The organism is Dorea phocaeensis (assembly GCF_900240315.1).
GTDB lineage: Bacteria > Bacillota > Clostridia > Lachnospirales > Lachnospiraceae > Dorea_B > Dorea_B phocaeensis.
The window spans coordinates 57,672-115,138 of the sequence record NZ_OEPZ01000004.1 but is presented as its reverse complement, the minus strand read 5'-3'; the positions used below and the strand labels follow the sequence as shown (position 1 = coordinate 115,138).

At 42.7% G+C, this 57,467-nt stretch carries 57 protein-coding genes, 4 pseudogenes, 1 riboswitch and 1 other annotated feature (2 of these 63 cut by a window edge); of the genes and pseudogenes, 9 read left to right on the top strand and 52 right to left on the bottom strand.

What is annotated here, in order from left to right; translation table 11 throughout:
* Both C0979_RS09685 and rsmH read right to left on the bottom strand, forming a co-directional pair.
* Positions 1-390, bottom strand: the beginning of a protein-coding gene (locus C0979_RS09685) for a calcium/sodium antiporter (RefSeq protein WP_101695784.1). Its footprint begins 573 nt before the window's first position; only the first 390 of its 963 coding nucleotides appear in the window; it begins with the start codon at positions 388-390; its stop codon lies beyond the left edge, outside the window.
* Positions 391-415: 25 nt separating this feature from the next.
* Positions 416-1,459, bottom strand: a complete 1,044-nt coding sequence (gene rsmH / locus C0979_RS09680; RefSeq protein ID WP_101695783.1) for a 16S rRNA (cytosine(1402)-N(4))-methyltransferase RsmH — start codon at positions 1,457-1,459, stop codon at positions 416-418.
* A gap of 185 nt (positions 1,460-1,644) precedes the next feature.
* Here rsmH and C0979_RS09675 point away from each other — a divergent pair, with 185 nt between their 5' ends.
* Complete coding sequence (locus tag C0979_RS09675; protein ID WP_101695782.1) at positions 1,645-2,901, top strand: serpin family protein; 1,257 nt, start codon at positions 1,645-1,647, stop codon at positions 2,899-2,901.
* 78 nt (positions 2,902-2,979) lie between these two features.
* Here the strand turns inward: C0979_RS09675 and cytX are convergent, their stop codons facing one another.
* The 19 genes from cytX to C0979_RS09580 all read right to left on the bottom strand — a co-directional run bounded on the left by cytX (position 2,980) and on the right by C0979_RS09580 (position 18,900).
* Positions 2,980-4,149 (bottom strand): putative hydroxymethylpyrimidine transporter CytX, encoded by a 1,170-nt coding sequence (cytX, locus tag C0979_RS09670; RefSeq protein WP_101695781.1) that lies wholly within the window; start codon positions 4,147-4,149, stop codon positions 2,980-2,982.
* 5 nt (positions 4,150-4,154) lie between these two features.
* Positions 4,155-5,009: a bifunctional hydroxymethylpyrimidine kinase/phosphomethylpyrimidine kinase gene (thiD, locus tag C0979_RS09665; protein WP_101695780.1), complete on the bottom strand. Its 855-nt coding sequence runs from the start codon at positions 5,007-5,009 to the stop codon at positions 4,155-4,157.
* A gap of 135 nt (positions 5,010-5,144) precedes the next feature.
* On the bottom strand, positions 5,145-5,822 hold the full coding sequence (locus C0979_RS09660) for an HAD family hydrolase (RefSeq protein WP_101695779.1): 678 nt from the start codon (positions 5,820-5,822) through the stop codon (positions 5,145-5,147).
* Positions 5,819-6,472 (bottom strand): thiamine phosphate synthase, encoded by a 654-nt coding sequence (thiE, locus tag C0979_RS09655; RefSeq protein ID WP_101695778.1) that lies wholly within the window; start codon positions 6,470-6,472, stop codon positions 5,819-5,821. The genes C0979_RS09660 and thiE overlap by 4 nt, the downstream gene beginning before the upstream one ends.
* Positions 6,459-7,280: a hydroxyethylthiazole kinase gene (gene thiM / locus C0979_RS09650; RefSeq protein ID WP_101695856.1), complete on the bottom strand. Its 822-nt coding sequence runs from the start codon at positions 7,278-7,280 to the stop codon at positions 6,459-6,461. The genes thiE and thiM overlap by 14 nt, the downstream gene beginning before the upstream one ends.
* A 65-nt stretch (positions 7,281-7,345) precedes the next feature.
* Positions 7,346-8,011, bottom strand: coding sequence for an energy-coupled thiamine transporter ThiT (locus C0979_RS09645; protein WP_101695777.1), 666 nt, complete (start codon positions 8,009-8,011; stop codon positions 7,346-7,348).
* A gap of 45 nt (positions 8,012-8,056) precedes the next feature.
* A riboswitch (TPP riboswitch) is annotated at positions 8,057-8,167 on the bottom strand.
* 17 nt (positions 8,168-8,184) lie between these two features.
* A complete protein-coding gene (locus tag C0979_RS09640) occupies positions 8,185-9,678 on the bottom strand; it encodes a M56 family metallopeptidase (protein WP_101695776.1) in 1,494 nt (497 codons plus the stop codon).
* Positions 9,679-10,053: a BlaI/MecI/CopY family transcriptional regulator gene (locus C0979_RS09635; protein WP_101695775.1), complete on the bottom strand. Its 375-nt coding sequence runs from the start codon at positions 10,051-10,053 to the stop codon at positions 9,679-9,681.
* A 121-nt stretch (positions 10,054-10,174) separates the two neighbouring features.
* On the bottom strand, positions 10,175-11,416 hold the full coding sequence (locus C0979_RS09630) for an ABC transporter permease (RefSeq protein WP_101695774.1): 1,242 nt from the start codon (positions 11,414-11,416) through the stop codon (positions 10,175-10,177).
* Positions 11,404-12,318: an ABC transporter ATP-binding protein gene (locus C0979_RS09625; protein WP_101695855.1), complete on the bottom strand. Its 915-nt coding sequence runs from the start codon at positions 12,316-12,318 to the stop codon at positions 11,404-11,406. Before C0979_RS09625 ends, C0979_RS09630 begins: the two co-directional genes overlap by 13 nt.
* Before the next feature lie 51 nt (positions 12,319-12,369).
* Positions 12,370-13,161: a hypothetical protein gene (locus tag C0979_RS09620; protein ID WP_101695773.1), complete on the bottom strand. Its 792-nt coding sequence runs from the start codon at positions 13,159-13,161 to the stop codon at positions 12,370-12,372.
* Positions 13,094-13,708, bottom strand: a complete 615-nt coding sequence (locus C0979_RS09615) for an RNA polymerase sigma factor (protein ID WP_101695772.1) — start codon at positions 13,706-13,708, stop codon at positions 13,094-13,096. Before C0979_RS09615 ends, C0979_RS09620 begins: the two co-directional genes overlap by 68 nt.
* Positions 13,709-13,891: 183 nt before the next feature.
* The gene (locus tag C0979_RS09610) at positions 13,892-14,338 is read right to left on the bottom strand and encodes a hypothetical protein (RefSeq protein ID WP_101695771.1); all 447 of its coding nucleotides are present in this window, start codon (positions 14,336-14,338) and stop codon (positions 13,892-13,894) included.
* A gap of 29 nt (positions 14,339-14,367) precedes the next feature.
* Entirely contained in the window at positions 14,368-14,868 is a 501-nt protein-coding gene (gene greA / locus C0979_RS09605; RefSeq protein ID WP_101695770.1) for a transcription elongation factor GreA, read from the bottom strand.
* Between the two features lie 121 nt (positions 14,869-14,989).
* Positions 14,990-15,442 (bottom strand): type II toxin-antitoxin system RelB family anti-toxin, encoded by a 453-nt coding sequence (locus C0979_RS09600; protein WP_159459874.1) that lies wholly within the window; start codon positions 15,440-15,442, stop codon positions 14,990-14,992.
* A gap of 222 nt (positions 15,443-15,664) precedes the next feature.
* On the bottom strand, positions 15,665-16,279 hold the full coding sequence (locus tag C0979_RS09595) for a VanZ family protein (RefSeq protein ID WP_101695768.1): 615 nt from the start codon (positions 16,277-16,279) through the stop codon (positions 15,665-15,667).
* A gap of 92 nt (positions 16,280-16,371) precedes the next feature.
* A complete protein-coding gene (locus tag C0979_RS09590; protein WP_101695767.1) occupies positions 16,372-17,163 on the bottom strand; it encodes a zinc dependent phospholipase C family protein in 792 nt (263 codons plus the stop codon).
* A 21-nt stretch (positions 17,164-17,184) separates the two neighbouring features.
* The gene (locus C0979_RS09585) at positions 17,185-18,183 is read right to left on the bottom strand and encodes an asparaginase (protein WP_101695766.1); all 999 of its coding nucleotides are present in this window, start codon (positions 18,181-18,183) and stop codon (positions 17,185-17,187) included.
* 81 nt (positions 18,184-18,264) lie between these two features.
* Positions 18,265-18,900, bottom strand: a complete 636-nt coding sequence (locus tag C0979_RS09580; RefSeq protein WP_101695765.1) for a YitT family protein — start codon at positions 18,898-18,900, stop codon at positions 18,265-18,267.
* Positions 18,901-19,016: 116 nt separating this feature from the next.
* Here C0979_RS09580 and C0979_RS09575 point away from each other — a divergent pair, with 116 nt between their 5' ends.
* From C0979_RS09575 to C0979_RS09565, 3 genes are all read left to right on the top strand, one after another.
* Entirely contained in the window at positions 19,017-19,808 is a 792-nt protein-coding gene (locus C0979_RS09575) for a MerR family transcriptional regulator (protein WP_101695764.1), read from the top strand.
* Between the two features lie 189 nt (positions 19,809-19,997).
* Positions 19,998-20,585, top strand: coding sequence for a glycerol-3-phosphate acyltransferase (locus C0979_RS09570; RefSeq protein ID WP_101695854.1), 588 nt, complete (start codon positions 19,998-20,000; stop codon positions 20,583-20,585).
* 37 nt (positions 20,586-20,622) lie between these two features.
* Positions 20,623-21,741, top strand: coding sequence for an MGDG synthase family glycosyltransferase (locus tag C0979_RS09565; RefSeq protein ID WP_101695853.1), 1,119 nt, complete (start codon positions 20,623-20,625; stop codon positions 21,739-21,741).
* A gap of 200 nt (positions 21,742-21,941) precedes the next feature.
* On the opposite strand, the gene rpsI is transcribed toward C0979_RS09565, so the two are convergent.
* Together rpsI and rplM are read right to left on the bottom strand one after the other, a co-directional pair.
* Complete coding sequence (rpsI, locus tag C0979_RS09560) at positions 21,942-22,334, bottom strand: 30S ribosomal protein S9 (RefSeq protein ID WP_101695763.1); 393 nt, start codon at positions 22,332-22,334, stop codon at positions 21,942-21,944.
* A gap of 26 nt (positions 22,335-22,360) precedes the next feature.
* Positions 22,361-22,789, bottom strand: coding sequence for a 50S ribosomal protein L13 (gene rplM, locus C0979_RS09555; RefSeq protein WP_101695762.1), 429 nt, complete (start codon positions 22,787-22,789; stop codon positions 22,361-22,363).
* Between the two features lie 312 nt (positions 22,790-23,101).
* Here rplM and C0979_RS09550 point away from each other — a divergent pair, with 312 nt between their 5' ends.
* A complete protein-coding gene (locus tag C0979_RS09550) occupies positions 23,102-24,451 on the top strand; it encodes an MATE family efflux transporter (protein ID WP_101695761.1) in 1,350 nt (449 codons plus the stop codon).
* A 55-nt stretch (positions 24,452-24,506) separates the two neighbouring features.
* Here the strand turns inward: C0979_RS09550 and C0979_RS09545 are convergent, their stop codons facing one another.
* On the bottom strand, positions 24,507-24,959 hold the full coding sequence (locus tag C0979_RS09545; protein WP_101695760.1) for a DUF1307 domain-containing protein: 453 nt from the start codon (positions 24,957-24,959) through the stop codon (positions 24,507-24,509).
* Between the two features lie 176 nt (positions 24,960-25,135).
* Here C0979_RS09545 and C0979_RS09540 point away from each other — a divergent pair, with 176 nt between their 5' ends.
* On the top strand, positions 25,136-26,446 hold the full coding sequence (locus tag C0979_RS09540; protein ID WP_101695759.1) for an alpha-amylase family glycosyl hydrolase: 1,311 nt from the start codon (positions 25,136-25,138) through the stop codon (positions 26,444-26,446).
* A 64-nt stretch (positions 26,447-26,510) separates the two neighbouring features.
* On the opposite strand, the gene C0979_RS09535 is transcribed toward C0979_RS09540, so the two are convergent.
* The 5 genes from C0979_RS09535 to C0979_RS09515 form a co-directional block, all read right to left on the bottom strand.
* A complete protein-coding gene (locus C0979_RS09535) occupies positions 26,511-27,020 on the bottom strand; it encodes a flavin reductase (RefSeq protein ID WP_101695758.1) in 510 nt (169 codons plus the stop codon).
* Positions 27,021-27,037: 17 nt separating this feature from the next.
* The gene (tyrS, locus tag C0979_RS09530; protein WP_101695852.1) at positions 27,038-28,261 is read right to left on the bottom strand and encodes a tyrosine--tRNA ligase; all 1,224 of its coding nucleotides are present in this window, start codon (positions 28,259-28,261) and stop codon (positions 27,038-27,040) included.
* Between the two features lie 108 nt (positions 28,262-28,369).
* Positions 28,370-28,635: a binding site (T-box leader), on the bottom strand.
* Between the two features lie 168 nt (positions 28,636-28,803).
* Complete coding sequence (locus tag C0979_RS09525; RefSeq protein WP_101695757.1) at positions 28,804-29,640, bottom strand: MetQ/NlpA family ABC transporter substrate-binding protein; 837 nt, start codon at positions 29,638-29,640, stop codon at positions 28,804-28,806.
* Between the two features lie 38 nt (positions 29,641-29,678).
* Complete coding sequence (locus C0979_RS09520; protein ID WP_101695756.1) at positions 29,679-30,335, bottom strand: methionine ABC transporter permease; 657 nt, start codon at positions 30,333-30,335, stop codon at positions 29,679-29,681.
* Positions 30,328-31,296, bottom strand: a complete 969-nt coding sequence (locus C0979_RS09515) for a methionine ABC transporter ATP-binding protein (protein ID WP_101695755.1) — start codon at positions 31,294-31,296, stop codon at positions 30,328-30,330. Before C0979_RS09515 ends, C0979_RS09520 begins: the two co-directional genes overlap by 8 nt.
* Before the next feature lie 445 nt (positions 31,297-31,741).
* Here C0979_RS09515 and C0979_RS09510 point away from each other — a divergent pair, with 445 nt between their 5' ends.
* Positions 31,742-32,110, top strand: coding sequence for a YccF domain-containing protein (locus C0979_RS09510; RefSeq protein WP_101695754.1), 369 nt, complete (start codon positions 31,742-31,744; stop codon positions 32,108-32,110).
* Between the two features lie 34 nt (positions 32,111-32,144).
* Positions 32,145-32,354, top strand: coding sequence for a zinc ribbon domain-containing protein (locus C0979_RS09505; RefSeq protein ID WP_101695753.1), 210 nt, complete (start codon positions 32,145-32,147; stop codon positions 32,352-32,354).
* Between the two features lie 62 nt (positions 32,355-32,416).
* On the opposite strand, the gene C0979_RS09500 is transcribed toward C0979_RS09505, so the two are convergent.
* From C0979_RS09500 to celB, 15 genes and pseudogenes are all read right to left on the bottom strand, one after another.
* On the bottom strand, positions 32,417-33,052 hold the full coding sequence (locus C0979_RS09500) for a DUF5714 domain-containing protein (RefSeq protein ID WP_242962684.1): 636 nt from the start codon (positions 33,050-33,052) through the stop codon (positions 32,417-32,419).
* Positions 33,053-33,301: 249 nt separating this feature from the next.
* Complete coding sequence (gene nagA / locus C0979_RS09495; RefSeq protein WP_101695752.1) at positions 33,302-34,516, bottom strand: N-acetylglucosamine-6-phosphate deacetylase; 1,215 nt, start codon at positions 34,514-34,516, stop codon at positions 33,302-33,304.
* Between the two features lie 104 nt (positions 34,517-34,620).
* A pseudogene (locus C0979_RS12395) lies at positions 34,621-35,094 on the bottom strand (MurR/RpiR family transcriptional regulator); the annotation flags it as partial.
* A 33-nt stretch (positions 35,095-35,127) separates the two neighbouring features.
* Positions 35,128-35,861 (bottom strand): annotated as a pseudogene (locus C0979_RS09485) (ROK family protein).
* A 165-nt stretch (positions 35,862-36,026) separates the two neighbouring features.
* Positions 36,027-36,479, bottom strand: a complete 453-nt coding sequence (locus C0979_RS09480; RefSeq protein WP_101695751.1) for a NanQ anomerase/TabA/YiaL family protein — start codon at positions 36,477-36,479, stop codon at positions 36,027-36,029.
* Between the two features lie 11 nt (positions 36,480-36,490).
* Positions 36,491-37,573 (bottom strand): annotated as a pseudogene (locus C0979_RS09475) (sodium:solute symporter family transporter); the annotation flags it as partial.
* Positions 37,569-38,063: pseudogene (locus C0979_RS09470) on the bottom strand (N-acetylmannosamine-6-phosphate 2-epimerase); the annotation flags it as partial. The pseudogenes C0979_RS09475 and C0979_RS09470, both read right to left, overlap by 5 nt.
* A gap of 559 nt (positions 38,064-38,622) precedes the next feature.
* A complete protein-coding gene (locus tag C0979_RS09465) occupies positions 38,623-39,231 on the bottom strand; it encodes a PD-(D/E)XK nuclease family transposase (protein ID WP_101695750.1) in 609 nt (202 codons plus the stop codon).
* Positions 39,232-39,392: 161 nt separating this feature from the next.
* Positions 39,393-40,247 carry a prolipoprotein diacylglyceryl transferase gene (gene lgt / locus C0979_RS09460; RefSeq protein ID WP_101695749.1) on the bottom strand — a complete coding sequence of 285 codons (855 nt, stop codon included), beginning with the start codon at positions 40,245-40,247 and terminating at the stop codon, positions 39,393-39,395.
* 15 nt (positions 40,248-40,262) lie between these two features.
* Positions 40,263-41,363: a redox-regulated ATPase YchF gene (ychF, locus tag C0979_RS09455; RefSeq protein ID WP_101695748.1), complete on the bottom strand. Its 1,101-nt coding sequence runs from the start codon at positions 41,361-41,363 to the stop codon at positions 40,263-40,265.
* A gap of 492 nt (positions 41,364-41,855) precedes the next feature.
* A complete protein-coding gene (locus C0979_RS09450; RefSeq protein ID WP_101695747.1) occupies positions 41,856-43,301 on the bottom strand; it encodes an ABC transporter substrate-binding protein in 1,446 nt (481 codons plus the stop codon).
* 4 nt (positions 43,302-43,305) lie between these two features.
* On the bottom strand, positions 43,306-44,109 hold the full coding sequence (locus C0979_RS09445; RefSeq protein ID WP_101695746.1) for a carbohydrate ABC transporter permease: 804 nt from the start codon (positions 44,107-44,109) through the stop codon (positions 43,306-43,308).
* Positions 44,106-44,996: a carbohydrate ABC transporter permease gene (locus C0979_RS09440; protein WP_101695745.1), complete on the bottom strand. Its 891-nt coding sequence runs from the start codon at positions 44,994-44,996 to the stop codon at positions 44,106-44,108. The genes C0979_RS09445 and C0979_RS09440 overlap by 4 nt, the downstream gene beginning before the upstream one ends.
* A 36-nt stretch (positions 44,997-45,032) precedes the next feature.
* The gene (locus tag C0979_RS09435) at positions 45,033-46,910 is read right to left on the bottom strand and encodes a DUF4838 domain-containing protein (RefSeq protein WP_101695744.1); all 1,878 of its coding nucleotides are present in this window, start codon (positions 46,908-46,910) and stop codon (positions 45,033-45,035) included.
* 1 nt (position 46,911) lies between these two features.
* Positions 46,912-48,204: a PTS cellobiose transporter subunit IIC gene (gene celB, locus C0979_RS09430; protein WP_101695743.1), complete on the bottom strand. Its 1,293-nt coding sequence runs from the start codon at positions 48,202-48,204 to the stop codon at positions 46,912-46,914.
* Between the two features lie 237 nt (positions 48,205-48,441).
* On the opposite strand from celB, the gene C0979_RS09425 reads away from it, so the two are divergent.
* A complete protein-coding gene (locus C0979_RS09425) occupies positions 48,442-49,653 on the top strand; it encodes an ROK family protein (RefSeq protein ID WP_101695742.1) in 1,212 nt (403 codons plus the stop codon).
* Between the two features lie 51 nt (positions 49,654-49,704).
* Here the strand turns inward: C0979_RS09425 and C0979_RS09420 are convergent, their stop codons facing one another.
* From C0979_RS09420 to C0979_RS09385, 8 genes are all read right to left on the bottom strand, one after another.
* Positions 49,705-50,364: a thiamine diphosphokinase gene (locus tag C0979_RS09420; protein WP_101695741.1), complete on the bottom strand. Its 660-nt coding sequence runs from the start codon at positions 50,362-50,364 to the stop codon at positions 49,705-49,707.
* Positions 50,357-51,019, bottom strand: coding sequence for a ribulose-phosphate 3-epimerase (gene rpe, locus C0979_RS09415; RefSeq protein WP_101695740.1), 663 nt, complete (start codon positions 51,017-51,019; stop codon positions 50,357-50,359). Before rpe ends, C0979_RS09420 begins: the two co-directional genes overlap by 8 nt.
* Position 51,020: 1 nt before the next feature.
* Positions 51,021-51,899, bottom strand: a complete 879-nt coding sequence (rsgA, locus tag C0979_RS09410) for a ribosome small subunit-dependent GTPase A (protein WP_101695739.1) — start codon at positions 51,897-51,899, stop codon at positions 51,021-51,023.
* Positions 51,900-51,944: 45 nt separating this feature from the next.
* Positions 51,945-54,011, bottom strand: coding sequence for a Stk1 family PASTA domain-containing Ser/Thr kinase (pknB, locus tag C0979_RS09405; protein WP_101695738.1), 2,067 nt, complete (start codon positions 54,009-54,011; stop codon positions 51,945-51,947).
* The gene (locus tag C0979_RS09400) at positions 54,005-54,748 is read right to left on the bottom strand and encodes a Stp1/IreP family PP2C-type Ser/Thr phosphatase (RefSeq protein ID WP_101695737.1); all 744 of its coding nucleotides are present in this window, start codon (positions 54,746-54,748) and stop codon (positions 54,005-54,007) included. The genes pknB and C0979_RS09400 overlap by 7 nt, the downstream gene beginning before the upstream one ends.
* The gene (gene rlmN, locus C0979_RS09395; RefSeq protein ID WP_101695736.1) at positions 54,726-55,796 is read right to left on the bottom strand and encodes a dual-specificity RNA methyltransferase RlmN; all 1,071 of its coding nucleotides are present in this window, start codon (positions 55,794-55,796) and stop codon (positions 54,726-54,728) included. The genes C0979_RS09400 and rlmN overlap by 23 nt, the downstream gene beginning before the upstream one ends.
* Positions 55,789-57,099, bottom strand: a complete 1,311-nt coding sequence (gene rsmB, locus C0979_RS09390) for a 16S rRNA (cytosine(967)-C(5))-methyltransferase RsmB (RefSeq protein ID WP_101695735.1) — start codon at positions 57,097-57,099, stop codon at positions 55,789-55,791. The genes rlmN and rsmB overlap by 8 nt, the downstream gene beginning before the upstream one ends.
* A 65-nt stretch (positions 57,100-57,164) precedes the next feature.
* A protein-coding gene (locus C0979_RS09385; RefSeq protein ID WP_101695734.1) for a zinc metallopeptidase crosses the window boundary here: on the bottom strand, positions 57,165-57,467 show its 3' end. 399 nt of this gene lie beyond the right edge of the window; 303 of the gene's 702 nt are visible here — the last part of the coding sequence; its start codon lies beyond the right edge, outside the window; it ends in the stop codon at positions 57,165-57,167.

Here is a 57,467-nt window from a genome sequence, read left to right as displayed (position 1 = left end):
CCCTTCCCCTTCCAATACTTTAGAGATGGAGAAGTCAGAATTCAGCAGAAGCAGAATTACTGCAATAAATATGGAAAACGGAAACTCTTTTTTCAACAATGAACTCTTTGCCTGTACCGGCTGAATCAAAGAACAGGCTCCAAGGACAACCAGCAGATTAAAAATATTTGACCCAAGCACATTACTTACCGCCAGATCGTTGCTTCCCTTCATTGCTGCTGTCAGACTGACAGAAAACTCCGGCATACTTGTTCCAAAAGCAACCACTGTAAGTCCGATAATAATGGTCGGTATCTTCAAATTTTTTGCAACACTGGAGCTTCCGTCTACAAACGCATCCGCTCCCTTAATCAGTAATAAAAATCCTAAAAGTAATAATATATAATCCATTCTTTCTCCCCTATCTTCCTTTGTTTTATGCTTTAATCGCCCATCTCATTTTCGTAGAACGGGCGCGCGGATTTTTCACGCACTCTTCCTGTGACGGACGGATCACGTCTTTGGAAACTTCTGCATATTCCCCCTCTTTTAAGAAACGCTTAAATGATTTTTTCACCAGACGGTCTTCTCCTGAGTGGAACGTCAAAATTGCCACACGTCCTCCCGATGCAAGCACTCTCGGAAGCTTTTCTAAAAACTCATACAGCACCTCATACTCTTGATTTACATCAATGCGAAGCGCCTGAAAGGTTCTCTGGCAGGATTTTTTCACCGCTTCTTTTTGCTCCCCTTTCGGAAGAAACGATAATGCCTCCTCGATCACGCGCTGAAGATCTTTTGTTGTAACGATTTTCTCTCCACGTTTCTGTCTAGTCACAACTGCGTCGGCAATTTCCTCCGCATAAGGTTCATCCGCATTTTCAATCAGCATTCCCGTCAGCTCTTCCGCAGAAATATTACGGATGCGTTCTGCCGCACTGATTCCTTTCTGCGGATTCAAACGAAGATCTAAAGGACCTTCCACCTTATAAGAAAATCCTCGGTCCGGATTGTCAATCTGCATAGAAGACACTCCCAAATCTGCTAAAATAAAATCGAACTTTCCAGCCTCTTCTGCCACCTTATCGATATCTTTAAAATTCATCAGCTTTACGGTTAATACGTCTTCTCCAAACCCTTGTTTTTCCAGACGTTCTTTTGTCTTTGCAGATTCAATCGGATCCACATCCAACCCATAAATGTGCCCTTCTCCATTTAGGCTTTTTAGCATTTCTTTCGTATGTCCGCCATATCCAAGCGTAGCGTCAAGACCTTGCTGCCCCGGCTTAATATCAAGAAAATCTAAAATTTCCTTCACCATAATGGAAATGTGCATCCCCGCCGGCGTACTCCCTTTTGAAATCACTTTGGAAATCGTATCTGCGTATTTTTCCGGCTGATGCTCTTTATATTTTTCTTTATATGTTCGCGGATGCGTTCCTGAATAACGCACACGTCTTTTATGCTGCTTCTCTTCCATCGAGATTACACTCCTTATCTTTCTATCATATAAGTTTCTTTTCTATTCTATCATTCCACCATCTACTTGTAAAACAATTTTCCATTTCTTTCCGATTGCTTTCTTTCCTGACGCAAGTATAGTATAATGATCCCACAATAAGTAGTTGAAACTACTCAGCAGATTAACCAACAAGGAGGTTCTTTATGAAACAAAAATTAACAGCAGCCGCTCTGACCTTGCTCCTGACCGGCAGTTTATTTCTTTCCGGATGCAGCAGTTCATCGAAGGCAGTCGATTTAATGAAAGATGTAAAAGCTGCCGAAATTCAAACGGACACTGCGCTAACAGAGGAAACACTTCTTTCTTCCACGGATTTTGCAGTACGATTATTGCAGGAAAGTATTACGAATAAGGAAAATCTATTGATTTCTCCGCTTTCTCTAGAGCTTGCGCTTACCATGACTGCAAACGGCGCCGTGGGAGATACGCTTACCCAGATGGAAGAGGTTCTTGGTCTTCCGGTCAGCAAACTCAATCCTTATCTCCATGCTTATGCAAAGCAATTAGCCGATGATGAACACGCAGCACTTCACCTTGCAAACAGCATTTGGTTAAAAGAGGATAAAAAACTGACTGTAAAACCTGATTTTCTGCAGACAAACGCAGATTATTTCCAAGCGGGTATCTATAAAGCTCCTTTTGATAACTCCACCGTTGACACGATCAATGACTGGACTTCTGAGCATACCAAAGAAATGATTCCAACGCTTCTTGATAAAATTCCTGACGAGGCTGTCATGTATCTTGTCAACGCACTCGCTTTTGAGGCAGACTGGGAGGCGCCTTATACCGAAGATCAGATAGACAACGGAATATTTACGAGAGAAAACGGAACAACCGAGGAGGTCGAGTATCTCCATTCTTCCGAATACGAATACCTAAAGGACGAAAAAACTTCCGGTTTTCTGAAATATTATGCAAACGGAGACTATGCGTTTGCTGCTCTTTTGCCGAACGAGGGCATTTCCATGGAAGATTATATTGCTTCCTTAACCGGAGAACAGCTTCGGAATCTCCTTACAACTTCAGAACTTACAACGGTAGAAGCATCTATTCCTAAATTTGAATCCGGCTCTGACACAAATATGGCCGAAATGTTTCAAAATATGGGAATGACCGATGCCTTTGACTATAAACGCGCAGATTTTTCTGACCTTGGCGCCTACGAAGACGGAAATATCTGTATCGGAAGAATTCTCCACAAAACCCATATCAGCGTCACAGAAACAGGAACAAAAGCGGGCGCTGCCTCTGCGGCAGAAATGACTGCAAAAATGTCCATGATTCCACCGGAAGAAATAAAGACGATCCGCTTGGACCGTCCATTCCTCTACATGATCATTGATTGTCATACCTCTACACCTGTTTTTCTCGGTGTATTGCACAAGGCGGTTGCCTGAACCGTATATTTCTTTCGCCGAAAAAAGGGGCTGTTATTTCACAGCCCCTTTACCGGTTTATCAGTTCTTATATTTCCCCTATCTTTCTTTTCCTACTTTAGCAGCAAGCACACACACAAGCATGGTAATCGCCATATCCGGCAATGTATTTCCCACCGGCATATCCACATGCATCAACATCCGATATACAATGAATCCAATCAGCCATACAATCAGATTTGTCAGCTGTACATTCTGACTGCTGGCATCTCGTTTCAAAAGGAAGAAATCCGCAATCTGAATGGCAATCATCGGTGCAAATACAGAGCCGATCAAATATAAGAAATCCGTAATATTATCCATCGGATAAACCATTGCCGCCACCGTTCCAATGACCGTCACAACAATCGCCACATGTTTGCCATTCCATTTTCTTACAATGGATTCGCTGGAAATTCCCGCAGAATACGCGTCAAGGAATGTTGTTGTAACTGTGGAGAAAATGATAATCAAAAGCCCTGCTATGCCAAGTCCTGACTTCAGCATAATCTGAGCAATATCATACTCGCCAGTATAGATTGCCGCCCCCATTCCGATGACATACATCCAGCAGCTTACTACGCCATAGACCACTGCGCTGATGGCAGTTGCCTTCACCGGCGCTTTCGCTTCTCTGGTATAATCACTAATCAGCGGAAGCCAGGAAAGCGGCATGGCTACAGACAGTTCCACAGCCGCACCAAACGTCATACTTTCGTCCGCTGCCATTCCAACCGCACCGCTGTCAAGGAAAATCACCTTACTCAAAATCAGAGTCAGCACAAACAACGCCGACATAGCAATGACATTCACTTTGCCAAGATTGGTAATTCCAATCACAATCCACAAAACGATCAGCACACCAATGACCAGACACCACACCCAGCGTCCCGCGGATAACACTCCATCCGCCGCAAGCGCTCCGTCATAGATCATAATCGCTGTCCACCCTACAAGCTGAAGCACATTTAAGAACGCAAAAAGCAGACTTCCTTTCTGCCCAAAGCTCATCTTAACGGTTTCCATTGCGCTTTTTCTTACTTTTCCACCGATCACTCCTGCAAAAAACAACATCAAACAGCCAATTAGATGGCCAAGAACAATTGCCGCAAGCCCTTTCCCAAAACCAAGAGGCGCAAGATAGGTTCCAGTTAAAATTTCCGCAATGGATACGCCTGCGCCAAACCAGATCAATCCATTTTCCCATAAGGAGGTTCTCTTCTCTGTCATTCTCTCTATACCTCCTTATCTCTTTGCAACACATTCTCACATGTTTGCTGACTATTACCACATTTCTCAATAAAATCACTCTTCAGATCAAAACCATGATTCATAGGACCGCTTCCGGCGCCAAGATTAAGCATCGCGCCAAGGGCTCCGGAAATGTAATCTTTTGCCCGCTCCACAGAAGTCTCCAACGCGTAACCTTTCGCAAGATTCGAAGCAATTGCGCTTGATAAGGTACATCCTGTACCGTGGGTATTTGGATTATCAATACGTTTTCCGTAAAACCAGCGAAATTCACCTTCACTATACAGCAGATCATTGGCATCGTTGAGCTGATGTCCGCCTTTACAAAGAACTGCGCAATGATAATTCTCACTGATTTTTTTCGCCGCCTCTATCATAGCTTCTTCATTCTCTATTTTCATTCCGGACAGAATTTCCGCCTCCGGAATATTCGGTGTTAACACCGTCGCTATTGGGAGCAGATGTATTTTCAATGCTTCAATTGCATCCTCCTGAATTAACTTTGCTCCGCTGGTCGCTACCATCACCGGATCTACCACAATATTTTCCGCCTGATACTCTTTTAACTTCTCTGCAATTTTCTCAATCAAAGCCGCGGATGATACCATTCCAATCTTCACCGCATCCGGCCGAATATCTGTAAAAACATTGTCCATCTGTTCGCCTAAAAAATCTGGAGTCACCTCCATAATCCCTGTTACGCCAGTCGTATTCTGGGCAGTCAGCGCTGTAATTGCGCTCATGGCATACACACCATTTGTGATCATTGTTTTAATATCTGCCTGAATTCCGGCGCCTCCGCTGGAATCACTTCCAGCGATTGTTAATGCTGTTCTCATGTTCTTTTCTCCTCTTTCCCTTTGAACTTCTCTAAAAAATATGCATTAATTTTATACTGTCTTTTAAGACAGGCGACAGAAAGTGGTGCCCCCGATCTGCCGCCTTATTCCTCATATCCTTACCTATTTACCTGTTTACCGATTCCTTTTCAGCGTTATTTTCAACCCCTGCCACAGCTTTGAACTTTGCTCCCAGCTCTCGATATAAATATCTGCTGTTCCCTGAATCTCTTTTTGGTCTTTCTCGCTATATCGATCATAGATTCCAACCGTTCGAAATCCGGCTTTCTTCGCCGTCTTGATTGCATGAAGCGCATCCTCAAACACGTAAGTTTCCTCTGGATTTGTTCCCAGCTCTTCACATGCCTTCTCAAAGATCAGAGGGCTACTCTTTCCTTCACCTACTTCCTGACAAGTATAAATCGCCTGAAAATACTTAAGGATCCCAAGCCTTTGAAACGCTGCTTCAATATGCGCTTTTTCACTGGATGAAGCCACCACCATAGGAATGTTTTCTCTTTTCAGTATATCTAAAATTTCCACTACTTTACTTTTCAGCGGTGCTTCTTCATAATAATAATCTTTCACGGTATCCAGAATGCCCTGTTCAATAACATCTGTCGTCTCCTTCAGAGCAAACTTTTCTTTTAGATAATCAGCCGCTTCTGTAATGGTCATGGCAAATAAGGTATCTCCAAGATCCTTCGGAGCCTCTATCCCCTTTGAGCTCAAATAGCGGATTCCTGCCTCATCCCAAATCCCCATAGAATCTAAGATGGTTCCATCTACATCAAAAATTGCTCCTTTGATCATGCCTTCACCATCTTTTGTGTCTCTTCTTTCAACCTTTTTGTTGCTTCCTGTATATCCGGCTGAGCAAAGATTGCACTGATGACTGCCACCCCACAGATTCCGCTTCCTGCAAGCTCCATGACGTTGTGAATCCCGATTCCGCCAATGGCTATCACCGGAATATCAACGGCTTCACAAATTGCCTTTAACGTTTCGTGGCTCACATCATCGGCATCTGCCTTGGAACCGGTTGTGAACACTGCCCCTACGCCCAGATAGTCTGCTCCATGCTTCTGCGCAAGCAGCGCCTGCTCTACCGTTTGCGCTGACACTCCGATAATTTTATCCGGTCCAAGCTTCGCCCGCACGTCCAGCGCTTCCATATCACTTTGTCCCACATGAACACCGTCCGCATCCATCGCCAGCGCAATTTCCACATTGTCATTGATCACAAAAGGCACATGATAACGAGCGCACAATTCTTTGATTTCTTTTGCTTCTTCTAAAAAGGCGTCTTCATTTAATTCCTTTTCCCGCAGCTGAATAAATGTTGCTCCGCCTTTGATGGCTTCTTCCACCTGACTGTAAAGCGTTCTTCCGTTCAGCCAGCTTCTGTCTGTCACTGCATAGAGAAGCAAATCTTTTTCTTCGCATCTCTTATCGCACTTCATAGTTTGCTCCTTGATCCAAAGTCTCCTGATCCATGTGATAAATTGCGTCAATGATTCGGTTTCTGTACGTGGAATTTCCATCCTCCGGCTTCATATGACGAAAGCCAATCTCTCCTGCAAGTCCCATCGCACAGACTGCTGCTGCCGCTGCCGGAAGCTTGTCCTCTTTATTTGCCACAAGAAATACTGTCATAAGTGCAGACAACTGACATCCTGTCCCTGTAATTTTTCCCATCTCAGGACGTCCGTTTCTTACCACATAACACGCCTCTCCATCACTGATCAAATCAATGGCTCCAGTCACTGCCACGATACATCCTGCTTCTTTTGCAAATGTTTTTACAAAGGCAACTGCTTCATCGAGATTCTCCTCGGTCACTGCATCCGCCACATCCGCATCCACGCCTTTGGTCGTACCACTTCCAAGAGCCAGCGTTTTAATCTCGGAAATATTTCCGCGAATAACATCGAAAGAAAGTTCTTTCATCAGGTTAATTGCTGTATTCGTACGAAGGGCGCTCGCTCCCGCTCCCACCGGATCAAGAAGTAGTACATGTCCAAGTTCCTGCGCTTTCTTTCCGGCTAAGAACATTGCCTTAATACTATTCTGATTTAAGGTTCCGATATTGATATTTAAGCCACCACAGATGGAGGTAATATCTTCCACATCCTCCGGTTCATCTGACATGATCGGACTTCCACCGCACGCCAGCAGAACGTTTGCAACATCATTTACTGTTACATAGTTTGTAATGTTATGTACCAGCGGTGTATTCTTTCTTACATTTTCAACATAAGCTCCTAACATCTTTGATTCCTTCTTTCTCTCTTTTGATCTGTTTACGCAATCCACTTTGTTCTTCTTAATTTCCTCTAGGATAATGCAGTCTTTCTCACTTGATCCAATGCCTTTGAAACTGCCGGAATAGAGATAATAATCAATGTGATTAATGCTTCAGCAAGTAAGAAGCTGTAGTTATAAGCGATCGGGTAAATGCTCTTCAATGCGGTTGGAAAATTATCCGGCATATAATCCATCCAGTACAAGTAGCCGCCAAGCGCATGAAAAGCGCCTCTTGCCAGAACCGCCACAATATATCCCTTAATTAAACCGTGGGACTTCTTTGCAAATAATCCAGCCAGACCAAGCGCCGCAAATGCAAGAACATAGTCACAGCAAACCTGGAAAAAGGAGAGTACAAAAGGCTCCTGAATAAACTGCAAAATTCCATAGGCAAGACCTACTAAGACACCTGTCTTCACTCCGTACCAGTTTGCAACCAATACGATAAACAACATACTACAAAGAGTTACGCTTCCACCCCACGGCAAGGAAAACACCTTCACATAAGATGTTACAAATGCAAGCGCCATTGCCATTGCGCAGAACACCAACTGTTTTGTAGACATTTTCTTTTTTTCTGAAGTCTTACCGGCAAACACAAGCGCCAACACGAACAAAAGCACACCTGCTATGATGCTGACAGCATATCCCGCCGTCGTAAGCCCTCCTTCTGCATTCACTAAAAAATTGAACATAAAAAAACCTCCTTCGTCTTCGATTGAAGACAAAGGAGATTCAAAAATCCCTTATAAACGCATCCCTACGTTGGCATTATCCAAATCAGGTTATAGGTCTGGGCGGTGTCAGCCCACTCTCAGCCCGCTTCCGTGCAAGCTCCCTTGTCATCAATCTTTATTCTGTTTTATATTCATGTGTTCCCACATGCTCTCTTATCATAATGCGAAAACCAGTTCTTGTCAACCACATGATACTGTATCCTGCTGTTTTCTTTGGACTCTATATCATATACATAGCATACTATATATTCTCCTTCTATCACAAAGGTACAATTCTGATCTTTTGTTTCTAGAAATATACGCAGACCCTCTTCTTGACAGGGCACCTCATAATCGCCTATCAGTTTCTCTATCTCCAGATCTGACAGATATTCCAAAAGTTCTTCCCTGTTTTCTGCCCGTTGCAGCTTCTGTTGATTCTTATGATCACTACTGTAAGTATAAGTAACCTCCTTGATATCGTGGATATGTTCTCCCAAGACTTCCCCAACTGTGGTGCGATCTGTCGCAAATATCATACGCCCCGGAAAAAAGCAGCTAAGAAACATCACCAAAAACAGAATCCACAGCCCCCGTCTTTTCTTTTTCTCCTGCATCGTTTCCCGCATCCGATACCTTAGCGTCTTCGCCCTCCTAGAAAGGCACGTAGTAAATCCGCTTGATACTCCCGTATCCGTAAGTAGCAAATTAGCATACACTCTTCTCCCAGCTGCATTTTCGTCTTTTAACACAAGTTCATCACAGGATAACTCCAGATCGTCTTCTGCTCTCTTCACTGCAATCCACGCAAAAGGATGCATCCATCCAAATGCATTACAGAATCTTAAGAAAAACTTTGTATGTGTATCACGCCTTCTGATATGACATAATTCATGCCGGAAGATAAACGCAGCTTCTTCTGTTGTATAGGCTCTCCTCGGGAGGTAAATCACCATATTTTTTTGAATCATTCCCACCGTAAGAGGGGTTTTGATTCGATTAGAATACTTCAGTCCAACCGTAAAACTCTCGGAAAAATTCAATTTCTTTTTTTCCCGTTCAAAGCTCTCTCTTAATTCCGGATCTTCTACCTCTCCCGCATCTTTTTTCAGAAGTCTTGAAAACTGAACATGCGACAGGATCTGCCACAGCATAAAAACTGCAAATCCCAGCAGCCAAATTCCCAACAACAAAAAGATGATTTCTTTGGGGATGTAACAGACCATGATCTGTTTGCCCTGTGACAGTTGATAAAAGATATATGGCTGATAATAAAGAAAAATCGGAACCAGCCAAAGCGTTGCACACATTTTTGCCGCATAATATTTCCTGAGCACCGGCAGGAAGAGCAGCAGGAAAAGGAAATACGCATTCAGGAAGAAAAACGTATCAAAAATGTAGGAAAAGAACTGCTCTGCCAGCATTTCTCCATCTAAAAACAGACACATGATCAGAGCCATAATTCCTATCACAATGGGAAACACAAGCGGATCCAGCCACACCAGTGAATCATCTGTCCGCACCCGCATCGGTGTTGCCTTTCCATTCTCCACATTACAGGATCCCCGATAGCCGCCTATCAGCATCAATGCCATAAATACAGCCCAAAAGATCCGCATCATAAATATGATTCCTGTATCTGTCATTTAGATCTCTCCTTTCTCAAGAAGCTGTCTCAGTTCTTCTAATTCCTCCTTCTTCACACCACCGTCATTGAGTGCCACCGCAAAATTTGCTACAGATCCCTGGAATAGTCTGTCTAAAAAAGATCGACTCTCAGACGCCAGATATTCCTTCTCTGTTATGACTGGATAATAATAGTTGGTGCGTCCTTCTTTTTTCATCTCAAGAAAGGATTTCTCACACAGGCGTGTCAGAAGTGTCAATATGGTGGTCGGCGCCAGAGGATGTTCTTGTTGAAGCCTTTCTTCTATCAAAAGTCTGGAGACCGGCGCTGTCTCCTTCCAGATGATCTGCATGATCTCAAGTTCGCTTTCCGGCAATCGCTTGATCACTTTCATGTCCTTCTCCCTCCTTCTTCTACTATTGTAGAATTATTATGCTCTACACTTGTAGAAGAGTCAACACCATATCAAAAAAAACGCCATTATCTCCGATCTTTTTCTTTATTTCATCTGCTAATTACTTTCTCATCTTACAATGGGAATGCACTGCTGCTCCCAAGAACACCGGAATCTGAACCAGGGTTACCGCCACAAGTACATAAGGGATCCATACCGACTGGCTTCCCAAATGCAGGAACTTAAAATCAATCAGCATATACAGAAAACTATTGCCCATCCCAATTCCACCGCCCGGCAGCAGGCACTGCAGCCACAGCCCCAACTGACCTGGAAATACAGACGTTGCAAACACCGGCAAGAAACAGAACACCAACGCAGCTGCCAAAGATGAAACCATGCTTTTCATCTTCGTAGACAAATACAGAGCAAAACTGATCATTGCCAAAAATATCAGAAATCCAGCTGCCAGATTCAGCCACTGCGTCTGTCCTATGTCTAAGTTCGGCAAACTGGAAATAGAGAAGATGACCTGCAGCGATGTTTTCGTACTCTCCCATCCAAACAACGTATTGGTAACTGCAATCCACACCATAGAACAGATCAGGAAGGTACTGCCGCAGATCAAAACTGCAGATCCAATCTTGCAGGCCGCCATCTTTCCCCTTCCGTGCTTCGTGCATCGAAGGATGTCATCTGCTCCCGTCTGATAATCAGAACTAAATATCGGCGACGCTATCACGACGCACAAGATGGTAATCAAATAGATCAGCAGCACCTGATAATCCATCGCATTACTGCCGATTCCCGAATAATATTGAAATGGTTTCTCCACATCCTGATACAGATTTTCTCCTATCTTCTGGGCAGATCTGTGTTCTGGCTGCTCCATCGCAAGAAGAGCTTTCGTCCTTTCCTGAACCTTTTCATAGTAACGATTCGTCTCCTCAATCGGAATCTCTGTCAGCGCCGGCGCCATTCCATTTTCATCCGCAAATGCTTCCCTGACGCCATGAATGAGCTCCCAGTAAGGGATCAGCATCGTCGTATCTGCTTCCTCCGGCAATTCGTAGGTATCTTCCACGCCATATTTCGTCAGACATTCCTGATAGGTAAAAAGAGCCTCCTTTACCTTCTCTGGCGTTACCTCTCCTTCTAGCTTAGACCGCTGTCCCCGAAGATAAGTTACGGCTTCTCTTCCCTTTAGAGAAATCTCCTGCCCCTGTTCATCAGTATAGCTAACCTCCTCAAAGGTAACCGGAATATATGCCAGCATCCCGGAAAACACCAGCGCTGCCGCCAGTAAAATCCAGGTGCGTTTTGTAGTCAGTATCCGTTTCATTTCCAATCCTAAAAACCGCATTCCTCTTCTCCTCCTTCCCCATTTCTTTCCATACAATCCTCCTGTGGGAATAACCACAGATACAGATCCTCCAGCTTCGGCGGCACAGATTTCGAATCCGGGATCTGCGGACCATCTGCCAGATAACGCACGGACACCATTCCATAGTCTTCGTTTCGCAGATTAACGATCCGCATACCTTTCTCGTAAGAAGCGATCTCCTGCGCCGGGATCACCCCACTCCATACTTTTCCTTCCACCAGACAAATCAGCTCTTCTGTGGATCCCGTCTCAATAATGTGTCCCTCCTTCATAATCGCATTCTGCGTTGCCATATACTCCACGTCTGATACAATATGAGTCGAAATCAACACAATCCGATCATTTGCAAATTCTGACAACAGATTGCGAAAGCGAATCCTCTCTCCCGGATCCAGCCCACTGGTTGGTTCATCCAGAATCAATACTTTTGGATCATTTAAAAGCGCCTGGGCAATACCCACTCTTCGTTTCATTCCACCAGAAAGCTTCACAATCTTTTTATTTTTCACCTCGCTTAGAGTCAGTCTCTCTAAAAGTTCGGCAATCTTTTTCTTACTCTCCACCCTTGAAAGGCCTTTTAATGAGGCCACATATTCCAGATAAGATTTCACCGTAAACTCCGGGTAGAATCCAAATTCCTGCGGAAGATAACCAAAGATTTCTCTGTATTTTCCCTTTAACATGGTAATTGGCAGCCCATCGTAAAAAATTTCTCCGGATGTAGGCTGTACAATTCCGGCAATCATCCGCATCAAAGACGTCTTCCCCGCACCATTTGCGCCTAACAGCCCCCACACGCCCGGCGTCAGGGTAAGGGACACCTGATCCACCGCTTTTTTGTCCTTATAATATTTTGAAATATTTCTGATTTCCAGTTCCATATTTATCTCCTTTTCTATCCATATACAGAATACGCTTCCTACACTGCACATCTATTCACATACGGTGCGCCCCTCCTTGCGCAAAAGATCGATACACTGATAGACAATCCCCACTGCAAAAAGTGCCATCAAGGCAGGGAAAACCAAAGATTCCACCTGATAATATTCGGAATAAGACTGCGCAAATTTCGCAAGAATTGACACCATTCCTACACACATTCCATACGCCCACCGCTGAAAATGAAAAAACTTAACCTTACGAAGCAGATAAATCCCACCGTTACACGCTGCCAGAAACGGCAGGCACAAACAACAAATCGTCTGCATTAGCGGAAGCGGCGACACTTTTCTGATTTGCCATACAACGCAAAATAACATGCACAAGCTTCCCGTTCCATAGATCAGGATTCTCGTCAACAGCAATTCCCATATGGAATACCTGGCAGATGCTTCTACCTCCAGCATCTGATACCGTCTTGCCCGATAAAGAACAGGCACTACCGATGAAAACAGCAAAACTCCGATTCCTCCTGCCAGAAACACAAAGCTCTTTGCCGTAAAATACTCAAACTCCATTCCCGTCAGCAAATCCAACAGCATAAATATCACCAGTACGATTCCAATCTGAACACTCCAAATTCGCATTCCTGTCAGCCGAATCTGCTCCAGAAGAAACGTTCGAAATCCGATAGGTTTCCTTTTCTTTCGTTCCCTTTGTTCCAGCTCCGCTAATTGAATGGTTTTCGTCAGTGCCATTTGTTCTATTTCCTCGCTGTCAGAATCTCCTTTCCAGATTTTCTGATTCTGAAAATATTCCCAAAGTCTTTGTTCCATCTGTCTCATACGTTCCCGCCTCCTTTTTTACATTCGTATCCGTTAGATCTGTCTTTAATCTTTTCAATGTGGTGCGAAGCTTTGACTGCACCGTTCGCATGGGTATCCCCATTACTTCCGCAATTTCCCCCAGTGTCAGGTCCTGCCCAAATCGCAATAAAACCAATTCCTGTATCTCCGGCTCCAAACGACTGATCAGCTGATGCAGCCATGCATCTTCTTCCGCCTTCCCAAATCCTGTTTCCAGATAAGGAATCTCCCACTCCAGATCTTCCAATCCATCATCATTGCAGCAGCGTTTCCTTGCCAAATCAATACACGTATTTTGAGCAATTTTATAAAGAAACGGTCGAAACTCCCCTCGGAAACTACGGACATCCATATAACGCACTACCTTTAGGAACGTCTCCTGTGCTGCATCCTCTGCACAGACTCGCCCGAATGTATGAAAACGACAGTATCGCAAAATATCCGGGTAATACATTTCTATCAGTTCTCCAAGAGCCTCCCTGTCCCCATATTCTATTTTTCTGATTAATTTTTTCTCGCGCGTCAAAATCTAACCTCCTGTGAGAACAACATTTTCCACATTCTATCCATATATTTTCCACACCAGCTGCTCTCTAAGGGCGTCCCCTCATTTGTTATAACGAATCAGGTATTGGAAAAGGATTAAAAATAAAGGAAAAAATCAATTGGGGACGGAGTTTTTTTCAAAAAACTCCGTCCCCAATTGATTTTACCATTTTCCCCAGCAGAGTATCCTCTCGGCAGCTGCTGTGATAAGTGTGGTTACCACATTACTGCCTACAATAGCTCCAATCAGATATTTTCTATCTTTCGCAGATTTCTTTAGGCACCCATAAACCACTGGCATTTCCACTACAATGGTCATTAGTAGATAAATGGCGCCCACGGTGTATAAATGAACGCCTCTCCAATCTCTTCCACTCCAGACGAAAACCGAGTCAAACGAATAAAGTACATAAGGCGCTGCAAAGGACAAGAGGTTTGTCACCAACGCCACCCAGGGCAGCACGTCATAGGGCCGTGTCTGTGAAATCCACACCCAGGAAGAATTTGCAGAAACCGGCATACCAATAAGAACAGATCCAAGGAATGCTCCTGGGATAATTCCACCACCCAACATACATAGCAAACTATGTTTTTTGTTCTTGCTTTTCATATCTGTTTCCCCTATTTCTTATTCCTTTATCAATATTTCCGAAGCGTATCCTGGCTGTCATCTGTCGTCTTATCAATCTTTCGAATCTCCACATAATATCCGCCTCCTTGGGTCTTCACCAGAACCCGGTCACCAACCTTGTGTCCCTTGATGGCCTTTCCAAGCGGTGACTCGATACTGATCAATCCCGCCAGCGAATTTCCCCGAACACTGGTAACCAGACGATAGGTCTCCGTCTCGTCATCCTCTTCAAAATAAAGATCCACCGTATTGTTGATTCCAACCTCATCCGCCTTTGATTCATCCGATACGATTTTCGCATTTTTCAACATTCTCTCCAGATAACGAATCCGGCTCTCATTACGGTTCTTATCCTGTTTCGCTGCTTTATATTCAAAATTTTCACTCAGATCTCCTTGTGCCCTGGCTTCTTTCACAGCCTCCAGCTCTTTCTTACGAACCACCAGTTTCCGGTATTCAATTTCTTCCTTAATTTTCTCTACATCACTTTTGGTCAACTGCTCTCCCATTTTTCTCTTATACTCCTTCTCTTATCTCTCTCTTCTATCTCCATTCTGGTTTCTTTCTTTAATACTCCCAGCCTAATTTACCTCTTAATGCATATGTGTTCCTACAAAAGAAATCCATTCTCTAAGTACACCCCAAAGGCGCGGATGGTGTTTTCCTAGAATTTCCAATCGCAATAATTCCTTTGGCCGTTGAATCCCTCCCGATCGTTCTATTTTTGCTCAGTCGAATAGATACCAGTGGAATTCCAAATACTTTTGTCTTACTGGTATATTCGTAGCCACTCACATATCGTGTCAGACGATCCAGTTTTTCCTCTAATCTGGCTGTATCTTCTGAGCGCGGCTCCTGCTCCCTAACCAAATAGTCCAGACTGACACCAACCACTTCCGCAATAGCAACCAGCTTGGCCAGCTCCGGTACAGCTGCGCCGGACTCCCACTTGCTGACCGACTGCCTGGTAACCCCCAGCATATCGGCAAGCTGCCCCTGGGATAGTCCGCTCTTTTTTCTCTCAATTAAAATCTTCTCTCCCAACCGGAGTGTCAGATGATTCCCCTGATTTCCTTCCTTCACATTTCTTTTCCTGCCTTTCCTCATTCCTTCCATATAGGGCAAACTCTATGTTTCACACCCTCGCATAGGATAGCTGGGATGGCTTTCCTTTCCCATATCTATTCTATACAATGAATTCAGTTTAACGCACCTTCCATTTCTGTGCAAGAAATCAGCAGTTGGAATCTTGTCAACCAGCAGTTGCACCTGCCATTATTTACAATTATTTATATTTATTTGCATTTATTCCCACAAAAAAGATGGATGATAGAGAAAGAATGTTCCCAAAACGGACATACTCACATACCAGACAGCCTCCCATTTCCCATAGGATTCCGACTTCAAATACTCGCCACATATCTTCGCAAATGCTCTCCAAATTAAATAGCCCAGAAATGCTCCCAGTGTGTTCGCAATCAGATCATCTATATCCGTTGCCCGCATGTTTACCAGCTGCGTCAGTTCAATCATCACCGAAAAGGCAAATCCAGCGGCTACCGTACGCCCTATTTTTCGATATCCCTTCCAAATCAGCGGCAGCAAAAACCCAAAAGGCATACACATAATAATGTTCAGAAAGAAACTAACATTCAAATCGGAAAATGGAATCAAATTGATGTTTCCTCTAAAAATCCCTCTATCGAAATGCATCAGAATCTCATCTAGTGTCCCAAGTCCTGTCACCTGGAATACCATCCAAATATAAACCATAAATACATAAGTCCACAGAAAATGCGAAAATCCGCATTGATTCCCAAGTCTTCCCGCCCGTATCACCATTACCAGCTGACAGATCAAACATGGAAGCAGCACACAACCGAAACTATAAATTGCATATTCATTCATTAAGTAACTCATATAGCACCCCCGTCTTACTAAATTTTTTGTTAGTATAACGAAGGTTCCTTAATATTCGAGGTGCAATATTATTAAGAAATTCTGATTTTTATTTACTCAAAGTTTCGATCAAAACGCAGCCCTAAGGTATGCTTCCCCTGAACACAAGCATCAAAGTCCTGCATCAACACTTCTGCAACCTCCACTGCATGATGCATTCTTCTCAATAACCCAAGACTACTTTCCACACATTTCTCATTATCTATACGTTGATGAAGCAGCCCATTGTACGTATGGTACTGACCAGCCAATTTCAAAACCAGATTGATAAGATCGTGCTTCCATTTATGCTTCGCAGTAAAAAGACGCTTCACAAACCGAAGCCACAACAGCGATTTTTGAACGATCTTTTCATTCACCTTTTCATAAAACGGCGCAATCGCTCTTGCCGTAACTTCATCTGCCGGCACCAGGTCTGCCACCGGATAGGAGAACGGATCCTCACCATCCATACGAAGCAGCATTTTCTCATATTCTGCTTCAATCTCCATATGTGCAACCTTCGTTTTCTTCATCATCTCACTCACATAGGGGTGACATTCACTATCCAGCGCATAATGACAGATAAACCCTAAAAGATACGCGTACTCTCTGCTATTTCTCCCCCGCTTCTTCACCACCTTAACCGCATGCTCAAAAAACGGATACGCCGAAATATGATGAAGATGTATTCCGTATTTTGCCACTGCATTGATATAGAAGGGACGATAAAAGAATAAAATATCCGGCCCCTGCAGCCCAATCTGAAACTGCGTATAATACCGTTTGATAATCTCTTTTATCTCCCCGCTTAATTTGGACGCCACCTCCCTGCCGAAGCGGTCGTGTGCATAGATTGCAGGCATAGCCTTCCCTCCTTTTGTCTCTTAGAAAAGAATATCCCGATTTATCGTTGTATAAAAAAGCTTTTTACATTCTTCAAAATCCAAAGTCTGTGCAAAAACCCACATCATCTTGGTCACGGTCGCTTCCAGTGTCATGTCATAAGATTCCAGAATCGGAAAATGGGTCTTAATTTCTTTCCCCACCTCATAAACGCACATATCGCTTCCATCATTGGTGACCTGCGTAGACATTACAACCAGTTTTCCGGCCTTCGTCCACTTTTCCAGCATCGCCATAAATTCATGGTCTCCATAGTCCGGAAGTCCGCCAACTCCGAAGGATTCTATAATCAGCCCATCGTAATACTGCATCAACCCTTCCAAAACTCCAGCATCAATACTTGGAATCAATTTCAGCAGAAATATTTTATTATTCATAGCATGATAGAATCGAAGTGGTGTTGTCGCCTGATCCTTATCATCAATATAAAATACGATCCGATCGTCATGGATCACCGCAATATCCGGATAATTAATGCTGGAAAAGGCATTATACCTCTTAGAAAATTCCTTTTTCGCCCGGGTTCCAGCAATGACTCTCCCACCAAATACGATCACCGTACCATGCGCCCGCGGATGCGCTGCAAATCGCAGGCTGTCCATGAGATTCATCCTGGCGTCCGTAATCGCAAGATCGATCGGTTTCTGCGCTCCCGTTACCACAATCGGCTTCCGATTATTCTGAATCAGATAGGAAAGAGCCGCCGCAGTATACGCCATCGTATCTGTCCCATGACAGACCACGAATCCGTCATAATACTCGTATTTCTGTTCAATCAACTTCGCCAGCTCTACCCAGTGTGCGGCACACACATTGGTACTGTCTAACGAAAACGGTTCTACCGCATCAATCTCACAAAACCCGGCTGCATCCGGTACATACTTTAGAAGTTCTTCCGCAGAAATCTGCGGCTTCAATCCATACTCTGTATACTTTGATGCAATCGTGCCGCCAGTGGCAATCAATAATATCTTTTTCATTCTTTGTAATCTCCTGATCCCTCTTTCATTAATCCTATTATAACTCACACACCATTTTTCTTCTATTCCTTTTTCTTCTATCTATTTTTCAGCGCAAAAGGAGCTCTCACAAAAAGGAAAGCGAACCTTTTGCATCAGACCAATCACCTGACCTGATAATATAACCGTTAACAGAGAGTATACAATCTTACTTCCCGGAATATAGGTAAGCGACGCAGCTAACACCGTCAAATCACTAATCAGGTAAATCCATTGAATATCCACCGGAAATACCCGCTCCAAACTCATTGCCAGCGCATCATCGCCCGTTGGCGCTCTTCCCACTCGAACGCACAGACCTATACTGACACCCACAAAGAGGGCTCCTACCACTGCCGCAAACAGTGGTCTTTCTCCAATGTCAGGAAATAATGGTTCAAACTGTTCAAAAATTCTATAAAAAACAGAAAAGCCAATAGACGAAATAAAAGAATATACAAGAAAAAGTCTCCCCAGCAATTTCCATCCCCCAAAATAGCATAATACCGTCAGTACAAAACCCGAAACCGATGGTGAAATGCCAAGCCAATATTCCAAAAGAAGCGTTAACCCTAAGATTCCCCCCTCTGTAACATTGGACATCGAATGAATGTTGTAAAGCCCAAAAGCTAATATTGCACTTCCCAACAGCAAAAGTAATACCGATGATAGTTTAATTTCTTTCAAAACTGAACGCATTTTTTAATCCTCTTTCTACAATTCTTTCTACAATTTGTAATCCAATTTTAGATTCCATCTATGACGCAATTATAAACTCTGGTATAATACTAGAGTCAAGGAGGTAAATACAGCCTATGAAAAACTTTTTTAAGATCGGTGAAATTTCTAAATTGTACGGAATCGGTGTAGATTCCATACGCTATTATGAAGAAATCGGAATTATTAACCCAAAGCGTTCAGAATCTGGATATCGACATTATAGCATTCACGACATCTGGAAACTAAATGTCATCCGTGATTTACGTTCCATTGGATTTACAATGGAGCAAATCCGAAAATACTTAAATCATCATACGGTCTCATCCTCACTATCTATGTTGGAAGAGGAAAAAGAAGCCATTTCCAAACAAATGCAGCATCTGCAAAAACTGCAAAAGAACGTAGAACACAGGTTAAACAACATTCATTCCGCATTATCCCTTCCTTTAGACAAAATCCACTTACGAAACATTCCCCCTCGCCATTGTCATCGCCTCCCCGAAGGATACGAAACAGAAGAGGAAATGGATTTGCTGATTAAACAGCTCATTAACTTAAATCAAAATCGATTATACATCATCGGAAGTAACCAAATCGGAACCATCGTTTCCCTGCCAGCGCTGCTAAATAAGGGAACACTCTCCTACCAATCCGTTTTTCTGATAGATGATGAGGGCTCAGACATCATTGATGGCGGTGATTACCTCTGTGTTACATACCGTGGAAGCTATGAAAAAAGTGCATACTGGGGGCAACAGCTCACACAATATGCACACACTCACAATTTTACCATTCATGGTAATTTATTAGAAATTCTTTGGATTGATATCCACACCACTTCTAATGAATCTGAATATATCACACAATTACAACTTCCAATTATATAAAATGCATACAACAACTCCTCCGACCTTGGATTCTGAGGAGTTGTAAAATCTTGTTTGAAACTGTACGTTTTAATAAAAGCAATTCTCTATATGCAATTTAGTTGCAGGCGTTTTTTCAATATGTTAAACTGTCATTGTTTATTTAAGAATCATCAAATCAAACTTTATTCCAAGAAAGTAGGTTATTTTATGGAATATAGCTATTTATTTTATATTGTTGCCGGTTTTATTTCTGGAAGTATTCTCTTTGGCAGGATCATTCCGCTCCTCTTCAAGAACATCGATGTAACCAAAGACTCTGACGACGGAAATCCTGGAGCATTTAATGCATTCACATGCGGAGGTCCGATCTGCGGACTTTTCGTTCTATTACTAGATCTTTTAAAAGGAGCTCTTCCCGTCCTATTATGTATATCCCATATTGGAACAGACTCCTGGCTATTTGCATTTGTCATCGCAGCGCCTGTGTTTGGGCATGCACACTCTATTTTTAATAGGGGAAATGGCGGAAAAGGAATTGCAGTTTCTTTTGGCGTTTTACTGGGGCTGCTTCCTATTTGGCAGCCACTGGTTTTACTCATTGTCTGGTATTTACTCTTTCTTCTGGCAATACCAGCAAAATCCAACACTCGAAAAAGCATCTATGCTTTCTTTACATTCGGAATCAGTGCTGTATTTGCTGTGAAACACACGATGATCATGTATGGATGTATACTAATTGCCGGAATCGTCATCCACAAGCATTATTTAAATGCAGTTGCATGTGAACAACATTAGAAAAAAGCTATGGAAAGAGGAAAGAATGGAGGATTCGATGAAAGTATTATTATTATCTTGCAATACTGGCGGCGGCCACAATTCTGCGGCAAAAGCAATTGCGGAAGAACTTCTCACTCACGGTGAGGAAGCCTATGTATTAGATTACCTCTGTCTTGCAGGTAATGGCGTGTCAAAATTAGTTGGAGACGGCTATGTGCAGATTGTGAAGAAAACTCCTCTTTTATTTGGACTTATATACAAATTAGGAATGGTGATCAGTCGTCTCACCCGGAAATCACCTGTCTATTATATCAACGGATGTATGGCCAAATATCTCAACAGCTATCTGAAAGAACATCCCACAGACGTTCTGATTATGCCGCATCTCTATCCTGCTGAAACAGTTACTTACATGAAACGCAAGGGAATGGATCTTCCTATAACGATTGCTGTAATGACAGATTATACCTGCATTCCCTTTTGGGAGGAAACGGACTGCGACCATTATATTCTTCCCCATGAGGCTTTACGAAAATCCTGCATAAAAAAAGGAATTCCAAACGAGAAAATTCAAACATTTGGAATTCCTGTAGCAAAAAACTGTCGATTAAAAATCAGCAAAGAAGAAGCCCGCAAAAAATTAGGCTTAGAATTAAATCAAAAATATTTTCTGGCAGCCGGCGGCAGCATGGGCGCCGGAGATTTTATAGAACTGATTCAAAGATTAGTTTCCCGCACAGATACAGAACAAATCCTTGCCGTTTGCGGAAATAATCGAAGAGCAGAACGAAAATTAAAGAAGAAATTCAAAGACGAATCTCGCGTAATTGTATTAGGATTCACCAATCAGATGCCTCTTTATTTGAGCGCCTGTGATGTCGTATTTACCAAACCCGGTGGATTAACCTCCACAGAAGCTGCTGTCATCGGCGTTCCAATGATCCACACTACTCCCATTCCGGGCTGCGAAACGGTTAATCGTCGTTTCTTTATGCGCGCCGGCATGAGCTGGTCCGCACTCACTTTAAAAGGTCAGGTCAGTAAAGGGATTCGTCTTATGAATGACGTAGAAGCTCAAAAAAAGATGATAGAACGCCAAGCGAAACAGATTCACGGGGATGCTGCAGAACAATTATATGAATTCATCCGCCTTCAATGCCGAGCTAAAAAATAATGGTGGCACCTTTTTGCATTCCCGGATTGTCACGAACTTAATCTCTTTTAAACAGTCTCCTTCATTCTGTCAGAGATGTTCTTCTATATATAGAAAACCATGTGGCTAACACATGGTTTTTTTATACAAAAACTCCCCAGAACCAAAGTCCTGAGGAGTTGAAAAATCTTTTTGAAATTGTACGTTCCGAAAACGTATGATTAACGTTTGGAGAACTGTGGAGCTCTACGAGCTGCTTTGAGACCGTATTTCTTACGCTCTTTCATACGTGGGTCACGTGTTAAGAATCCTGCTTTCTTAAGAACTGGTCTGTAATCAGCATCAGCCTCAAGAAGAGCTCTGGAGATACCATGACGGATTGCTCCAGCCTGTCCTGTGTATCCGCCACCCTTAACGTTAACGATTACATCGAATTTTCCTTCTGTCTCTGTAGCAACCAATGGCTGACGTACAACAACCTTTAATGTCTCAAGTCCGAAGTACTCATCAATGCTTCTCTTATTTATTGTGATGTTACCTGTACCTGGTACTAAGTATACTCTTGCGATAGATTTTTTTCTTCTTCCTGTTCCGTAGAATTTTGCTTTAGCCACTGTAATATCCTCCTTTCAACCTTACCTTAAAATTTCAGTTCTACTGGCTTCTGAGCCTGCTGTGCATGCTCTGGTCCAGCGTATACGTGAAGCTTCTTGATCATAGCTCTTCCTAAAGGTCCCTTTGGAAGCATTCCCTTTACAGCAAGTTCAATAACTTTCTCTGGCTTCTTGTCCATCATCTCAGCTAATGTAGTCTCTCTCATTCCTCCTACATAGTCAGAGTGATTGTAGTAGATCTTCTGGTTCATCTTCTTACCAGTTACTTTGATCTTCTCTGCATTTACAACGATTACATAATCACCTGTATCAACATGTGGTGTAAATTCCGGTTTATTCTTTCCTCTTAAAACTTTAGCCACTTCTGATGCAAGACGTCCAAGTGTACATCCCTCTGCATCCACTACATACCATTTTCTTTCAATCTTATCTGGATTAGCCATATAAGTTTTCATTGGTTTCCCTCCTGTGAATCATTAACATTTCATAGTAGATATATTGAAATCAGTAAGACTCCGGGGCTTTGGCTTCCTACCGTTTCTCCTATTGTCATACTGCATTATTATATTATACCGACCTTTTTGTGTCAACCGTTTTCCGTCATTTTGTCAACTATTTTCTCTGATTTTCTCTAATACTTTCTCTAATCCCTGATTCGCTCCACCCGTATAGCCTTCTAGGCGCGTTCTTCTTCGAGTCTCTTCCCATTTTAACTATATAATGCTATAATAAATATCTGTAAATTTGCTTTTTGGGGGATTATATAAATGAAAACAAAAAACGTAGATCTTCTGCATGGTCCTGTGCTTCCGGCACTGACACGACTGGCCATTCCGATTATGACCACCTCTCTGATCCAGATGGCATACAACCTAACTGATATGATCTGGATTGGAAAAATCGGCAGCAATGCGCTCGCCGCAGTCGGCGCCGCCGGAATGTTCATGTGGCTTTCCAATGGACTTGCCGCTTTAAGCCGAATGGGCGGACAGGTAAAGGTCGGACATACGTTGGGCGCCGAGGAATATGACACTGCCGGACGCTATGCAGCCAACGCCCTACAGTTAACTCTGTTCTGTGGACTGCTCTACGGACTCATCTGTATATTATTCGCACGTCCACTGATTGGTTTTTTCAATCTCCATACACCTTCTGTCATAGCAGATGCCGAAATCTATCTGATGATCACCTGCGGCGGTGTCGTATTCTCTTTTCTGAACCAAACCCTGACCGGTATTCTGACGGCCGCCGGGAACAGTAAAGCTTCCCTCCTTGCCACCTCCACCGGTCTTGTGATCAATATTGTTTTAGATCCGGTATTGATTTTTGGAATCGGACCATTTCCGGTCATGGGGGTTATGGGGGCTGCCATTGCCACCGTATTGGCGCAGTCCATTGTTACCGCTATGTTTTACTATTTTGCCAAAAAGGACACTGTGGTTTTTCCTTATGTAAACCTTTTTTGTCGTCCAGATTTTTCTCTTCTCAAAGCGATGATGAAAATTGGTCTTCCTACCTCTATCCAAAATATGATTTTTACCGGAATCTCTATGATTCTTGCAAGATTCGTATCCGGATATGGAGATGCAGCCATCGCAGTTCAAAAAGTGGGATCTCAAATCGAATCCATCTCCTGGATGACCGCAGATGGATTTGCTGCCGCTGTTAATTCCTTTACAGCTCAAAACTACGGCGCCAACAATCAGAAGCGGATCCACCGGGGGTATTCCTGTGCCATGGGAATCGTCTTTCTGTGGGGAACCTTCTGCACTTTACTTTTGATCCTGCTGCCGGCTCCGATTTTCCGAATCTTCATCTCAGAAGCCAAGATTCTCCCCATGGGAATTGATTACCTGAAGATCCTCGGTGTCTCTCAGCTCTTCATGTGCGCAGAGATTACCACCGCCGGAGCCTTTGCCGGGTACGGACGCACCATGCCTCCTTCTATTATCGGAATTATATTTACCGCCGCCCGTATTCCACTTGCCGCGGCACTTATTCAGACACCGCTTGGGCTAAATGGTATTTGGTGGAGCATTACTCTTTCCAGTATTGTAAAAGGGGTGCTTCTTTGCACCTGGTTCTTCTGTTATCAAAAAAAGAGCCGGAACTGTTAGGATTACTTCCTGCCAGTCCCGGCATCTTCCCTTCGGGGAGTAAATTCATCTTCTTCTATTCTTTTACCGTCCATCCGGACTCTTCCAGGCTGCTGACCGTTGCTTCCAGAGACAATTCTGTCACATCCTCGTTATCCACCGGAAGTAGTCCTGCTTTCACTACTGCCTGCAGTGTATCCTTATCTGTCGGAATGACTACCTTTTCCACATATTCACTATCCGAAGTCTCCACAGAATATTCAATTCCTTCAATTTCTCCGTATGCTTCTTTCGCACTTTCAACTGTTGCATCCAGCATATCAAGCTGTTCCTCCGCATAACCCTCAACATTGATCGTTGATGTCTGCGTCAGTTTTGTAACTTTATCGCCTTTCGCGACTAAGTTCATCTCAATTACAACTCCATTTTGCTCCAATGTACATGTCGTTGTCTCTTCTTTTCCTCCGCCACATGCTGTAAGCCCCACAACCATACAGCCAGCTAATAAAATCCCTGCTGCTTTTTTCATAAAGTAAACCTCCCTTTCATTTCAGGTCTTTTTTATTAAATCAATTATACACTATCCCTTTAGAATAATAAAGCGAAATTTCTGAAAATATATACAAAAAGTCAGATTATATATTTGTAGAATCCTTACAAAAATGATATGATAATATATAGTTTTTTGAAAGAAAGGATTTTACCATGTGGGCATATCAAAGTACATTTTATCAAATTTATCCAATCGGATTCTGCAAAGCTCCCGTACACAACGATGGGGTCTGTGTTCCCAGAATCCGGAAACTCTTAGACTGGTCAGAATATCTTCAGAATCTGGGCATTGACTCCATCCTGCTAAATCCAGTCTTCGATTCCGACAATCACGGATACGATACTCGTGATTTCAAAACCATTGACTGTCGTCTTGGCACCAACGAGGACTTCCGGGATGTCTGCCAAGATCTTCACGCACACGATATCCGCATCGTGCTGGACGGTGTTTTCAACCATGTGGGACGCGGCTTTTGGGCATTTCGGGATGTACAGGAGAAGAAATGGGACTCCCCTTATAAAGACTGGTTTCATTTAAGCTTCGACGGAAACAGCTGTTATAATGACGGTTTTTGGTACGAAGGATGGGAAGGGCATTTTGAACTGGTAAAGTTGAATCTCCAAAATCCTGCAGTTGTAGATTATCTGCTGGAATGTGTCCGGTACTGGATCGAAACCTTCGATATTGACGGGCTGCGCCTCGATGTGGCTTATAGTCTGGATCCCGAATTCATGCGGCGTTTACGAACATTTACCAGCCAGTTAAAGCCAGACTTCGCATTGATCGGAGAGGTTCTCTTCGGCGATTACAATCGAATCGTCAATGAAAAAATGCTCCACTCCTGCACCAATTACGAATGTTACAAGGGCTTATATTCCAGCTTCAACTCTATGAACCTCTTTGAAATCGCCCACTCTCTGCACCGCCAGTTCGGCGCAGATCCGTGGTGCATTTACCGTGGAAAGCATCTGATGACATTCGCAGACAACCATGATGTCACCCGCCTTGCCAGCATTTTGACCAATAAAGCGCACGTTCCGCTTGCCTACGGTCTGCTCTTTGGCATGCCGGGAATTCCCTGCCTTTACTATGGCAGCGAATGGGGCGAGCCAGGCGAGAAAGCGCCGGACAACGATTACGCACTTCGCCCATTCTTCGATGCGCCAAAGCCAAATGAGCTGACCAATTTCCTTCAAACACTGATTCAGATCCGCAAATCCAGCGCCGCCCTTTGCGACGGTTCTTACCGAAATGTGGTAATCCAAAATCACCAGCTTATTTTTGAACGGCGCACAGAGAATGAACAAATCTTTGTAGCAATCAATGCCTCTGATGTTCCTTACACTGCGTATCACGGCGAACTCTCTGGAGCCGCAAAAGATTTGATTACCCAAACAGAAATAACTATGGAAGGGACCTTAGAAATGCCCCCTTATAGTGTTCAATATTTGCAAATACGTTAATTGGGGACAGGGAGAAAATCAATTGGGGACGGAGTTTTTTTAAAAAAACTCCGTCCCCAATTGATTAGTTCTTTTTCAACACTTTCACAATTTCAGCAATATACATTGTATGATAATCCTTGTCTGGATAGCATGTGGTATCACAATCCACATCAATGAAACATTCGGATTTCATTTCTTGTGCATAAAGTTTTTTACATACAAAAATCATATCCGCTTCTTCGACTCCGGTAGTTCCATCCACATAATGTGGATGAAGATCGGATAATTTCCACTTATCCCCCACTTCTCTTCCTGAAAACGATCCGCACAAACTCATCGCTTTCCGATATTCTTCCGGAAGAAATGAAATAGTAAACAAGTCATTGCTGTCCATAAACTCTTTGGTATAGCGCTGTGGGCGAATATAAGCTGTAACTACATTTTTTCTCCACATAATCCCCACACCGCCCCAACTGGCCGTCATGGTATTGCTCTTTTCTTTATCTCCTGCAGTAACCAGCATCCATTCTTTTGAAATTTTCTCAAATGGATTAAACTCTAACTCCTCGATTGCGATTTCTTCAAATCTCACATCGACACCTCCCTGCACTATTTAATAATAATTCTTCTGAAATTCTTTTTCCCTTTTTTCAAAATCAATCCTTCACCATTCATATCTTCTCCGGCGAACTCAGCATAAATATCCGCTACTTTTTCACCATCTACTGCAACACCTCCCTGCTGCACCGCACGACGTGCTTCTGATTTTGACGGAACCAAGCCCGACTTCACCAACATGGTCAAAATGTCTATTTTTCCATCCTGGAGATCTTCCTCTGTAAGCTCTGTCGTTGGCATATCTGCTGCCGCTCCCTGGCTAAACAATGCTCTCGCTGCTTCCTGGGCTTTTGCCGCTTCCTCTTCTCCATGGACTAATTTGGTCAATTCAAATGCAAGGATCTCTTTCGCTGTATTCAGCTGCGCACCTTCCCATGCATCCATCTTATCAATTTCTTCTAATGGCAGGAACGTCAGCATACGAATACATTTCAACACGTCTGCATCTGCTACATTTCTCCAGTACTGATAAAATTCAAATGGAGACGTTTTATTTGGATCCAGCCATACCGCACCGCTCTGTGTCTTGCCCATCTTCTTTCCTTCGGAATTCAGAAGAAGTGTAATGGTCATTGCACTTGCGTCTTCACCAAGCTTACGGCGAATCAGTTCTGTTCCCGCCAGCATATTGCTCCACTGATCATCTCCGCCAAACTGCAGATTACATCCGTATTTTTGATATAACGCATAGAAATCATACGCCTGCATGATCATATAGTTAAATTCCAGGAAACTTAAACCTTTTTCCATTCTCTGTTTATAACATTCCGCTGTCAGCATACGATTAACAGAGAAATGTGCTCCCACTTCACGAAGCAATTCCACATAGTTAAGGTCTAACAGCCAATCAGCATTATTTACCATCAAAGCTTTATCATCCGAAAAATCAATAAATTTGCTCATCTGCTTCTTAAAGCACTCGCAGTTATGACAAATCGTATCCGGCGTCATCATTGAACGCATATCCGTTCTTCCAGATGGATCTCCGATGTATCCAGTTCCTCCTCCAATTAACGCAATTGGTTTATTTCCCGCATCCTGCAAACGCTTCATCAAGCAAAGCGCCATAAAATGTCCTACATGAAGACTGTCTGCTGTCGGGTCAAATCCAATATAAAATGTTGCCTTTCCCGTATTTACCAGTTCACGGATTCTTTCCTCATCCGTCACCTGTGCAATCAAGCCTCTTGCCTGTAATTCTTCATAAATTCCCATAATTCTTTTATCTCCTTCTCCTTTTACTTCCTGTTCTGTTAACATAACTCGCCAGATATTTTTCAGATGCTCCTTATATAAAATAAAAAACGCCCCTATATCTCGCGATATAAGGACGGGGTTAACTTCCGCGGTACCACCTTAATTCACCATGAATTCACATTCATGGTCTCAGCAACTGCCTGTCACAGTCCGGCATCATAACGCTCGCCACACGTCACATCCTACTGATTCCCAACAACTGCTTCTGTTCAAAATGTTCGGTGTGCTGCTCCAAGATGTATTCACATTCAGTTCTTTCATGCGCCTCTCATCAACCGGCAACTTTCTGTATGAGGATTCTAATTGCTACTTCTTCTTTTCTTTGCATTTCTCCATTTGATTGTTATGCTAACGTATTCCATTCACTTTGTCAAGGCTGCTTCAAAATTTTCCCCAATAGCAGCAAGAATTTTCCAAAGCTGCGCCGTAAGTTCCCCTGCCTTCAATAGAAACCAGCAAAGAAGGGGGATCAGTCGCCCCCTTCCCTACTTTTTCTCTTTTTAGTATTCAGATACGTGCACTGCTGACTCTCCAAAATATTCCATAATGATTTCATTGGCCTTTTCTTCACTCATTGCTTCCTGAAGATCTTTTGCCCACTGTGCATCCTTATTTTTTTCACTTACAGCGATCAAGATACCATATTCTTTTCCAATCTCCGGAGGATCAAATGCCAGTGCTGACTCTGGATCAAACCCTGCTTCTTTCATCGCAATTGGATAACATATCCCTGCATCCAAATCATCTAAAATAGTAGGGATCGATTCAGAATCTACTTCCGTTAATTTTAAATTCAGCTTATTTTCCTCTATTTCAAGCTGAGAATACTCCTCAACTCCTTCTTTCAATTTCAATAAACCTTCTGCTTCCAAAAAACGCAGCGCACGGGATCTGTTCGTTGGATCTCTTGGGATTCCAATTTCCATTCCTTCTGTAAGGTCCTTCATATCTTTTACCTTGTTAGAATAAACACCCATACACGGATAATAAATCGCATCCCCGACTGCTACTAAATCCCCTTTATGCTCTTCATTGTAGCTTGTCATATACGCATTATGCTGAATAAAGTTTGCCTCTAAACTTCCCTCTTCAATTGCATTGTTTGAAGCAATTGGGTCTTCGATGACAGATACTTCCAGTTTATATCCTTTTTTCTCAAAGTCCCCTTTAATTGCATTAATCAGTTCTTCCTTCATCGGATCCCCTGCTGCCAACCGGATCGTTTTCTTCTCTTCTCCCTTTGCCTCTTCCTTGTTCTCCTTGCTGTCGGAACCGCATGCGGTCATCCCCATTACGACAGCTGTCACACATAATAGTGCAATCAGTTTCTTCTTCATTATTCTTCTCCTCTTTTAAATATATTTTTACCTCACAACTACTTTAATTTGTTGTAAAGCAAATTTCCAATTGACTGAATTGTCTGTACCAAAACGACCAATATAAACACTGTTCCGTACATAATAAGATCATTAAAACTCTGATAACCATAAATAAGCGCCACGTTTCCCAGTCCTCCGGCACCAAGCGCTCCGGCCATAGAGGAACTTCCCAAAATCGAAATAACTACTAATGTCACGCTGATACACATAACCGGAATTGCCTCTTTTAACATGATTTTAAATATAATCTGCATATTCGAAGCACCAAATGCCTTCGCCGCCTCAATCATCCCCGGAGTAACAGCTTTCAAATTCCCTTCAAAAACACGGGCAACAAATGGACATGCTACAATCACCAACGGAAATAATGCCGCATTCGTTCCAATTGACGTCCCCATAACCGCTCTGGTAATCGGAATAATCGTTACTGCCAGAATAATGAATGGGAAAGACCGAAGGGTATTCACCAAAACATTCAACAAGCGATACACCCATTTATGCGGCGAGAGTCCATCTTCCGCCGTAACAACAAGGATCACCGCCAGCCCAAAACCAAGGATACATGAAAAGACTGTTCCCCAAAAAGTCATATACAAACTTTCTACTAAAGCCGGCATCATAACCGACTTTATCACAAGTGCCGGATCATTCATGTAACGCCACCTCCCACCTGATATTCAAAGTATCCAAATATGCCGTTACTTTTGCAAGATCTTCCTCTTGTACATTCAGCATAGTGGTACAAATGACCTCATCTCTAAATTTTTCCAACCGTGAATAAATAACAGAAAAACGCACAGAAGTTGCACACGTAATATCCGGAATCAATGAGCGGTTTTCTTCCGTCTCCTTAAATACCATGCGGATATTTACCCCCTCTTCAGGCAGTACCTCTGCCGTCTCTCCCAACAGCCGTTTTAATGACCCCGGCTGATTTAAGAAAATTTCTGATACTTTGCCACAATCCGCCACTTCCCCGTGCTCCATAATCGCTACACGATGACAAATCGAACGGATCACTTCCATTTCATGGGTAACCAATAGAATAGTAATTCCAAGTCTCTCATTAATATCTCTTAACAGCTGCAAAATCGACTGCGTTGTCTGTGGATCCAGAGCCGATGTAGCTTCATCACTCAACAAAACCTGAGGATCCATGGATAATGCACGTGCAATGGCAACCCTTTGACGCTGTCCGCCACTTAAATTTCTTGGTTTTTCATATAACTTATCTTCAATTCCAACAATTTTAACCAATTCTCGTACTTTTTCATCTATTTCTTGCTTGGAATACCCCCAACACTCCATCGGAGCTGCAATATTTTTATAAACATTCTGCCTTTCCAGCAGTGAAAAATGCTGAAAAATCATTCCAATTCCTTTTCGGTACTCCCGAACCTCTCGTGATCTTTTGAAATCAGCAGCCTGTCCATTTAAAGTAATGGTCCCACCATCCCGTTTTTCTAAAAGGTTAATACAACGAAGTAATGTTGATTTCCCTTCTCCACTCTTTCCGATCAAGCCGAAAATCTCCCCTTTTTGAACCTCTAAAGACACATTTTTCAAAACGTGCAATTCTCCAAAACTCTTATCTAAATTCTTAACCTTAATCATATGCACTCCTTCACACCAATGTCTATAACTTATCAGACATATAGTCCCCTGTCCAATCACTATTTTTTATAATCGTTCTCTTTTATTTATAAAATCTATTATTTTCTACGCATCATATTTTTCACTTTTTCCTATAAAAAGAAGACTCAAAAACATTTTTGTTCTTCGCAAAAATTTATTGACAAATTCAACTCTCCGTAGTATGCTTTCGATAAGCAGATAAAAGGGAGTAGCCGAACACCGAACGGTGGATTTAAAATCGTCACCCGATACCAAAAAGTATCCGTATTAAATGAGATGTGCAAGACTTTTATCGTGACAGAGATGTCATGGTAAAAGTCTTTTTTCTTTCCCTTTCATCTTGGTCACAAAAAAAGCCTGACACAACTTCGTGTCCGGCATACACCTTACTTTTGCAATTCATTTTTGGAAAGGAGTTGATTCTATGGGATGCCTCGGCAACCTATTATGGTTTGTATGCGGAGGATGTATCAGCGGATTAAGCTGGGTGCTTACAGGCTGTCTTTGGTGCATTACCATCATTGGCATTCCGGTCGGAAAGCAGTGCTTTAAATTTGCCGCTTTAAGCTTTTTCCCATTTGGCAAAGACATTGCTTACAGCGGTGGCGCCGGATCTTTCCTACTGAATGTGATCTGGCTTTTAGTCTCTGGTTTTTGGCTGGCCGTTGAATCTGCACTAATCGGAACCTTGCTGTGTATTACTATCATTGGAATCCCATTTGGCCTGCAGCATTTCAAGCTGGCCCGTTTGGCATTGATGCCATTTGGTTCCAATGTATACACCACTTTTTAACCCTATCATTTCATCTAAAAAAGGAGAATTTACTATGGAAAAACAACAATATGTATGTCCAAAATGCGGAAACACTCATTATGAAAGCGATCAATTTCAGGCAACCGGCGGAAACTTTGCAAGAGTCTTCGATGTACAAAACAAAAAATTCACGACCATTTCCTGCTCTCGATGCGGATACACCGAATTATATAAATGCGCCACTTCCGAGGGCTGGGATATCCTTGATTTTCTGATGGGCTAACAAATCGGGGACGTGTTCAAATGAAAAAAACTCCGTCCCCAATGAAATTCCCCCTGTCCCTTTTACACATTTCTGTAATAGGGACAGGCTTTTTTCTTGCACTGTTTATTTTCCAAACTGAACTCGCACTTAATTTCCCCAGGCAGTTCCATTATTATCCCCAACTTTTCCCCAACATATTCCACCGCTGTTTTTACAGCAGTAAAAGAATTCCGCTTGCAGCATCTTGGTCCACTGAGTCTTGCAATTTCCGCAAGAGAACGGGAAGTCATCTCATTTGCCATTCCCCAGGAATTCCCAGTAAGCGGTGTTGCTTTCGTAATAATACTTATAAACATGCCTGTACTAACCGCCGCACCACAAGCTCCCCACAATCCACAAGAGCCCCCTGGATAAGTGCTTCCTCTCTTCTTCATTTCCCGCAAAGCCTGCTCTCTGTCAATTTTTCCTCCACAATTGTCATACGCAGCAATAAGAACCGCTCCAACCATAATATGGTGTTCCGGACCATGCATATAGATATAGGGATCCTCCATCAATTCCTGCATAATCTGTATCGGATTTTTCGACTGGCTCTTCAAACAGCCTTCCATAATCACCTCTATCCCCTTTTTAGCATGACACTCATCACAAACATAGTGCCCATCTTCACAACTGGCATAACTTTCCACCGACTTATGACAAATGGAACACTCCATTTCTCTTCCCGTTTCATAATATACAAGTGGTTTTCCACAAATTAAACATGCACCTTCTTACCTTTTCACTTTCATACTCACATCCCTTTCTATTTTCTTCTAATCTTTTTCGTAAATATCCACATCCATCCACGCATATATCCACCTACTATCCCCATATGTATCCCTATGAAAAATACAGTTATCCACCTTTTTTATTGAATAACTGTATTTTTTCTCTTAAATCATCATTTCCGGGACAGGGGAATTTTAATTCGGGACGGAGTTTTTTTCATTTGAACACGTCCCCAACAAGGTTCCATCCTTCACCACAGCCTTTACCTCCAACTCCTGGTCAAGCAACACCACATTCCCCTTTTTGCCCTTAGCAATTGAGCCATACTGATCATACTCGCCCAGGCTCTTGGCCGGATTTACCGTTGCACACGCCACTGCCGTTTCCAGTGGAATCCCCATTTCTTTTACCGCCACACGCACGCAATCCATCAGATTGGTGGCAGATCCTGCAAGTGCCCCGTTAGATACCAATGTTGCACGATTTCCGACTACATTTACATCGAGGCCACCCAGTGTATACTGTCCGTCCGGCATTCCTGTCGCACGCATACTGTCACTGATTAGAATCATACGGTCTGCACCCATCATTTTGAAAGTTGCACGAACCATAGACGGATGGATGTGAACACCATCGCAGATCAGTTCTACATCTACATGCTCACTGTCGCACACCGCACCTACCACTCCCGGTGCACGATGTGTAAATGCCGGCATGGCATTATATAAGTGCACCGCATGATTGGCTCCGGCGTTAAATGCCTCCATTGCCGCATCATATCCTGCATTCGTATGTGCCAGCGAAATATTCACCTTATCCCTCATCGCACGGATAAATGATACCGCATCTTCATTTCGCTCCGGAGCAATACCCACGTATTTGACTAGACCTTTGGAGGCGTCAAGAAATCTCTGGCACACTTCTTCATTACAGGTAATGATATTTCTTTCATCCTGTGCCCCTTTCTTCTCCACACTGATAAATGGCCCTTCCATATTTACTCCTATAAGATCTGCTTCTTTAGAACTTCCCTCTTTTGCACGCTTTTCTGCCTCTTCTTTGTATTCAGCCGCCGTCTCCAATACGCGTTCCAGTGCCTCCACCGGAAGTGTCATGGTTGCCGGAGCTATTGCCGTTACACCGATAGATGCCTCATACTTTGCAATTTCTTCGATCGCTTCTTTGGTTCCATCACAAAAATCATATCCCATACATCCGTGAAAATGAAGATCAATCAAGCCCGGAATGGCATAACAGCCTTCTCCGTCCATGATTTCTTCTCCATCCTTCGGAACTGCCTCCACTCCCGACACCACTTGGCTGTCCCCAAATACGCCATCCCGGATTACAATCTCTCCGTCTGCAAATTTCTGTTCTTGCGTATACACCTTCACATTTCTAATAATCATTGTTTTTACCTCCCACACTTATTTTCATACCGCGTATTTTTATACTGCATATTCATACTCATTTTTTGTTCATCTGATGCCTACTCAAATATTCCACGGCGACTCGTCTTTGCACCTCGTTTGTGTGCTTCCCTCAAGAAATACCGCACACCTTCCGTCTCACCACTGATACTGATTCTAAATACCAGACACCGCTTGTCCTGAAATACGGCCTGCATCCTCAGCCGGTCACTATCCTGAAGCGAATCACTGTCCACACCGATACGCATAAACCGAAACTCCATCTCACCGGCAGCAAGACAAAAGCTTCCTTGCCCCACACACAAACACACACCCTGCCCGATTTAAGTATTTCCAAATCCTTGCACTCTCCCCTTCATCCACTACTCTATAAGTCTTGCCCAGCAAATCTGGAAAGTGAAGCCTCTGATACAAACAATTTCGCCGTCACCGCTTTTGCAGAAAAGTCCGTTTTCTCATGGTTATAAATAAAAAAATCAGCAATATTTTTTCTATCATTTAAAATTATTATAATTCGATTTAACAATCGATACAACCGACTTTACATAATACTCCACGCGCCTCACCTTTCCTGCATTCTTCTGTCGCCGCTATTTCTTCTGCATATTCCGGAAATGGTAATATGCCCCCAACACTCCCGCATCATTCCTATGCTTTGCAAACGCAAGCTTTGTGTGCTTTGCAATACTCGGAACCAAATATTTCCCAAGTGCAGCTTCTATCCGATCTCTCAGATACTCTTCCTGCGCTATCACTCCGCCACCTTCCGTGTCAGAATACTCGCTGCCCCAAGGGTCTGGAAATCGCTTCCTTCCATATGCATATAGCCCACTTCACAGGCGCTCCCGAAACATCCGTGATACACCTCGCCGCCAATCACCATGCTTCCGCCGATTCCTGTTCCGATAGTCAACATCAATGCACTCTTACTTCCCTTTGACGCGCCGGACATATGCTCTGCAAGCCCTGCGCAATTCACATCATTTTCCACTTCACACGGAACGTGGAAACGCGTTTCCATAACAGCTTTAAACTGAGTTCCAATATAGTTTGGAATCAGCGGCGCCGAATAGAAGATCTCGCCTTTTTCTGTGTCTACCATTCCCGCAGTAGAAATGCAGATTCCAAGAAGCTCCTCACTAAGATCTTCTTTTGCCCGAAGGAAATCTTCTACGATCCCAACCGCCTTTTCCAAAATCGAAGGTCCGCCCTTATAAGCTTCCGTCGCCATCTCATACCGCTCAAGAATGGTACCCTCTTCTGTGAGAATGCCATACTTGATCGCCGTTCCTCCAATATCGATGCTAATATATTTTTTCTCCATTCTTCATTTGCCTCCTCTAAGCATGTCGAGGAATCATCTTGTCTATTCCCCATTATAATATATTGAAATATTTTCCGCAATCGCCTTCCCACAACGCGAAAAAGCGACACTTCTCATAACCCAAAGAGGCAAGGCGGAACTCCTTCCGTCTTGCCTCACCGCCTGCTATTTCATACGAATCTTAAAGATTGCTTTTTTGATTGTCTCCGGCTCATCCACCGCTACAGCGGTACGATGTCCATCACTTGGATAACAAATCAAGAAATCTCCATCCCGAAGTGTTACCGAACTATTCTTTTCTCCATCCATCGGAAGAAAATCGTCTTTTTCTACGAACTCTTTCAAATCCATATTCTCTATAAAGTTCAGATCAATCTGCTCGGTTCCATGAAGCATCAAATGAAGCTCCAAATATTGTCTGTGCGCTTCCCAGAAACGCTCGCTGGCAGTTGTTGTCGTATATTCCACTACATTTACAAACAAACGGTCACCGTCAATCTCGTGACTTCCTTTTTCATAGGATGCAAGATCATGCTCGTTTGCATAGGCAAAACATTCTTTGATCTGTTCTTCCAGAAATGGATATTCTTCAAGGTTTTGAATATTTCCGAAAATCATAATCGGCCTCCTTAATTCTTATATACGGTTGTAAATGGAGCCGGCACGGAAGTATCTCCTTTTACCTTTCTCCAGATCAAGCTTGCCGGAATTCCAACTACAAGTGAAACCGAAATAGAGATCAAAGAGTAAGACCAGATAGACACTGCTCCTGCTGGTGTAAAATATTTAATACCAATCATCACTGCAGATGCTGCAATAAATGCAAGTGTTGCTCCGAATGTATTTGCCACCTTCGTAAATGCTCCAAGGATAAATGTCCCGATCAGAATTCCAAGTACTAATCCCATAAATCCATTGAACCACTCGTATGCTGATTTCACACCACCGTTTGCCAATACTATCGCAACAACGATAGAGAAAATTCCTACGACCAAAGATACATACTGACCGATCTTCGTCTGCTTCTCAAAGCTTAATTCCTTCTTCGACAGACGAGCCTGAATATCCAAAGTCCAGCTTGCCGCCACAGAGTTTAACCCTGTTGACAATGTAGACTGAGACGCCGCATAGATCGCTGCCAAAAGAAGACCTGTAATACCTACCGGAAGCTCAAATGCAATGTAAGATGCGAAGATCTGATCCTGCGCTGCTGCCGGTGGAAGTGTATTCTGCTGATAGAATACATAAAGTCCTGTGCCGATCAAATAGAACACCGTTGCAATGAAGATAGACAGTGCGCCATTTGTAAGCATCATTTTATTTAATTTCTTTCTATCTGTTGTCGTTGTAAATCTCTGTACAATATCCTGACTGGATACGTAAGATCCCATCGTATTGAAACCTGCTCCTACGATCATAATAAATACACTGTCTTTTAAAATATTGATATCGAAGATCGGCTGATCCACAGCAAAGAATTTATGTTCTTCGGTAAATGCTGTAAAGATTGCTCCAAGTCCGCCATCAATGTGTACCAGGAGAAATACCAATGCAAACGTAACTCCAACCAAAAGTACCGATCCCTGAATAAAGTCTGTCCAAAGTACGGATTTTAATCCGCCTGTATAAGAGTAAATAATTGCAATTACCCCCATCACGATAATCAGAACATTTACGCTGATTCCTGTCAGACTTCCAAGTACCATACATCCTATCGCCCTTACTCTGCTCTGTATCCCCCACCATCGTAGTTCCGATAAAATCAAATCCAAGTTCATCTGCATGAAGCGCTTCTTCTACGGTTGAGCAATCTGCCATCAGAAGCTGATCCGGATACTTCTCTTTGATCCGATGGAAGAAATCATCCAACGTCACATTTCCCGGACGCAGCGCTCCGGTTGCATCTAGCGCAAGGATTTCCGGTCTTACTTCCATCAATTCCTCGATTTCTTTCATGGTCGGTGTGATATAGACTTTACTGTCTTCATAATCGCGTTTCACAATTCCAATGATCGGCAAATCTACCTGTGCCTGAATTTCCTTAATGTCTTCCCTGGTATTTGCACGAATTCCGACAGCTCCTCCTTCGTTCGCAGCGAGCGCCATTCTTCCCATAATAAAAGAAGAGTGAAGAGGTTCGTTTGAAAGCGCCTGACATGACACAATCAATTTCCCCTGTAGTCCTTCTATTCTCTCGTTCATTCCCCATTCCTCCTTGATCTTTCCGGCATACAGTATCTTCTTTTCGTTTCTATTTTTAATAGTCTTCCCCTTTTTTGAAAGTTCTTTCATATTTTGGGATGTTCCATCTCCGAAAACACCAAAAATACAGTTACTTTTTTGGTAAACCTACACAAGGCACAGTTACTTCTTTCCGACAAACGCCTTGCCAAGACTAATTTTAAATACGCAATAGAATTCCTCTGTTAAATTACACCAATAAATAAAACTGGATAAATTACCGATATGGTCTGATATTAATAAAAAATATAATTACAGTCAGGCACTGTACCCTGCGCCTGACCTATGAATAAAATTGACACTTTTGAATATTGTCGAAATGATATAAATAATTTTAACTCTTTTTAATTCTCTTTACTTCTAAGCTTGTTCACTGTCTCTTCTACGATCTTTTGAAAAGCCTCTGTAGATTCCACCTTTATTGCCAATTTGAATAAACGCTTTAATTCTTCCTCACTGTTCACCTTACAAAGCGCTTCCTTTAATTCTCCGGATACGTCACCTTTATCTGCAAGAAATTCTAAGATGTACTCCCTTGCATTTTCTGACGTCCCTGCGCAAGTCCCTCCTGCCTTTCTTCTTTCAGCAATTCTTCAAACAACATATATCGTTCCCCCATTTCACGACTTACCTTAATCTCACGAATAGAATCCTGAAACCGCTTTACCAACTCATCTCCAAAATCCTGTTCACTTTCCGCAAGATCAGCCTCCACAAACTTCAAAAACTTAACTAGACTCCGTGTCATCTGTTCTTTATTCTTTCCTCTGGTACTTAGAAAAATTGTCTTATTTCCATCGCGAAGCTTTGCACATGTGTCCTCTTGACACTCCATGTCAATCTGACTGTGATAATATCTGCTTCTTTTTCCAAGATCTGCCTGACGTCTTGTCTGCATCTCCACATTATAACGTGTATGCTTTTCATCCTTGGCATAAATATCGAGGCGTACACCTTTATACTCCGGATGATAAATCATACTTCTCTCTTTACTAACCACAACCTTCTCAATCGGGAAGCCGAGAACCATCTCCAGAAAAGCAATACAGCTCTCCTCAATACTCATAACTGCGCCAAACATAAAATTATCTTTGATCGTTAAGTCCTGTAACCTCTTTTGCCTGCTCATTTTTCCTCCATTTCTACAGAGGAATTCTATAAGAAGATAGTATCATGAATTTTACCAAAAAAAACTATGAGCAGCTAGAAATTAAGTAATATTTAATAAATTTCATAAATTCAGAAAAACTTTTATATAAAAAGGATATGCCGAAACACATCCTTTTAAACCTAACTTTTCTTTTTTCTTCGATTATAAAATATCAATAACAAGGATCCGATAACCAGCACGCCAGCCAGCGCCTGAGACACCGGAAATCCCCATCCCGGAATCAAAAGCTGATCTGTGCGAAGCCCTTCAATCCAGAAACGTCCTGCCCCGTATCCAAACAAATACAACAGAAAAACTTCTCCATCAAATTTCTTGTATTTCCGATATACGAGCATCACAACCAATACCATCAGACACCACAAGGATTCGTATAGAAATGTCGGATGTACCTGAATATAAGATACTCCATCCACCGTCTCCATATGCTTGCGCATCAGTTCCGTCACATCTGATGAACGCACTGCATCTAAAGGAAGCCTCATTGCCAAAAGGCCATCTGTATATTCTCCAAATGCTTCTCTGTTAAAGAAATTTCCCCACCTTCCGATCATCTGCCCGGCAACCAGTCCAAGTCCGGCAGTATCCATAATAAGAGGCGCCGACATCTTTCGTTTTTTTGCAAAAATACATACTGTAATAATCGCTGCAATTACGCCACCGTAAATTGCAAGTCCTCCCTGTCGGATATTAAAAATACTAAGAAGGTCATCTTTATACATATCCCAGGAAAAGATCACATAATATAGCCTCGCTCCAATAATCGAAAAGATAACCGCATAAATGGTTAAATCATAATAATCTTCCGCCTTCTGCTTTGTCCGCTTCGCTTCTGCTGCCGCAATAAAAATTCCTACCAGAATTCCTAATCCGATCAACATTCCATAATACGCGATATCAAATCCAAATACTGTAATATGATCTCCTACTGATTCTAAGTGTATTCCAATATTGGGAAAATCAATTGTTCTGTGCATACTCAAGTCTCCATTCTATACATTAAATCGGAACAACATAATATCCCCGTCTTTTACTACATACTCTTTTCCTTCCAGGCGAATCAGCCCCCTCTCTTTCGCTGCATTATGGCTTCCGCACGCAATCAAATCATCGTAGGATACCACTTCTGCACGGATAAATCCACGTTCAAAATCAGAATGGATCTTTCCTGCCGCCTGTGGAGCCTTCGTACCTTCCGTAATCGTCCATGCACGTACCTCCGGCTCACCTGCCGTCAAGTAACTGATCAATCCCAGCAGACGATAGCTTGCTCTGATCAGTTTTTCCAGGCCGGATTCCTGAAGCCCTAGATCCTCCAGGAACATTTTTTTCTCATCATCATCAAGCTCTGCAATCTCCTGCTCAATCTGCGCGCATACGACGAATACTTCACTTTCTTCCTTGGCCGCATACTCACGAACTGCCTGCACTCCTTCATTTTCCGCACCGTCGTCTGCCAGATCATCTTCCGCTACATTTGCCGCATAGATCACCGGCTTATAAGTAAGAAGATTATAACCTGCCAGCCACTCTTCCTCTTCCTCATCTTCGGCACCGTCAAAGGTCTTTGCCAAACGGTTGTCTTCCAGATGAGCTTTGATCTTTTCTAAAAGCTTTAACTCCTTCGCCGCCGTCTTATCGTTTCTTGCCACTTTGGTCGTTTTTGCAATTCTTCTCTCCAGAATCTCCAGATCAGAGAAGATCAACTCCAAATTGATCGTCTCAATATCACGCAGAGGATTGATGTTTCCATCTACATGAACAATATTGCTGTCCTCAAAGCATCTTACTACATGGACAATGGCATCCACTTCTCTGATATTGGCAAGGAACTGGTTTCCAAGTCCCTCTCCCTTAGAAGCTCCTTTTACCAATCCTGCAATATCAACAAATTCAATAGCTGCCGGAATAATTTTCTTAGTATGATACATCTCTCCAAGTACGTTTAATCTCTCATCCGGTACTGTTACCACACCCACATTCGGGTCGATGGTACAAAATGGGTAGTTTGCAGATTCTGCACCTGCCTTTGTCAGAGAATTAAACAATGTACTTTTTCCAACATTGGGAAGTCCAACGATACCTAATTTCATTTTTATCTTTACCTGTCTGAAAACCCTTTATTTATGCGGGTTTTTGCCTTTCTTTATAGTTCTCCTACGTCGTTTTTTATATACTTACTACGTAGACATTTCAAAGTTTAATGCAAATATAAAGTATAGCACATGGACTATGCTTTTTCAATCTTATCAAGCAAATATTTAGGCTCGCTTTTGTTGACTCCCTTACCTGGGTGACAACTGAATAATGAAATTTTGGAATGATTCCCCCCAATCAAAAATGTCAATTTGACAGTTACAATTCATTGATAGTAAAAGACCTCTTCACTTTTCTAAGAGGTCTTTTTACGCATATATCTTCTTTTCATTAAGTGTCCATGCATAATATATTAAATGCGAGTAAATTTCTTCTTACACATTTATAATTTTTAGTATGCAACAAAGTTTTCTTCCTAAACAAAAAGAGAAACATACAGAAATACGTTTCTCTTTCTACTCTACCATTATTATCTTTTATATGTTATTCTAATTTCCCACATACTCAAATTCACGCAAGCTGATATTAGCCTTTTTCTGAACCGTTTCAACTGAACGCTCTAAATTTTTCTGGGTCTGTTCTGAGTATGTTTTCAACTGTTCCTTATAAATGTCTTTTCCAAGAAAAATAGAAGATGCAATATCGCCAAAATCAGGCTGAACCGGTTGAATGATACTATAAACCAATTCAATATTTCCATTTTTTTCTATTGGATTTTCAATCAAAATGCTCTGTTCATTGACATAACGATAATAATCTTTCATAGTATCATTTAAAATATCATTCTCTCCTAGATCCTTTCGAATTGAAATAAACCCACCTCTCGCCATTAACTCATGCTGGTATTCATAGGAGTAAAGATATCTCAAATATTCCGCAGCCACATCCGGGTGCTTACTACTTGAAGAAATCCCCATCCATCCTCTGGTAAACGGACGAACCACTTGCCCTTTCTCCTCCCCTGCGGGAACCGGGACCTTCATCACTCCAAATTCCAAATCCGGATTTTCTTTTTCCCAAATTGGAATACACCAGGAACCCTGAACAATAAATGCAGCTTTCTCTTCTCCGAATAATTTTCTTGCCTCCGGCGCCGTTAAAGATGCCGTATCCGGATGGAAACACCCTTCCTTATAAAGTGAAGAATATAGATTGAACGCTTCTAGCACCGGCTGGCTTGCAAATGGCACTTCTTCATTTTCCAGGAACAATTGTCCCGCTGGTCCAAGTCTGGCTCCCGCTGTTTCAGCAAACGCCCGAAGTTCAATATCCATTCTGTTCTTCTGCGCTCCACTGGCAACCATTCCGTAATACTTACCAGCGCCGCTTTTGGTTACCTTCCTGCAGATATCCTGGAACTCATCCCACTCCATCTGCTCTGGTATCTCTGATACGCCAACTCCCCTCAAAAGCTTTTTATTATAGAACACAAGACAGCTGGATATCTCAACTGCTTCCGGAAGCAGATACACATGACCATCTTTTACCGTCACATTTTCTCCCAACATTTCCGGCTGAAACTGATCAAAAAAATCCTGTTCTAAATATAGATCCATTGGGAGAAACCACCCTTCATTTACAGCAGTCGAAAAGGTTGTCGTTGATGGAAGCGGAAATAAATCCGGCGCCTCTCCCGATCGAATTCCCGACAACATCGTCTCATTAAACTGCGCCTGCGTAAGCGTCGTGTAATTCACCGTTACGTTTGGATGATCCTCCATAAATTTTTCATTCAACTTCTCTCTTTGTTTTTTGGTACTGTCACTCCAGTCCACAATATTAAGTACAACCTTTTCTGTATCCGGAGTCTGTATTTTTTCCAGATTTTTGCCTGAAGATGCCCCTTCCGTCCCCGATGGTACTACTTTGACTCCAACACACCCGGTAAGAGCAAATGATCCGGCCAAAACCAATGCCAATAATCTTTTTTTCATCATTCTACTCCTTTACAGCTCCTGAGATGCCCTGGATAAAAGATCTCTGGAACATCACAAACAACACAAGCATCGGAAGAATCGTAATGCATGCTCCCGCCGCAATATTTCCCCATTCTACTACATTTTCTCCCTGAAAAGAATAAAGACCTACCGACAACGTTCGAATCTCCGGCTTATTCACAGATAGAATCAACGGATACAAAAAGGAGTTCCATGTCCAAATTGACTGCGTAATAACCACCGTTCCAATCATCGGGGTAGCTAATGGAAACATAATTTTAAAGAACACCTCAAACTCATTTGCCCCATCCAAGAGCGCCGACTCCCTAAGAGCTCCCGGAATCGAGAAGAAGAAACGGGAAAACAGTAAAATAAAGATCACATGCCCTCCTCCTACTTCCGCCAATATCATTCCAATCAAAGAAGTGTCACAGTTTAACATTCTCAAAATCTGATAGACAGGAATGGTAAAGAAAATAGTTGGAATCCCCATGGAAATCATCATAACCGCTGATATTAACTTCTTTCCCTTAAAATCAAAATATCCCATGATATAACCGGACAGCGCTGTTACCATCAATACAATAAGTACAGACACTACCGTTATTATTACTGTATTTATAAAGTATCTGGAAAACTCAGCCTCCTGCCATGCAGTTATAAAATTGTGAAAGGTCAAAGGATTATCCGACAACAACTCCACAAATGAATTGGTATTCTTACTGCTAAACGCAATCAAAAGCATGATCAGAAATGGCGCTGTCCATATCATAACACCCAAAAATAATACAATCTTTTTTATCATCTCATTCTGCCCGCTTTCCGCTTCATCAAAAGCTTCATCAACAAACTGCCCGCAATCAGGAACACCAGACACATCACAGCAGCCGCACTCGCATAGCTTAATCTCGGTGCTCCAAAGGAACTAGAAAAGGCCGTTCGATAAATATATGTTGAAATCATATCCGTCGAAAAATATGGCCCTCCTGCAGTCAAAGTCTGTATAATATCAAACACTTTCATTGCATTCAAAAACGCAATAGACCCGACAGTAAAAATCATCGGCTTCATTGCCGGAATTAATACATAACGCACAAAAGCACCTTCCGATGCTCCATCCACCTTTGATGCCTCAATTACTGTCTGCGGTATCATCTGAAACCCAGCCATCCAATATATAAATAAAGTTCCCGTTTCTTTCCATACAGACACTAATAGAATCATAAGGAATGCCCATTTAGGTTCTGTAAGCCACTCTATTTTTGTCCCTGCCAAGCTGCTAAATATGGTATTTACAAATCCGTCATAGCTAAAAATGCTCTTCATAATTATGCCAATCGTAGCAGAAGTAGCTACAATTGGCATAATGAATATCAAACGCATTATTTTGCGATGTTTAAAGGTATTATATTCTACCAGATATGCAAGGAAAAACGAGATTGCCACCTGCAAAACAGTTCCTATCACTGCAAACAACAGACTGTTTCGGACTGCATTCCAGAACAATCCATCCGTCAAAACCTCTCTGTAATTTGAAAAGCCTATAAAATTTGCAGTTTTCGTAATCCCATTCCAATTCAAAAGAGAATAGAAAATATTCAAAATGATTGGATACAACTGGAACACCACATACAGGAGCAGCATCGGCAGCATAAATGTCACAATGATCTTTTTACGGCCTTTATCGTTCATTTTTCCATGTCTCCCCGTTTCAAATTACATTTACTGTTACAATTTAAATCCTGCGTAATTTTTGGCAACCTCAATCACACGATACACATCGAGATTTGGCTGAAATGCCATTTCATTTCTGCGGATAAAGTCAAGAACCACTCTCCAAGCACGCTGTGCCTCTACATTCTTTCCTTCGCTGATCAGCCGCAATGCTGTTGCCATTTTTTCCACATACTCTCTATGATATCCAAGGTTCTTCCACTCCGACTTCTGGTTTCCACTTGTCTTCACAGTATTTTCCTCTATCAAAGAAAGCTTTTCGCGGCTTAAATTCACGCACACGCCATATCGATCAGACAGCACCGGATTCAATCTTTCTCCAATTGCATTGAAGTAATCACAAGATGAATACTGAGATAACGCCTCCAGATATTCAACAACTTCTTTCCATGCTTCACCGTACATAGCGCTGAAGTACTCTTCCTTCAAATCTTCATAGCTTAAAGTATTGTTCCATAACATATGTCCCATGACATAGTTCGGCAGATTATGAGGGAATCCTGCGCGAAGCTCCTGACAGCTGATATATCCATTTAAGCCAAGATTTTTCAGGAACTTTACATCTCGATAGATTACATGACTGATCTTCATATATCCAAGGTCCCCATAATGAGCACGTCCCAATGGATAATCATATACAAAGCTGTCTCCCTGGAATCTTTCTTTCCACTGGAACAAGTAAGAAAGATTTTCTTCTAATGAGTTCGGCAATACGATTTTATTTCTTACATATGGTTTTGCTTCCGGAATTGCATCGTAATCCACGTCTGCATAACTCATTTCAAACGTTCTCGTGATTGGTGCGAACATCATGGTGAATCGTTCTGGATTTTTCAGTGTTTCTTTCTTTGGAGCAAATAACAGCTCATGGTAAAGAAGGAAACAGATCTTGGTATTCAGCCCTTCTTTTGTCAAGGCTTCATCCAACTGATTTAAAATTCCGATATACTGATCAGACGGAAGATCCTTCTGACATTCTTCACATTCACAGATATTGTTTCTCGCATCAGAAAGCCATACATGAAGATAATCCACATCACGTCTTGCCTTTGCATAATCAACAATCAATTCTACCATTCTGTTCCCAACCTCTGGGTTTGCAAAATCCAGACTGGTCAGAATCGGTGCAGTGTCAAAAAGCTCACGCTTTCCATTCAGCTCTGCTACCAATGGCTTTTTCTCTTCCGGAAGTGTCAGTCCCGACTCCCATCCATATTTAGAGGAGTATCCCAGAACTTCTCCTGTCCATCCATGACCAACTCTGTGATGAACGATTCCTCTAAGCTTCATCTCCTCATCAATGCGGTCGCTCATCTCCTGTGCAATCTCTGCGTTGAATGGTTCTTTCTCTGCATATGGGTTAAATTCATGCTCATACCATCTCTTAAAGAAAGAGTATGGATTTTCAAACTGAATAAAGAAGCTGTTCATTCCAATCTTCGGAAGCCAGTCAATAAAGTTTTTCAAATTATCATAAGAGTCTGCACCCTCGATACATACGCCTCTGTGTTTGAAACTTGCAGTCTCTTCGATATGGATTTCTTTCTCAAAGAAATCCACTTCCGTAAGAGACGGGCAAACCTCATGCTCTTTTCCAGGTCTTACATATCTTACTCCAAATTCATAGAAAAATCTATACAATGCAATCAAAATTCCAACTTTGCTGTTTGAGGTAATGATACCTTTTCCCTGTTTCAGTTCAATGTGAATCTGATCTAAATCAGCGTCATTTTTCTCAATGGCAAGCTTAAGATCTGCCGCTTCCCATTCACATTCTTCTACTTGAACATCAAATACTTTTTCAAAATAGTATTTTGCTTCTTCTTTTATAAAATCTATATCTTCTAACTTATATCCAATTCTCAGAATCATTTTACTTATCTGCTCCTTCTTTTTTCACAGACTCTTTTTCCAAGTTTCTCTTATCTGCCGCCTTGAAGAACGGGAAGTAGATCATAAAGGACACAGCTACCAGAACAATCTGAAGAACCGCTCCTCTCCAGCTTCCTGTTGCAAGGAATCCACCAATGATCGGCGGTGTCGTCCAAGGAAGTGTTACTCCTGTTGTATAAGGAACCAGATTTGTCATCATTGCTAAATAAGTAATAACTGCATTTACAACCGGTGTCAGTACAAATGGGATCAGCATAATTGGGTTCAATACCGTCGGGAACGTAAAGAGGATTGCTGTATTGATATTGAACAACGCCGGAATTCCAGATACTTTTCCAAGTGTTTTGTAAGCCTTACTCTTACTGAAGAACATCAAGCATAATGCCAATCCGATTGTGGCTCCGCCTCCACCGATATATACGAAAAGATCCATAAATGGAGCAGTTACGATATTCGGAAGTGCTTCTCCCGCCATCTGTGCAATACGGTTTGCATCTGCATACTGAATCCAAAGTGGGTTCATAACGGCTCCTACTACCTGCCCACCATTTACACCACAGAACCACAGCAGTGAGTTCAAGAATACAGCCACAAAAGTTCCAGGCAATGTACCTGCGATCAATCCCAAAGGTTTTCCAATTACAACTGCAAGAATCGCATTCAAGCTTCCAAGACCTGTAATTTCAATTACTTTGAGTACCATTCCGAAAAATGCAAGAATGGTAATACCAGGAATCAATGCTGAGAAAGATTTACTTACCACCTCCGGTACTCCTGCCGGCATTTTAATCGTAATATTTTTCTGGATAAACCAACGGTAAATCTCTGCTGAAATCATAGCTACAACAATTGCAGCAAAGATACCTTTTCCACCTAACATTCCATATGGAATGCCTGCCGCACCATCTTCTGCTACAATAGATGGAGTTGTGAGCAGAAATGCTCCAAGTGAAAGTACACCTGCTGACGGTCCATCTGTATCATAAGACTCTGCCAGACGATAGGCAATACCGAAAGCTGTAATCAGCGCCATCAATCCGAAAGAGTTGTTTGCCATTGTATTCAAAAGAACATCTAATCCCCAATGTGATTTTAACCACTCTGTCCATGCAGCGATCGGGAAGTCCTTAATCAGAACGAAGAACGATCCTAAAAGTACTAACGGCATTGCCATCATAATACCTTCTCTTAACGCTTTTAAATGTCTTTGTTTACCAATCTTTTCCCCCATGGGAGCCAATTTCTGCTCCAAAAAACCAAAGATCTTTTTCATGTTGTCCTCCTGTTTTCATTCGTTTGTTTTTTATTTATTTTTTATAAATATATAATACCTTTTAACCACTGTTTTGTAAAGATTTAATTTATTTTTTGTAAATAATCAACATTTTCATAATTTCGTTTTCGTACATTATGACGAAATAAAAAATCGCATGGAAAAATATGTCTTTCCATGCTACACTAATAGTATACTCACGGTTTTTTCTGAAAACCCGAAAGGACTTATTTATTTATGTATAAAAAACAATCAGATATTTATAAAAATCACGTTGCTTCTGTACTTGAGTTTATCTACCGAGCAGGACAGACCTCAAGAATCGAAATCGCCAATAACACAGGTCTTACACCGGCTCTCATAACTTCTATCACTGCAGATTTAATGAAAAAGGAGGAAATCATGGAAACCGGAGACGAAATCAGCGGCAATTCCGGTTCTGGACGCAAACGCAAGCTTCTCACTTTGAATGCCTCTTCCGGATATCTCCTTGGAATTGAAATCAATATGAGAGGAATCTTTATCGCTCTGACGGATTTGGTTGGAACCGTAATTCAATGTGCCTCCAAACCGCTTTCTTCCTATAATGTAGACAATATCAACGAAGAGCTGGTATCTCAGATTAATATTTGTATAAAAAAAATAAAAGTCGAAAAAATATATGGCGCCGGAATTGCCATCCCTGGACACTTTGATTATTTTAAAAAAACAATTATATCAAACAATCCACTGTGGAACTCCTTTAATCTAGAAGAGATATCCAGCCACTTTCCATTTGCATTTACCGTAAATAACAATGTAGAATGTATGTCGCTTGGCGAGTATCTATTTAACGCCTCCAATTCACCCGATAAATTCTTGTTCTATCACATCGGACACGGATTATTCTGTTCCTTTTTTAATTCTTCACAATTGGGAATTAAGGAAAATTCTTATATCGGAGAAATCGGCCATACCGTTGTTGATATTAATGGCCCTGTCTGCGAATGCGGAAAGAAAGGCTGCCTTCAAACCTATATTTCAGAATCTTGGTTGATTAAAACCGGGCAGCTTTTGTTTAACAGCTCTCCCAATAATATTTTAAGAAGTCTTGTTGCTTCTGAGAATGACATAACCATTGAAACTATCATCAAGGCATATGAATTAGGTGATTCTTATTTCACCACTAAGATTGATCAGGGCCTAAAGCTTTTGAGCACTTCAATTGCCAACACTCTTATCCTTCAGGACAGTGATAAAATCTATCTAAACAGTAAGCTCTTTTGCTATCTGTCATTTAAAAACCAGATTATTTCACAAATACAAGAGCAGCTTAATTTCATTCCAACGAAAAGAAATATCGATATCGAGATTACAGAATTTGATAATTTCAGAGGTGCAAAGGGCGCTGCTGCCTTGGCTGCATTTACATTTTTTATTAATAATCCTAATTTTGAATATCACACATAAAAGATACGGCAGGAATCATCCTGCCGTATCTTTTATCAGTCCTAATCTCATCTATTTATCACGAGTCTCCATCAGAATTACCACACCATCCAGAAATCGAATCACCGCTTCCTCTCCTTCGATCTGGTTGCTGACACACAAACTGTCATAAGGTGTCAACGTGTGCTCGCGAAGCGGATACTTCGCCCCTTCAATGTTAAAGCCGAACACTTCTTGCCCCAGCGGAAATACCGAAAAGTAAGGGCCATAGGCTTCTGTCTTCAAAAGTCTGGTCTCTCCGCCTCCAATTAAGCGGATTCGATTCTGACAATCCAGAATCTGCGCGTCAATCCCGGCCTTAAACGGAATATACAGCGACTGAATATTCGCCCACAAATGATCCACCCGTCCGCCGGTAGCGCCTAGAATCAGAATGCTTTCACAGCCAAGAGTCATGGCAAGCCGAATCGCAATCTCTGTATCAGAAGCATCCTTCACCGGGTTATATTCCCGAATCGGTACATCCGTCTCTTCCCGATAATAGTCCCGGATCTCGCTGCTTGCACTGTCAAAATCTCCGACAATGTAGCTTGGCATGATCTGATGATGATACAGAAATTCCACACCTTTATCCACTCCGATGATAAAGCTGTTTTCATCCTCACCAAGAATTTCACAGGTTAATGCTTCGTCTAACTCTCCTCCGCTTACAATTACAATCCTCTTACTCATAGCTTTTTAATATCTCCATAAACCTTCTGGTATTGTCTCCCGGATCCCCCTTAAATACAGCCGATCCGGCTACAATTACATTCGCACCCGCTTCCAGCACTTCACGCACGTTCGTCTGATAGATTCCTCCATCAACCTGAATATCCACATCCAACTCTCGTTTTGTAATCATCTGTCGGATTTGACGAATCTTCTCCAAGCTTTCCGGAATAAATTTCTGACCGCCAAATCCCGGATGAACACTCATCACCAATACCATATCCAACTCGCCAAGGTAAGGCTCCACTGCTTCTGCCGGTGTATCCGGACAGATCGAAAGTCCCACTTTCATGTTACATTCTTTGATCTTCTCAATCGTTGCTGAAACATCCTCACATGCTTCCAGGTGAACCGTCACCAAATCCGCGCCCGCTTCTTTAAATGCTTCGATATACCGAATCGGCTCCTGAACCATCAGATGCACATCCATCACTTGTTGCGTCGCACCATGAATGGATGCCAACACCGGCATTCCAAAAGAAATACTTGGTACGAACATCCCGTCCATCACATCAAAATGGAGGTACTCTGCTCCATTTTCCGCAGTCTGACACATCTCTTCTCCCAGTTTTTTAAAATCCGCCGCCAGAATTGACGGAGACAGTATATACTTCATATCAGTACCTCCTCTTATTTTTCAGTTCTTCATACATTTCTATATAATTTTCATACCGAATCCTGTGAATTTCTCCGGTCTCCACCGCCTCTTTTACCGTGCAGCCCGGTTCATGCACATGATCGCAGCCATGAAACTTACAAGTGCCTTCATACTTTGCAAATTCCGGAAAATAGTATTTCAGTTCCTCTTTTTCAAACTCATTCACATATAAGGAACTAAATCCAGGCGTATCCATAATATAAGCATCTGATCCCACCGGAAATAATTCCGAATGGCGAGTCGTATGTTTCCCTCGTTCAATCTTACGGCTGATGCTTCCGGTCTCCATGTTGGCTTCCGGTTGAATCAAATTGATAATCGATGATTTACCCACACCGGAAGGTCCTGCAATAGCCGTCGTCTTTCCCTTTAATAATTCCTTGATCTGTTCAATATTCTTCTCTTCTCTTGCGCTGGAAAAAATCAGCGGATATCCGGTTCCCGCATAAATTTCACGAAGCGCCTTGATTTTTTCCTCATCTGCCGCATCCTCTTTGTTAAAGCAAAGAACTACCGGAATCTCTTTACATTCCATCATCACCAGAAATCTGTCTAACAGATTAAAATGAGGATCTGGTTTTGCAGCCGCAAATACCACCAGCGCCTGATCAATATTCGCCACAGCCGGACGAATCAGTTCATTCTTACGTGTCAGAATCTCTGTGATATTTCCCTTCTTCTGATCCTCGTCCAACACCTCCAGCTCTACGTTATCACCCACTAGAGGTTTCATTTTTTCCTTGCGGAATACCCCTTTTGCCTTACATTCATAAACACCGGATTCTACTACGTGAACGTAGTAGAATCCGGCAATTCCTTTTACTATCTTTCCCTGCATACCCTTTTCTTTCATTTCTTTGCGTGATCTGATTATCCCTAAGGCCTAATCGCTTTCTCCGGTTTCTCCGTCACCGCCCGGTCCCTGTGGTTTCGATCCAAGACTGACTACATAACTAACCGTACTTCCCTTATCCAGCTTTCCAGATGCCGGACTCTGAGAAATAATGACTCCCTTTGCGTAGCTATCGCTATACTCGGATCCAGAACGATTCACATACATTCCATTTGCAGAAGCCCAGCTTGTCAATTCACTTTCGTAATGACCTACAAAACTTACTACCTCCACGCGTTCATCCGGCTTTGGACCGTTGCTGACAACAATACTTACGCTGGTACCGGAAGCCACTTTTTCCCCTCCGGCGATAGTCTGAGAAATCACTTGTCCCTTCGGAACGCTCTCATCAAACTCATACGTCACCGTACCCACTGTAAGGCCGGCTGCCTTGATCGCATTCTGCGCATCCGCATCTGCCTGCCCTACGACATTCGGAACTGTCTTCTTCTGAGCGCCCTTGCTGACTTTCATCACAATCTCGGTTTCTTCTGTTGCTTTTGAGTTTGCCGCCGGTGTCGTTCCGATTACGTCTCCTTCCGCAACAGAATCACTGTATTCAAATGTAGATGAAATCTTTTTAAATCCGGCTTCCTCTAATTTACTCTGCGCCTCGTCCTCACTCATATTGCTGACATCTGGAACGACAATCTCATTTCCTACCAGCCCTGAGCTTACCACAACCAAAATCGTCGTATTCTTTGCTACTTTCTTGCCGGCTTTGGTCTTCTGCTCAGATACGGTTCCCTCTTCGTACTTCTTAGAGTCTTTGCGCTCTGCCACCTTGAATCCAAGTCCCTTTTTATTTAACGCCTTCTTCGCCTGTTCTTCCGTCATACCGACGACGTTCGGGACCTTGACTTTACCTTCTGTTTCCTCTTCTTTGGTAATTCCGCCAAATCCCTTGAACACACCGGCAGCTTTTCCGACAGCGAAAACCAGGATAAACACAATGATTACTGCAACCACGATCTTCATAATCTTCATGATTTTCTGCATCTTCGGATTGACGTCATCTGCGCCCTTTTTCTTCTTCCGGCCTTCGTCGTACTCATCATACTCGTCGTAATCTTCCTCCGAGTCATATTCGTCGTAATCATCCTCGTCGTAGTCGGCATCTCCATATTCATCATACTCGTCTTCCTCACCGTAGGAACCACGAATATCATCCAGCTCTTCGTCTGTGATAATGACAGTATCTGCATTTCCAAGAGGAGGAATCACGACAAAGTCGCCCTCCGGATCCACCAGGGAACGCTTCAGATCCTGAATCAGTTCTGTTGTGCTCTTATAACGCCGCTCTGCATTCTTCTGGGTACACTTTAAGATAATCTGTTCCAGACTATATGGAATATCCGGCACAATCTCGGACGGCGGAGTAATCTCTTCCTGCAAATGCTTCATTGCTACCGACACTGTAGAATCTCCATCAAACGGAACTTGCCCTGTAACCATCTCGAACAACGTAATACCAATGGAATAGATATCACTCTTCTGATCACTGAATCCGCCTCTTGCCTGCTCCGGTGACGTATAATGAACGGATCCCATCGCATTGGAGCTGATCGTATTGGATGTCACTGCTTTTGCAATTCCAAAATCCGTCACTTTTACTTTCCCGTCTCGGGAAATAATAATGTTCTGCGGTTTAATATCCCTATGGATAATTTCTGCCGCATGGGCTGCCCCGATTCCAGAGCACACCTGAATCGCAATACTGATCACTTCTCGATGGGAAAGCCTTCCCTTCTTATCAATATATTCTTTTAACGTAATCCCCTCTACCAACTCCATAACCATATAGTAGAGGCCCCGATCCTCACCAACATCGTAGACATTTACAATATTAGGATGCAGAAGCCCGGCCGCAGCCTGTGCCTCTGATCGGAATTTTCTTACAAAATTTTCATCCTCGCGATACTCTTTCTTTAAAACTTTGATTGCCACGTAACGATTGAGCATATGGTCTTTGCCTTTATAGACATCCGCCATTCCTCCCGCGCCAATCTTGCTGAGCACTTCATATCGTTTCCCAAGAAATATTCCATCTTTTACCATACACTCACCTCATCCGCAAGTGGCTCTGCCATAACAACCCCTATGTTATCTCTCCCGCCATTGCTGTTTGCTTTTTCTATCAACATCTGCACTGCCTCAACAATATCTCGTGCTCCCTTAACAATGTCAAACATATCTTCATCTTCCACCATATTGCTGAGTCCGTCTGTACACATCAAAATGATATCTCCCTTTTTCAGACGGTATTCGTAAATATCTGCCTCCACATCCTCTTTCACACCGATTGCTCGGGTGATGATGTTCTTATCCGGATGATTTTTAGCTTCCTCGGCTTTAATACCGCCAAGGCGCACCATCTCCTCTACCAAAGAGTGATCTTTGGAAAGCTGACGGATCTTATCATTAATAAGGTAGAGTCTGCTGTCTCCCACATTGGCAAAATACAGCGTATTGCCAACAACAGTTGCTGCTACCAGCGTCGTTCCCATTCCTTCTAGCTTCACATCGGTAGATGCAGCTTCGATTAATTTATGGTTCGCAATGCCGACTACGGTGCGAAGAATCTCTTCCGGCTTATCAAGCGGCGTCTGCGCAAGTTCATCCCGCAGCACACCCACTGTATATTTAGACGCAAAATCCCCCGCCTTGTGTCCACCCATTCCATCGGCAACCACAAGCAGGTTCGGAAATGGTCCCACCGGCTTATCTGTCACGTATACATAGTCCTGATTGACTTCACGTTTTCTTCCCACATCAGTCATTGCATATATTTTCATCTGGCTCTCCTTCATTTGCGGCAGCATGGCGTCTGCGCAACTGACCGCAGGCTCCGTCAATATCAGAGCCTCTTTCCCTTCTTATAGTAACATTAATTCCGTTTTTTTCAAGTTTATTTTTGAATTCCACCGCATTTTTGCGGTTCGGTCTGCGGTAATCCCGTTCTTTGATCGGATTAACCGGGATCAGATTCAAATGACAGTTCCGATGTTTTAAAATTTCCGTCAGCCCTTTCACATCATCCGGCTGATCGTTCACCCCTTCCACCAGACTGTATTCAAAAGTGATTCGCCTTCCCGTCTTTTCAAAATACAGATCACAGGCATCCAGTACTTCTCCAAGATCGTACTTATTTGCCACCGGCATCAGTGCTTTTCGCTTTTCCTGACTGGATCCGTGCAGGGAAAGCGCCAGCGTAATCTGCAGTCCCTCTTCTGCCAGCCTCTTCATATTCGGCACAATGCCACAGGTAGAGGCCGTAATATTGCGCTGGCTGATATGAAGCCCGTGTTCATCACTCAACATATGTATGAACTTCACAAAATTATCATAATTATCAAGAGGTTCTCCCGTCCCCATAATCACTACATTGGATACCCGTTCTCCGGTCATTTTCTGAATATGATAAATCTGACGCAGCATCTCGGAAGGCTTTAAATTCCTCTCCAATCCACCGATCGTCGAAGCACAAAATCTACACCCCATCCGACAGCCGACTTGTGAAGAAATGCACACCGAATTCCCATACTCATACTTCATCAGTACACTTTCAATCATATTGCCATCTGCCAGTTCAAACAAGAACTTCTCCGTCGGATCCACCTTAGAGATCTGATGATCCACCATCCTAACTCGGGCGATCTCATACTCTGCATCCAGCTTCTCCCGCAGTCCTTTGGACAGGTTTGTCATGTCTTCAAACCGGTCTGCCAGCTTCACATGCAGCCATTCATAAATCTGCTTTGCCCGAAACGCCTTCTCGCCGGCCAATTTCATCTCCATCTGTAATTCTTCATAACTATAGGAACATATATCTTTTTTACTCATGATTCTCCTTCTGAAATACGGCGATGTAGAAGCCATCCCCGCCGTCACGCCCCGGCATCATCTGCCGCTGGGATACCAGATGGTACTCTTTAAAGTTTTCTGCAAACCATCCGGCGTTCTCTTCGTTTTCTCCACGGTTTATGGTACAAGTGCTGTACAGCAGCCTTCCCCCTGGCTTCACATAGTCTTTTACCACCTGCAGAATGCTACGCTGCAGGTTCTGTAACTCCGTCAAATCTTCCTTGGTAACCCGATATTTTAAATCCGGCTTTCTGCCCAGTACGCCAAGACCGGAACAAGGAAGATCCGCAATCAAAATATCCGCTTTCTCTATCGATGCTTCCGTCTTCAAAAGCGCATCTTGACAGACTACGCTGATATTGGAAAGCCCACTTCGCTCTACATTTTCCCATATTTTCTGCGTTTTATATTCCGTCAAATCTCTCGCTTCTACGTGTCCGCTCCCTTTTAGCAATTCGGCCATATGAATTGCCTTCCCTCCGGGCGCCGCACACACGTCAATCACATAATCTCCCGGCTGTGGATCTGCAAGCTTTGCTACCTGCATGGAACTTTGATCCTGCACCTGATAAAATCCCTCTCTAAAACTCGGAAGCCCTGCCAGATAATCATACCCCGACAGATATAATGCCTCTGGCATCCCCGGAACCTCTGAAACCGTCACCTCTTCTTCTTTCAACAGCTTCAGAATGTCTTCCTTCTCCATCCGGTTTAGATTCAACCGCACCGTTGTCGGCGCCGCCTGAAGAAATGCAGTTCCCATCTGCTCCACAGCTTCTTCTCCATATTCCTTCAGCCAGTGACCCACCAGCCACTTCGGAAGCGAATAGATTACCGACAGGTAACTCTCCTTATCCTCTCTATCCGGCATAACAATCTCCTGCTTCTTCCGGCTGATTGTCCGAAGCACCCCGTTCACAAATCCTTTCAATCCGGAAAATCCCCGCTTCACCGCCAGCTTTACCGCTTCATTGCAGATAGCGGAATCCGGCACACTGTCCATATATCGCATCTGATACACGGCGCTTCTTAAAATACAGCGGATCACCGGCTTCATCTTCTGCACTTTTACCTTGGAAAACTGATTGATAATATAGTCAAGCTCTATCATGCGTTCAAGCGTGCCATTTACCACTCTCGTGATAAACGCACGCTCTTTTTTATCTAGATATTGATGTGTATCAAGAATATTTTTCAGAACAATATGGCTGTATTCGCCATCTCTTGTAATCATGAGCAGCGCCTCCAGCACAAGGTCACGCCCGCTTACCGATGCTGCCATCTTCTCTCCTCCATGTGTATCCTTTTCTCTCTTCCCTTATCTTTTCTTATCTTCTGACACTCTTTTTAATCTCTTCTATCGCTGGTCAAAAGAAGAATTCTAAGCAGCTGCAAAATTGCAGAAGCTGCTCCTGCGACATACGTCAAAGCCGCTGCCGTCAGAACCTTCCGTGTATCCTGAAGTTCTTCCGGATAAAGAAGTCCGCTGCTTCCCAGTACTCTCACTGCACGGTTGGATGCATTAAACTCAACCGGAAGCGTTACAAGCTGGAATAATACTGCCAGGGAAAATGCTAAAATCCCAAGATTCAAAATCAAACTGGACGTGTTGCCTGTCAGAAACAGTCCTACCAGAATCAAAGGCCATGC

What these genes read in the sequence shown, in the direction of transcription:
- rsmH (WP_101695783.1), bottom strand. Translation starts at nt 1,459, where the DNA reads ATGGAAGAGAAGCAGCATAAAAGACGTGTGCGTTATTCAGGAACGCAT.
- C0979_RS09675 (WP_101695782.1), top strand. Translation starts at nt 1,645, where the DNA reads ATGAAACAAAAATTAACAGCAGCCGCTCTGACCTTGCTCCTGACCGGC.
- cytX (WP_101695781.1), bottom strand. Translation starts at nt 4,149, where the DNA reads ATGACAGAGAAGAGAACCTCCTTATGGGAAAATGGATTGATCTGGTTT.
- thiD (WP_101695780.1), bottom strand. Translation starts at nt 5,009, where the DNA reads ATGAGAACAGCATTAACAATCGCTGGAAGTGATTCCAGCGGAGGCGCC.
- C0979_RS09660 (WP_101695779.1), bottom strand. Translation starts at nt 5,822, where the DNA reads ATGATCAAAGGAGCAATTTTTGATGTAGATGGAACCATCTTAGATTCT.
- thiE (WP_101695778.1), bottom strand. Translation starts at nt 6,472, where the DNA reads ATGAAGTGCGATAAGAGATGCGAAGAAAAAGATTTGCTTCTCTATGCA.
- thiM (WP_101695856.1), bottom strand. Translation starts at nt 7,280, where the DNA reads ATGTTAGGAGCTTATGTTGAAAATGTAAGAAAGAATACACCGCTGGTA.
- C0979_RS09645 (WP_101695777.1), bottom strand. Translation starts at nt 8,011, where the DNA reads ATGTTCAATTTTTTAGTGAATGCAGAAGGAGGGCTTACGACGGCGGGA.
- C0979_RS09640 (WP_101695776.1), bottom strand. Translation starts at nt 9,678, where the DNA reads ATGACAGATACAGGAATCATATTTATGATGCGGATCTTTTGGGCTGTA.
- C0979_RS09635 (WP_101695775.1), bottom strand. Translation starts at nt 10,053, where the DNA reads ATGAAAGTGATCAAGCGATTGCCGGAAAGCGAACTTGAGATCATGCAG.
- C0979_RS09630 (WP_101695774.1), bottom strand. Translation starts at nt 11,416, where the DNA reads ATGCGGTTTTTAGGATTGGAAATGAAACGGATACTGACTACAAAACGC.
- C0979_RS09625 (WP_101695855.1), bottom strand. Translation starts at nt 12,318, where the DNA reads ATGGAACTGGAAATCAGAAATATTTCAAAATATTATAAGGACAAAAAA.
- C0979_RS09620 (WP_101695773.1), bottom strand. Translation starts at nt 13,161, where the DNA reads ATGAGACAGATGGAACAAAGACTTTGGGAATATTTTCAGAATCAGAAA.
- C0979_RS09610 (WP_101695771.1), bottom strand. Translation starts at nt 14,338, where the DNA reads ATGAAAAGCAAGAACAAAAAACATAGTTTGCTATGTATGTTGGGTGGT.
- greA (WP_101695770.1), bottom strand. Translation starts at nt 14,868, where the DNA reads ATGGGAGAGCAGTTGACCAAAAGTGATGTAGAGAAAATTAAGGAAGAA.
- C0979_RS09595 (WP_101695768.1), bottom strand. Translation starts at nt 16,279, where the DNA reads ATGAGTTACTTAATGAATGAATATGCAATTTATAGTTTCGGTTGTGTG.
- C0979_RS09590 (WP_101695767.1), bottom strand. Translation starts at nt 17,163, where the DNA reads ATGCCTGCAATCTATGCACACGACCGCTTCGGCAGGGAGGTGGCGTCC.
- C0979_RS09585 (WP_101695766.1), bottom strand. Translation starts at nt 18,183, where the DNA reads ATGAAAAAGATATTATTGATTGCCACTGGCGGCACGATTGCATCAAAG.
- C0979_RS09580 (WP_101695765.1), bottom strand. Translation starts at nt 18,900, where the DNA reads ATGCGTTCAGTTTTGAAAGAAATTAAACTATCATCGGTATTACTTTTG.
- C0979_RS09575 (WP_101695764.1), top strand. Translation starts at nt 19,017, where the DNA reads ATGAAAAACTTTTTTAAGATCGGTGAAATTTCTAAATTGTACGGAATC.
- C0979_RS09570 (WP_101695854.1), top strand. Translation starts at nt 19,998, where the DNA reads ATGGAATATAGCTATTTATTTTATATTGTTGCCGGTTTTATTTCTGGA.
- C0979_RS09565 (WP_101695853.1), top strand. Translation starts at nt 20,623, where the DNA reads ATGAAAGTATTATTATTATCTTGCAATACTGGCGGCGGCCACAATTCT.
- rplM (WP_101695762.1), bottom strand. Translation starts at nt 22,789, where the DNA reads ATGAAAACTTATATGGCTAATCCAGATAAGATTGAAAGAAAATGGTAT.
- C0979_RS09550 (WP_101695761.1), top strand. Translation starts at nt 23,102, where the DNA reads ATGAAAACAAAAAACGTAGATCTTCTGCATGGTCCTGTGCTTCCGGCA.
- C0979_RS09545 (WP_101695760.1), bottom strand. Translation starts at nt 24,959, where the DNA reads ATGAAAAAAGCAGCAGGGATTTTATTAGCTGGCTGTATGGTTGTGGGG.
- C0979_RS09540 (WP_101695759.1), top strand. Translation starts at nt 25,136, where the DNA reads ATGTGGGCATATCAAAGTACATTTTATCAAATTTATCCAATCGGATTC.
- tyrS (WP_101695852.1), bottom strand. Translation starts at nt 28,261, where the DNA reads ATGGGAATTTATGAAGAATTACAGGCAAGAGGCTTGATTGCACAGGTG.
- C0979_RS09525 (WP_101695757.1), bottom strand. Translation starts at nt 29,640, where the DNA reads ATGAAGAAGAAACTGATTGCACTATTATGTGTGACAGCTGTCGTAATG.
- C0979_RS09520 (WP_101695756.1), bottom strand. Translation starts at nt 30,335, where the DNA reads ATGAATGATCCGGCACTTGTGATAAAGTCGGTTATGATGCCGGCTTTA.
- C0979_RS09515 (WP_101695755.1), bottom strand. Translation starts at nt 31,296, where the DNA reads ATGATTAAGGTTAAGAATTTAGATAAGAGTTTTGGAGAATTGCACGTT.
- C0979_RS09510 (WP_101695754.1), top strand. Translation starts at nt 31,742, where the DNA reads ATGGGATGCCTCGGCAACCTATTATGGTTTGTATGCGGAGGATGTATC.
- C0979_RS09505 (WP_101695753.1), top strand. Translation starts at nt 32,145, where the DNA reads ATGGAAAAACAACAATATGTATGTCCAAAATGCGGAAACACTCATTAT.
- C0979_RS09500 (WP_242962684.1), bottom strand. Translation starts at nt 33,052, where the DNA reads ATGGAGTGTTCCATTTGTCATAAGTCGGTGGAAAGTTATGCCAGTTGT.
- nagA (WP_101695752.1), bottom strand. Translation starts at nt 34,516, where the DNA reads ATGATTATTAGAAATGTGAAGGTGTATACGCAAGAACAGAAATTTGCA.
- C0979_RS09480 (WP_101695751.1), bottom strand. Translation starts at nt 36,479, where the DNA reads ATGATTTTCGGAAATATTCAAAACCTTGAAGAATATCCATTTCTGGAA.
- C0979_RS09465 (WP_101695750.1), bottom strand. Translation starts at nt 39,231, where the DNA reads ATGAGCAGGCAAAAGAGGTTACAGGACTTAACGATCAAAGATAATTTT.
- lgt (WP_101695749.1), bottom strand. Translation starts at nt 40,247, where the DNA reads ATGCACAGAACAATTGATTTTCCCAATATTGGAATACACTTAGAATCA.
- ychF (WP_101695748.1), bottom strand. Translation starts at nt 41,363, where the DNA reads ATGAAATTAGGTATCGTTGGACTTCCCAATGTTGGAAAAAGTACATTG.
- C0979_RS09450 (WP_101695747.1), bottom strand. Translation starts at nt 43,301, where the DNA reads ATGAAAAAAAGATTATTGGCATTGGTTTTGGCCGGATCATTTGCTCTT.
- C0979_RS09445 (WP_101695746.1), bottom strand. Translation starts at nt 44,109, where the DNA reads ATGATAAAAAAGATTGTATTATTTTTGGGTGTTATGATATGGACAGCG.
- C0979_RS09440 (WP_101695745.1), bottom strand. Translation starts at nt 44,996, where the DNA reads ATGAACGATAAAGGCCGTAAAAAGATCATTGTGACATTTATGCTGCCG.
- C0979_RS09435 (WP_101695744.1), bottom strand. Translation starts at nt 46,910, where the DNA reads ATGATTCTGAGAATTGGATATAAGTTAGAAGATATAGATTTTATAAAA.
- celB (WP_101695743.1), bottom strand. Translation starts at nt 48,204, where the DNA reads ATGAAAAAGATCTTTGGTTTTTTGGAGCAGAAATTGGCTCCCATGGGG.
- C0979_RS09425 (WP_101695742.1), top strand. Translation starts at nt 48,442, where the DNA reads ATGTATAAAAAACAATCAGATATTTATAAAAATCACGTTGCTTCTGTA.
- C0979_RS09420 (WP_101695741.1), bottom strand. Translation starts at nt 50,364, where the DNA reads ATGAGTAAGAGGATTGTAATTGTAAGCGGAGGAGAGTTAGACGAAGCA.
- rpe (WP_101695740.1), bottom strand. Translation starts at nt 51,019, where the DNA reads ATGAAGTATATACTGTCTCCGTCAATTCTGGCGGCGGATTTTAAAAAA.
- rsgA (WP_101695739.1), bottom strand. Translation starts at nt 51,899, where the DNA reads ATGCAGGGAAAGATAGTAAAAGGAATTGCCGGATTCTACTACGTTCAC.
- pknB (WP_101695738.1), bottom strand. Translation starts at nt 54,011, where the DNA reads ATGGTAAAAGATGGAATATTTCTTGGGAAACGATATGAAGTGCTCAGC.
- C0979_RS09400 (WP_101695737.1), bottom strand. Translation starts at nt 54,748, where the DNA reads ATGAAAATATATGCAATGACTGATGTGGGAAGAAAACGTGAAGTCAAT.
- rlmN (WP_101695736.1), bottom strand. Translation starts at nt 55,796, where the DNA reads ATGAGTAAAAAAGATATATGTTCCTATAGTTATGAAGAATTACAGATG.
- rsmB (WP_101695735.1), bottom strand. Translation starts at nt 57,099, where the DNA reads ATGGCAGCATCGGTAAGCGGGCGTGACCTTGTGCTGGAGGCGCTGCTC.